General features: G+C 68.0%; 52 protein-coding genes and 1 pseudogene (1 of these 53 cut by a window edge). 28 read left to right on the top strand and 25 right to left on the bottom strand.

Annotation, left to right across the window (positions count from 1 at the left end; genetic code table 11):
- The 6 genes in view from BN973_RS21990 to BN973_RS21965 are tightly spaced (at most 11 nt apart) and all read right to left on the bottom strand, a layout consistent with a single transcriptional unit that may run on beyond the window.
- Nucleotides 1-77 carry the beginning of a MaoC family dehydratase gene (locus BN973_RS21990; RefSeq protein WP_036470864.1) on the bottom strand. The gene continues 379 nt to the left of window position 1, outside the view, so the window shows 77 of its 456 coding nt (coding positions 1-77); its start codon is at nt 75-77; its stop codon lies off the left edge, out of view.
- Between the two features lie 11 nt (nt 78-88).
- The gene (locus BN973_RS21985; protein ID WP_036472850.1) at nt 89-1,180 is read right to left on the bottom strand and encodes an acyl-CoA dehydrogenase family protein; all 1,092 of its coding nucleotides are present in this window, start codon (nt 1,178-1,180) and stop codon (nt 89-91) included.
- 9 nt (nt 1,181-1,189) lie between these two features.
- Entirely contained in the window at nt 1,190-1,588 is a 399-nt protein-coding gene (locus BN973_RS21980; protein ID WP_036470863.1) for a Zn-ribbon domain-containing OB-fold protein, read from the bottom strand.
- Nucleotides 1,585-2,136, bottom strand: a complete 552-nt coding sequence (locus BN973_RS21975; RefSeq protein WP_036470862.1) for a MaoC family dehydratase — start codon at nt 2,134-2,136, stop codon at nt 1,585-1,587. The genes BN973_RS21980 and BN973_RS21975 overlap by 4 nt, the downstream gene beginning before the upstream one ends.
- On the bottom strand, nt 2,133-3,350 hold the full coding sequence (locus BN973_RS21970) for an acyl-CoA dehydrogenase family protein (RefSeq protein WP_036470859.1): 1,218 nt from the start codon (nt 3,348-3,350) through the stop codon (nt 2,133-2,135). Before BN973_RS21970 ends, BN973_RS21975 begins: the two co-directional genes overlap by 4 nt.
- 3 nt (nt 3,351-3,353) lie before the next feature.
- Nucleotides 3,354-4,556, bottom strand: a complete 1,203-nt coding sequence (locus tag BN973_RS21965; RefSeq protein ID WP_036470858.1) for a cytochrome P450 — start codon at nt 4,554-4,556, stop codon at nt 3,354-3,356.
- A gap of 213 nt (nt 4,557-4,769) precedes the next feature.
- Here BN973_RS21965 and BN973_RS21960 point away from each other — a divergent pair, with 213 nt between their 5' ends.
- Complete coding sequence (locus BN973_RS21960) at nt 4,770-6,239, top strand: aldehyde dehydrogenase family protein (protein WP_036472849.1); 1,470 nt, start codon at nt 4,770-4,772, stop codon at nt 6,237-6,239.
- Entirely contained in the window at nt 6,236-8,530 is a 2,295-nt protein-coding gene (locus tag BN973_RS21955; protein WP_036470857.1) for a CaiB/BaiF CoA transferase family protein, read from the top strand. The genes BN973_RS21960 and BN973_RS21955 overlap by 4 nt, the downstream gene beginning before the upstream one ends.
- On the opposite strand, the gene BN973_RS21950 is transcribed toward BN973_RS21955, so the two are convergent.
- Nucleotides 8,527-9,699, bottom strand: coding sequence for a cytochrome P450 (locus BN973_RS21950; RefSeq protein WP_036470856.1), 1,173 nt, complete (start codon nt 9,697-9,699; stop codon nt 8,527-8,529). The two genes, BN973_RS21955 and BN973_RS21950, sit on opposite strands and share 4 nt — an antisense overlap.
- Before the next feature lie 101 nt (nt 9,700-9,800).
- Between BN973_RS21950 and BN973_RS21945 the strand changes: the two genes are divergently transcribed.
- The 3 genes from BN973_RS21945 (at nt 9,801) to BN973_RS21935 (ending at nt 13,686) form a co-directional block, all read left to right on the top strand.
- Nucleotides 9,801-10,709, top strand: coding sequence for an alpha/beta fold hydrolase (locus BN973_RS21945; protein WP_036470855.1), 909 nt, complete (start codon nt 9,801-9,803; stop codon nt 10,707-10,709).
- Nucleotides 10,710-10,745: 36 nt separating this feature from the next.
- Nucleotides 10,746-12,158: an acyl-CoA synthetase gene (locus tag BN973_RS21940; RefSeq protein ID WP_036470854.1), complete on the top strand. Its 1,413-nt coding sequence runs from the start codon at nt 10,746-10,748 to the stop codon at nt 12,156-12,158.
- Between the two features lie 271 nt (nt 12,159-12,429).
- Nucleotides 12,430-13,686, top strand: a complete 1,257-nt coding sequence (locus BN973_RS21935) for an MFS transporter (protein ID WP_036472848.1) — start codon at nt 12,430-12,432, stop codon at nt 13,684-13,686.
- A gap of 1 nt (nt 13,687) precedes the next feature.
- Here BN973_RS21935 and dapD read toward each other — a convergent pair whose 3' ends face one another.
- Nucleotides 13,688-14,641, bottom strand: a complete 954-nt coding sequence (gene dapD, locus BN973_RS21930; RefSeq protein ID WP_139830383.1) for a 2,3,4,5-tetrahydropyridine-2,6-dicarboxylate N-succinyltransferase — start codon at nt 14,639-14,641, stop codon at nt 13,688-13,690.
- A gap of 179 nt (nt 14,642-14,820) precedes the next feature.
- Between dapD and BN973_RS21925 the strand changes: the two genes are divergently transcribed.
- Entirely contained in the window at nt 14,821-15,558 is a 738-nt protein-coding gene (locus BN973_RS21925) for a hypothetical protein (protein ID WP_036470851.1), read from the top strand.
- Nucleotides 15,559-15,591: 33 nt separating this feature from the next.
- Entirely contained in the window at nt 15,592-16,668 is a 1,077-nt protein-coding gene (gene dapE / locus BN973_RS21920) for a succinyl-diaminopimelate desuccinylase (RefSeq protein ID WP_036470850.1), read from the top strand.
- On the opposite strand, the gene BN973_RS21915 is transcribed toward dapE, so the two are convergent.
- A complete protein-coding gene (locus tag BN973_RS21915) occupies nt 16,665-18,800 on the bottom strand; it encodes an ATPase AAA (protein ID WP_036470848.1) in 2,136 nt (711 codons plus the stop codon). The genes dapE and BN973_RS21915 overlap by 4 nt on opposite strands.
- Before the next feature lie 99 nt (nt 18,801-18,899).
- Here BN973_RS21915 and BN973_RS21910 point away from each other — a divergent pair, with 99 nt between their 5' ends.
- The 7 genes from BN973_RS21910 to BN973_RS30710 all read left to right on the top strand — a co-directional run bounded on the left by BN973_RS21910 (nt 18,900) and on the right by BN973_RS30710 (nt 24,549).
- A complete protein-coding gene (locus BN973_RS21910) occupies nt 18,900-19,463 on the top strand; it encodes an LOG family protein (protein WP_036470846.1) in 564 nt (187 codons plus the stop codon).
- A 32-nt stretch (nt 19,464-19,495) separates the two neighbouring features.
- Nucleotides 19,496-21,280 (top strand): long-chain-acyl-CoA synthetase FadD6, encoded by a 1,785-nt coding sequence (gene fadD6 / locus BN973_RS21905; RefSeq protein ID WP_036470844.1) that lies wholly within the window; start codon nt 19,496-19,498, stop codon nt 21,278-21,280.
- A gap of 76 nt (nt 21,281-21,356) precedes the next feature.
- Nucleotides 21,357-22,232 (top strand): dihydropteroate synthase, encoded by an 876-nt coding sequence (gene folP / locus BN973_RS21900; RefSeq protein ID WP_036470843.1) that lies wholly within the window; start codon nt 21,357-21,359, stop codon nt 22,230-22,232.
- Complete coding sequence (locus BN973_RS21895; RefSeq protein ID WP_036470842.1) at nt 22,229-23,197, top strand: glucosyl-3-phosphoglycerate synthase; 969 nt, start codon at nt 22,229-22,231, stop codon at nt 23,195-23,197. The genes folP and BN973_RS21895 overlap by 4 nt, the downstream gene beginning before the upstream one ends.
- Before the next feature lie 47 nt (nt 23,198-23,244).
- Entirely contained in the window at nt 23,245-23,592 is a 348-nt protein-coding gene (locus BN973_RS21890; RefSeq protein WP_036470841.1) for a DivIVA domain-containing protein, read from the top strand.
- Nucleotides 23,589-24,167, top strand: a complete 579-nt coding sequence (locus BN973_RS21885) for a DNA-3-methyladenine glycosylase I (protein WP_036470840.1) — start codon at nt 23,589-23,591, stop codon at nt 24,165-24,167. The genes BN973_RS21890 and BN973_RS21885 overlap by 4 nt, the downstream gene beginning before the upstream one ends.
- Before the next feature lie 214 nt (nt 24,168-24,381).
- Complete coding sequence (locus BN973_RS30710; RefSeq protein ID WP_003406247.1) at nt 24,382-24,549, top strand: DUF3117 domain-containing protein; 168 nt, start codon at nt 24,382-24,384, stop codon at nt 24,547-24,549.
- Nucleotides 24,550-24,571: 22 nt separating this feature from the next.
- On the opposite strand, the gene glgA is transcribed toward BN973_RS30710, so the two are convergent.
- A complete protein-coding gene (gene glgA / locus BN973_RS21875; protein WP_036470839.1) occupies nt 24,572-25,735 on the bottom strand; it encodes a glycogen synthase in 1,164 nt (387 codons plus the stop codon).
- Nucleotides 25,736-25,950: 215 nt separating this feature from the next.
- Here glgA and glgC point away from each other — a divergent pair, with 215 nt between their 5' ends.
- On the top strand, nt 25,951-27,165 hold the full coding sequence (gene glgC / locus BN973_RS21870; RefSeq protein ID WP_036470838.1) for a glucose-1-phosphate adenylyltransferase: 1,215 nt from the start codon (nt 25,951-25,953) through the stop codon (nt 27,163-27,165).
- A gap of 7 nt (nt 27,166-27,172) precedes the next feature.
- On the opposite strand, the gene BN973_RS21865 is transcribed toward glgC, so the two are convergent.
- The 6 genes from BN973_RS21865 to BN973_RS21840 all read right to left on the bottom strand — a co-directional run bounded on the left by BN973_RS21865 (nt 27,173) and on the right by BN973_RS21840 (nt 33,550).
- A complete protein-coding gene (locus BN973_RS21865; protein WP_036470837.1) occupies nt 27,173-28,852 on the bottom strand; it encodes a CocE/NonD family hydrolase in 1,680 nt (559 codons plus the stop codon).
- 30 nt (nt 28,853-28,882) lie between these two features.
- Entirely contained in the window at nt 28,883-29,557 is a 675-nt protein-coding gene (locus tag BN973_RS21860) for a methyltransferase family protein (RefSeq protein ID WP_036470836.1), read from the bottom strand.
- Nucleotides 29,554-31,185, bottom strand: a complete 1,632-nt coding sequence (locus tag BN973_RS21855) for an ABC transporter permease (protein ID WP_139830381.1) — start codon at nt 31,183-31,185, stop codon at nt 29,554-29,556. The genes BN973_RS21860 and BN973_RS21855 overlap by 4 nt, the downstream gene beginning before the upstream one ends.
- Nucleotides 31,182-32,102, bottom strand: a complete 921-nt coding sequence (locus tag BN973_RS21850; RefSeq protein WP_036470835.1) for an ABC transporter ATP-binding protein — start codon at nt 32,100-32,102, stop codon at nt 31,182-31,184. Before BN973_RS21850 ends, BN973_RS21855 begins: the two co-directional genes overlap by 4 nt.
- Nucleotides 32,092-32,727 (bottom strand): TetR/AcrR family transcriptional regulator, encoded by a 636-nt coding sequence (locus BN973_RS21845; protein WP_036470834.1) that lies wholly within the window; start codon nt 32,725-32,727, stop codon nt 32,092-32,094. The genes BN973_RS21850 and BN973_RS21845 overlap by 11 nt, the downstream gene beginning before the upstream one ends.
- Before the next feature lie 157 nt (nt 32,728-32,884).
- On the bottom strand, nt 32,885-33,550 hold the full coding sequence (locus tag BN973_RS21840; protein ID WP_036472846.1) for an O-methyltransferase: 666 nt from the start codon (nt 33,548-33,550) through the stop codon (nt 32,885-32,887).
- Between the two features lie 203 nt (nt 33,551-33,753).
- Here BN973_RS21840 and sigE point away from each other — a divergent pair, with 203 nt between their 5' ends.
- The 4 genes from sigE (at nt 33,754) to tatB (ending at nt 37,073) form a co-directional block, all read left to right on the top strand.
- Nucleotides 33,754-34,509, top strand: a complete 756-nt coding sequence (sigE, locus tag BN973_RS21835) for an RNA polymerase sigma factor SigE (RefSeq protein ID WP_036470832.1) — start codon at nt 33,754-33,756, stop codon at nt 34,507-34,509.
- 118 nt (nt 34,510-34,627) lie between these two features.
- A complete protein-coding gene (rseA, locus tag BN973_RS21830; protein ID WP_036470831.1) occupies nt 34,628-35,023 on the top strand; it encodes an anti-sigma E factor RseA in 396 nt (131 codons plus the stop codon).
- A 128-nt stretch (nt 35,024-35,151) separates the two neighbouring features.
- Nucleotides 35,152-36,678 carry a serine protease HtrA gene (gene htrA / locus BN973_RS21825; protein WP_036470830.1) on the top strand — a complete coding sequence of 509 codons (1,527 nt, stop codon included), beginning with the start codon at nt 35,152-35,154 and terminating at the stop codon, nt 36,676-36,678.
- Nucleotides 36,678-37,073, top strand: coding sequence for a Sec-independent protein translocase protein TatB (gene tatB, locus BN973_RS21820; protein ID WP_036470829.1), 396 nt, complete (start codon nt 36,678-36,680; stop codon nt 37,071-37,073). Before htrA ends, tatB begins: the two co-directional genes overlap by 1 nt.
- A 98-nt stretch (nt 37,074-37,171) precedes the next feature.
- Here tatB and BN973_RS21815 read toward each other — a convergent pair whose 3' ends face one another.
- The 5 genes and pseudogenes from BN973_RS21815 to BN973_RS21795 all read right to left on the bottom strand — a co-directional run bounded on the left by BN973_RS21815 (nt 37,172) and on the right by BN973_RS21795 (nt 42,226).
- Nucleotides 37,172-38,317, bottom strand: a complete 1,146-nt coding sequence (locus tag BN973_RS21815; protein WP_139830380.1) for an Mrp/NBP35 family ATP-binding protein — start codon at nt 38,315-38,317, stop codon at nt 37,172-37,174.
- Between the two features lie 45 nt (nt 38,318-38,362).
- The gene (locus tag BN973_RS21810) at nt 38,363-39,625 is read right to left on the bottom strand and encodes a lytic transglycosylase domain-containing protein (protein WP_036470827.1); all 1,263 of its coding nucleotides are present in this window, start codon (nt 39,623-39,625) and stop codon (nt 38,363-38,365) included.
- Nucleotides 39,626-39,786: 161 nt separating this feature from the next.
- A complete protein-coding gene (locus BN973_RS21805) occupies nt 39,787-40,296 on the bottom strand; it encodes a DUF1003 domain-containing protein (protein WP_051641397.1) in 510 nt (169 codons plus the stop codon).
- A pseudogene (locus BN973_RS21800) lies at nt 40,295-41,603 on the bottom strand (magnesium transporter MgtE N-terminal domain-containing protein); the annotation flags it as partial. The gene BN973_RS21805 and the pseudogene BN973_RS21800, both read right to left, overlap by 2 nt.
- A 59-nt stretch (nt 41,604-41,662) precedes the next feature.
- The gene (locus BN973_RS21795) at nt 41,663-42,226 is read right to left on the bottom strand and encodes a DUF4190 domain-containing protein (RefSeq protein WP_084163487.1); all 564 of its coding nucleotides are present in this window, start codon (nt 42,224-42,226) and stop codon (nt 41,663-41,665) included.
- Nucleotides 42,227-42,311: 85 nt separating this feature from the next.
- On the opposite strand from BN973_RS21795, the gene BN973_RS21790 reads away from it, so the two are divergent.
- The 6 genes from BN973_RS21790 to BN973_RS21765 are packed head-to-tail and all read left to right on the top strand — an operon-like array spanning nt 42,312 to nt 47,754.
- On the top strand, nt 42,312-42,839 hold the full coding sequence (locus tag BN973_RS21790) for a YflT domain-containing protein (RefSeq protein ID WP_036472845.1): 528 nt from the start codon (nt 42,312-42,314) through the stop codon (nt 42,837-42,839).
- Nucleotides 42,840-42,849: 10 nt separating this feature from the next.
- Nucleotides 42,850-44,256 (top strand): extracellular solute-binding protein, encoded by a 1,407-nt coding sequence (locus BN973_RS21785; protein WP_036472844.1) that lies wholly within the window; start codon nt 42,850-42,852, stop codon nt 44,254-44,256.
- Nucleotides 44,253-45,140 carry a carbohydrate ABC transporter permease gene (locus BN973_RS21780; protein ID WP_051641396.1) on the top strand — a complete coding sequence of 296 codons (888 nt, stop codon included), beginning with the start codon at nt 44,253-44,255 and terminating at the stop codon, nt 45,138-45,140. The genes BN973_RS21785 and BN973_RS21780 overlap by 4 nt, the downstream gene beginning before the upstream one ends.
- The gene (locus tag BN973_RS21775) at nt 45,130-45,966 is read left to right on the top strand and encodes a carbohydrate ABC transporter permease (RefSeq protein ID WP_036470823.1); all 837 of its coding nucleotides are present in this window, start codon (nt 45,130-45,132) and stop codon (nt 45,964-45,966) included. The genes BN973_RS21780 and BN973_RS21775 overlap by 11 nt, the downstream gene beginning before the upstream one ends.
- Nucleotides 45,967-45,970: 4 nt before the next feature.
- On the top strand, nt 45,971-47,143 hold the full coding sequence (locus BN973_RS21770; protein WP_036470821.1) for an ABC transporter ATP-binding protein: 1,173 nt from the start codon (nt 45,971-45,973) through the stop codon (nt 47,141-47,143).
- Complete coding sequence (locus tag BN973_RS21765) at nt 47,140-47,754, top strand: suppressor of fused domain protein (RefSeq protein ID WP_036470818.1); 615 nt, start codon at nt 47,140-47,142, stop codon at nt 47,752-47,754. Before BN973_RS21770 ends, BN973_RS21765 begins: the two co-directional genes overlap by 4 nt.
- Before the next feature lie 18 nt (nt 47,755-47,772).
- Here the strand turns inward: BN973_RS21765 and corA are convergent, their stop codons facing one another.
- Complete coding sequence (gene corA, locus BN973_RS21760; protein WP_036472842.1) at nt 47,773-48,867, bottom strand: magnesium/cobalt transporter CorA; 1,095 nt, start codon at nt 48,865-48,867, stop codon at nt 47,773-47,775.
- Nucleotides 48,868-49,088: 221 nt separating this feature from the next.
- Here corA and BN973_RS21755 point away from each other — a divergent pair, with 221 nt between their 5' ends.
- From BN973_RS21755 to BN973_RS21745, 3 genes are read left to right on the top strand one after another with little or no spacing between them, the layout of a single operon-like run.
- The gene (locus BN973_RS21755) at nt 49,089-50,078 is read left to right on the top strand and encodes a malate dehydrogenase (protein ID WP_036470817.1); all 990 of its coding nucleotides are present in this window, start codon (nt 49,089-49,091) and stop codon (nt 50,076-50,078) included.
- Between the two features lie 32 nt (nt 50,079-50,110).
- On the top strand, nt 50,111-51,307 hold the full coding sequence (locus tag BN973_RS21750; protein WP_051641395.1) for an NAD(P)-dependent malic enzyme: 1,197 nt from the start codon (nt 50,111-50,113) through the stop codon (nt 51,305-51,307).
- The gene (locus tag BN973_RS21745; protein ID WP_036470814.1) at nt 51,304-52,185 is read left to right on the top strand and encodes a glycine betaine ABC transporter substrate-binding protein; all 882 of its coding nucleotides are present in this window, start codon (nt 51,304-51,306) and stop codon (nt 52,183-52,185) included. Before BN973_RS21750 ends, BN973_RS21745 begins: the two co-directional genes overlap by 4 nt.
- Before the next feature lie 4 nt (nt 52,186-52,189).
- Here BN973_RS21745 and BN973_RS21740 read toward each other — a convergent pair whose 3' ends face one another.
- The 3 genes from BN973_RS21740 to BN973_RS21730 form a co-directional block, all read right to left on the bottom strand.
- Nucleotides 52,190-53,020: an SDR family NAD(P)-dependent oxidoreductase gene (locus BN973_RS21740; protein WP_036470813.1), complete on the bottom strand. Its 831-nt coding sequence runs from the start codon at nt 53,018-53,020 to the stop codon at nt 52,190-52,192.
- A 79-nt stretch (nt 53,021-53,099) separates the two neighbouring features.
- Nucleotides 53,100-53,966: an SDR family NAD(P)-dependent oxidoreductase gene (locus tag BN973_RS21735; RefSeq protein ID WP_036472840.1), complete on the bottom strand. Its 867-nt coding sequence runs from the start codon at nt 53,964-53,966 to the stop codon at nt 53,100-53,102.
- 78 nt (nt 53,967-54,044) lie between these two features.
- The coding region (locus BN973_RS21730; RefSeq protein WP_084163486.1) for a multifunctional oxoglutarate decarboxylase/oxoglutarate dehydrogenase thiamine pyrophosphate-binding subunit/dihydrolipoyllysine-residue succinyltransferase subunit at nt 54,045-57,495 on the bottom strand (3,451 nt) is incomplete at its 5' end.

Below are 57,495 nucleotides of genomic sequence, written 5' to 3'. Positions count from 1 at the left end.
TCGAGCGGGGTGACCTCGTCGCCGACGTTGATGTCGGCCCACTTCAAGGTGGTGATGCGGTTAGCGGTCGTCGTCATCGGTTTCCTTCTCAGTAGGTGCTGCCGATACCGGCCAGCTGCGCCGGGGCGGGACCAAGGGTGAGCTCGTTGTGCTTGGCCCAGAGGAAATAGCGGTGCAGGGGATAGGTGATGTCGATCCCGATGCCGCCGTGAACCTGCTGGGCGGCCGACGCGACGCGGGCACCGGCGTCGGCGGCCCAGAACTTCGCGATGCGTGCCGCCCGGTCGGCCATGCGCCCGTTCGCGATCAGCCAGGCCGCATGCCAGGTGGTCCACCTGATGGCCTCGACGTCGATGAACGCGTCAGCCAGCCGCTGCTGCACGGCCTGGAAGCTGCCGATCGGGCGTCCGAATTGCTCACGCCCGCTGGTGTATTCGGCGGCGATCCGCAACGCCCGCTCGGTGACGCCGAGCTGAATCGCGCACAGCCCGATCAGTGCCCGGGTGTGCAGCGATTCGATCGGTGCGTCGAGGCGGTCGGCCGCGGAAACGGTTGCGCCATCGAGGAATACGTCGGCATGCGGTTCGCGGTTGGTGGTGGCCACCGGCCGCACCTCGACGCCGGGGGCATCGCAGCCCAGCAGGAACAGGCTCACCTGGCCGTCGTCGGTGTCGGCGGGCACCAGCACGGTGTCGGCGAGCTGGGCTGCCGGCACCAACTCTTTGACCCCGTCCAGCCGCCAGTTGTAACCGTCGCGAACGGCTTTGGTGGCCGGGATCGTCGGGTCGGTTCGGCCGGGTTCCTGCAACCCGGCGGTCAGAATGCGAGTTCCGGAGACGACGCCGGGCAGGAACCGCTGCTGTTGCTCGCGACTACCGTGGCGGGCAATCGGATCCGCGCCCAGCAGCAAGGTGGCGTAGACCGGCACCGGGGCCACACTCCATCCCACCTCGGCCAGCAGCACGCCGAGCTCCACGAAGCCGCCGCCGTTACCGCCCACCGACTCCGGCAACCCGGTGCCCAGCAGGTCGACGGCCGCGAGTTCCTTCCAGAGTGCGGCGTCGTAGCGGGTCTGGCCGGCTTCCAGTTCGGTGAGTCGCTCCGGGGTGGCGCGGCGCTCGAACAGCTCGCGGGCCAGCTTGCCGATGGTCTCTTGTTCCTCGGTGAAGGTGAAGTCCATCAGGATCACCTAGCTGCTCGGCCGGAACTGGTGCAGCACAAGGTCATTATCGAAAGATTGATAGAAAACCTCGACCGGCATCCCGACCGTGACGTCGGCCGGGTCGATTTCGCACAGGTTCGACACCAGCCGCACCCCCTCGGCGAGTTCCACCAGCACCACGATGTAGGGATACTCGAAGAACGGAAACTTCGGCTCGTGCGGCATCACGTAGCTGTAGACGCTGCCGCGGCCCGACGATTCGATGGCCTCCCACTGAAGCGAACGGCAGTGCGGGCACATCGGCCGCGCGGGATTGCGCAGCGTTCCACAGCCCATGCAGCGCTGGATCAGCAGCTTGTGCTCGCGCAGCCCGTTCCAGAAGAACTCGGTGTCCGGACTGATGGCCGGGGCCAGCCGGGCGGTCATGAGGTCTCCGGCTTGAAGCGCAGCACCCGGAACCGCTGCCGGCCCAGCACTTCGCCGTTCTGGTCGGTGTAGGTGATCACCCAGGTCAGGAAGAAGCCGGACCCCTTTGCCGTCTTCTTCTCGTCCGAGACTTCCTCGAACACCGATGTCGCGCTGATCACGTCGCCGAGCCGAGGATAGCGTTCGATCTCGAATTCCGAGTTGGTCGCGACCGTGCTGCTGTACCCGGCGTCGTCCAGGAACGCGGTGGGATTGTTCGTGATCTCCAGCGGCGCGCCCCCGCGTTCGCCGATCCCCTCCAGCTTCGGCGCCGGCATCGTCCAGGTCTGCAACATGACCGGCGGCGACACGATGCCGCCGAACCGCGAGGTCGCCGCGAACTCCGGATCGAGATACACCGGGTTCATGTCGTCGAGCGCGTAGGCCCAATGCCGGATCATCGGCTGGTTCACCGGATCCGGTGCCACCGTGGGTTTTCCACTGCCCCCGGTGGGCTGGTTGACGAGCCCCCGCAACTTGGCGAGGAACTCGGGATCTTGGTTGGTCACGTGCTGGATCCTCCTGACTGTTCCTGGCTATTTTGGGGGCCCCGAAGGTCACGCGGTGCTCGCGGCATGCCCAATCCCGCCATGGCGATGATGTCACGTTGAATTTCGTTGGCCCCACCGCCGAACGTATTGATGACCGCAAACCGGTAGGCGGATTCCAGCGCCCCGCGCAGCGGCGCGTCGTTGCCCGTGCGTAATCCGTTGTGGTCCAGCACTTCCAACAATTGACGCGCGACCTGCTGGGTGAGTTCGGTGCCGAACACCTTGGCCGCCGACGCCTCGCCCATATTGAGCACGCCCTTGGTCATCGCGGCGTTGACCCGCATGTTGATCAGCTTGTACGCGGCGACCTGCGCCTCGACCCGGGCCAGTGTCAGCCGAACCCAGGGCTGGTCGATGACGTGCCCGCCGTCTAGCTCGGTGGTACGGGCCCAGTCCAGCGTCTTGGCGAACAGCGGCTCGAGCGCGCCGAGATTGCCCAGGGCCGCACGCTCGAAGTTCAGCTGCGTGGTGATCAGCTGCCAGCCCTGGTTCTCGCCGCCTACCAGCGCGCTGGCCGGAACTCGCACGTTGTCGTAGAACGTGTAGAAGGTGGAGACGCCCGGCATCGTGTGCAACGGCTGCCAAGAGAAGCCGGGCGCCGACGTGGGCACGATGAGGATCGAAATCCCCTTGTGTTTCTTGGCGTTCGGATCGGTGCGGGCGGCCAGCCAGATGTAGTCGGCGTACGCCGCGCCGCTGGTGAACATCTTCTGGCCGTTGATCACGTAGTCGTCACCGTCGCGCACGGCGGTCGTGCGTATCGACGCCAGGTCGCTACCGGCGCCCGGCTCGGAATAGCCGATCGCGAACTCGACGCTGCCGTCGAGAATCGACGGCAGGAACTTCTGCTTCTGCTCCTCGGTGCCGCACTGCATCAGCGTCGGCCCGACCGTGCCCAGCGTCACCAACGGGATCGGAGCGTCGACCCGGCGCGCCTCCTCGGCGAAGATGAATTGCTCTAGAGCCGAGAAGCCGCGTCCGCCATACTCTTTGGGCCACCCGACACCGAGCAGGCCGGCCGCGGCCAGGGCGCGCACGCACTCGCGCACCGCCGGGCCGCCCTCGATGCGGTCTTTGATCGCCTCGGTGCGCTCGGGCGTCATCACCCGTTCCAGCGTGTCGCGGATCTCGGCGCGCAACTCCTCCTGTTCGGCTGTGTACTCGAGTTGCATTGTTCAGCCACCCGTCCCGAGTCGCACCGGCATGCGTTTGACGCCGGGCACCATGGTGGCCCGCATCCGGTCCACGTCGCCGACCAGCTCGAGCGTCGGAAAGCGGCGCAGGAGTTCGTCGAACATGACGGTGGCCTCCAGGCGTGCGAGTTGTGCACCGATGCAGGAATGCTCACCGCAACCGAATGCGATGTGCGGGTTCGGATGCCGGGTCACTTTGAATTCCTCTGAGTCGGAACCGAATATGTCCTCGTCCCGGTTCGCCGAGCCGTACAGCATCACCACCACCTCACCGGCGCGGATCTGCTGACCGCGAATCTCGACGTCGACCGTGGCGGTGCGGGCCATGTGCACCACCGGGCTGTTCCACCGCAACATCTCTTCGACGGCGGCCGGGATCAGCGTCGGGTCCCGCACCAGCAGCCGGCGCTGGTCGGGATGCGCGATCAGCGCCAGCGTGCCGAGTGCGATCAGGTTGCGGGTGGTTTCGTTGCCGGCGACCAGCAGCAGGAACGCGAAGTTGAGCAGGTCCTCGTCGGAGAGCCGTTCGTCGTCGATCTGCGCGTCGGCCAGCACGGACAGCAAATCGTCGCGGGGGTGGCTGCGCCGGGCGGCGATCAGTTGCCGGAAGTACTCGTAGAGTTGGCCGGCCGCCACCAACGGGTCGAGCTCGATCTCCGGATCGGCCGTTCCGGTGGCGGCATCCGACCAGGCCCGGAATTGCTCCCAGTCGTCGGGCGGGGCGCCGATGAGCTCGGCGATCATCCGCGTGGGCAGCGGTGCGGCGATCTGTTCGGCGAACTCGTGCACCGACCCCGGCTCGATGCCGTCGAGAATGCCGGCCACGATCTCGCGGATCTTTCCCTCGAGCACCGAGACCCGGCGCCGGGTGAATCCCGCGTTGATCAGCTTGCGCATCTGCCGGTGCCGCGGCGGGTCGGTGAAGATCAGACTGCCCTGCTGCACCGGGTTGGGCAGCTGCGGGTCGGGGATCGTGATGCCCTGGGTGGAGGTGAACAGGCCCGGGTTGCTCGACACGAAGCGGACGTCCTCGTAGCGCAGCAGCGCCCAGAAGTTGGTGACGTCGTTCCAGCACACCGGCGACGTGGCCCGCAGCTCCCGGTAGGCCGGGTAGGGATCGCCCGCATAGAAGTCGGGGGAGTGCAGCGGAAAACTCGGCGAGCGCAGCGGTGGATGAGTCTGCATGGCCTGGCCTCCCTAGCGCTCCGGCGGGATCGCCATCCGACATATTGCCGCAATGTGTCCTGCGCCGTTGTGTCTACTCTGGGCTGCCCGACCCTGTCAATACATGCGCAACTCGGTGTAATAGCTCTGAATTCACGAGATTGGTGATTGACGTCACAAGCACGGGGGTGTACACCAGGTGTTTAGATGACCGACTGCCGGGTGAGGACGCCGATGACCGAGCTGCAAACGCCGAAAACTCTCGTCGACACGTACCAGCTCTACATCGACGGCAACTGGGTCGAGCCGGCCGACGGTCGCTACGACGACATCTCCCCGTCCAGTGAGCGGGTCATCGCCACCGCACCCGACGCGAGCGTCGCGCAGGTCGGCGACGCGATCGCGGCCGCGCGCCGTGCCTTCGACAGCGGACCGTGGGGCACGATGAGCGCCGAGCAGCGCGCCGGGTGCCTGAGTCAGCTCGGCGATGCGCTGACGAAGCACGCCGACGACTTTTTCGCACTGTCGCAGCTGGAGTGGGGCTGCATCGCCAACGAGCGCGTCATGCAAATCGACGGCGCCGGGTTCATGTCGATGCATGCCGCTGCGCTCGCCACCGAGTTGACCGAGCAGCCCGTCGCCGGGATGAGTGCCGGAAACACGTTGCTGCGGCACGCGCCGCTTGGCGTGGTGTCGGTGCTGACGCCGTGGAACTTCCCGCACTGCCTGAACGTCATGAAGCTGAATCATGCTCTGGCAGCGGGCAATACCGTCGTGCTCAAGCCGTCGCCGCTGACACCGCTGGCCGGCTTGGCGCTGGCCCGACTGATCGACGAGCACACCGACATCCCGCCCGGGGTGGTCAACGTGGTCACCCCGTCGAGCGTCGACGCGGCCAAGTTGCTGACGACCGATCCTCGCGTCGACATGGTGAGCTTCACCGGCAGCTCGGTCGTCGGCCGCGAGGTCATGTCCGCGGCCGGCGACACGATGAAGCGGATCCTGCTGGAGCTGGGCGGCAAGTCGGCGAGCATCGTCCTCGACGACGCGCAGATCACCGACGAGATGTTGCAGCAGATGCTGTTCCAGTCCTGTTCGCTGCACGCCGGACAGGCGTGCATCCTGCACAGCCGGCTGCTGCTTCCCGACTCGCTGCACGACGAGGTGGTCGATCGGCTCGCCGCATTGGCTCGCGAGGTGAAGGTGGGCGATCCCGCCGACCCCGAGGTGCAGATGGGACCGTTGATCAGCGCGGCGCAACGCGGCCGGGTCGAGGCGCACGTCGTCGGCGCGTTGAACGACGGCGCCAAGCTGGTGACCGGTGGCCGTCGTCCGCCCGGCCTGGACACCGGCTTCTACTTCGAGCCGACCATTCTGTCCGGGGTGCAACCGGATTCGGCCATCGCGCAAGAGGAAGTGTTCGGTCCGGTGCTGGCCGTGCTGCGCTACCGCGACGACGACGACGCGGTGGCGATCGCGAACAACTCGCAGTACGGACTGTCCGGCGCGGTGTGGGGCGGCGACGTGGACCGCGCCGTCGGCGTCGCGCGCCGCATCCGGACCGGGCAGGTCGCCGTCAACGGCGTCAGCCCCGCGGGCGCGCCGTTCGGCGGCTTCAAACTCAGCGGGCTGGGCCGTGAGGGCGGTGGCATCGGCGGGATTCACCAGTACATGGAGGCGATGGCCATCGGGGTCCCCGCGTGACAGGACCCCTCACCGGGCTCCATGTCGTCGAAATTGCCACCCAGATCGCGGGTCCTTACGCCGCAAAGCTTTTCGTGGACCTCGGCGCCGAGGTCACCAAGATCGAGCCGCCCGCCGGGGATCCGCTGCGCCGCTGGGGCCCGTTTCCTGCCCCGGATCCCGACCCGGCATGCGGCGGCCTGTTCGACTACCTCAACGCGGGCAAAAGGGGTGCCACACTCGACCCTGGCCAGCCGAAAGACGTTGCGGCCGCGCGTGAACTGATCGCCGGTGCGCACCTGCTGGTGGAGAATTTCGCGCCCGGAACACTCGTGGGCTGGGGGCTGGGCACCGACGCGCTGCAACAGCTCAACCCAAAACTGGTGGTGCTGCACATTTCTCACTGCGGCCAGTCGGGGCCGATGCGGGACCGGCCGATGACGCCGCTGACCATGCAGGCGGCATCCGGCTGGATCAGCGGCCGGGACCCCGACCGCCCACCGGTACAGGTCGGCGCCCGGATCTCCGAATACGTCGCGGGGGCCTACGGGGCACTGGGCGCGCTGACCGCGCTGCGCATGCAGTCTGTCGGCCGGGTGCGCGAGGTGGACGTCTCGCAGGTCGAAGCGCTGCTGTCGACGCTGCCGTACCCGATGCTGATGGCGCAGCGGATGAAACGCCTTGGCCTGCCGGCCAATATGCGGTCGGCGCCGATGCTGGGAGTCGTGCGCGCCACCGACGGCTGGGTGGGCATCAACTGCCTGACGGGTCAGCACTGGCTCGACGTGTGCGCGATGCTCGGCCTGCCCGAGTACGGCGAGCAGCAGCTCGCGGTCATGCTGGGCGGCCCGGAGCGCGACGAATTCTTCGCCAAGGCCGAGCCGATCCTGGCCGGCCAGACCGTCGCCGAGATCGTCGAACTGAGTCAGGCGCTGCGCATTCCGGCCGCCCCGGTCAACGACGGCGCCACCGTGCTGGACTGCCCGCAGTACGCAGAGCGCGGGTTCTTCGTCGAGTCCGGCTCGCACCGACGCCCCGGCCCCCCGTTCCGGTTCTCGAAAACACCTGTGCCGCAGCCACGTCCGGCGCCCCGGCTGGGAGCCACCCTCGCACCGTGGAGCAGCGGCGGCCAAGCCCTGGCGCCGGCGGTGGGCGAGCTGCCGTTCGCCGGACTGCGGGTGCTGGACCTGACCACGTTCTGGGCCGGTGCCTATCTGACCTGCTACCTGGGTGCGTTCGGCGCCGACATCGTCAAGGTCGAATCGATCCAGCGGCCCGACGGACACCGCTACTCGGGGGCCTTCGCCTACGAGGGCGACGACTACTACGAGCGCAGCCCGATCTGGCAGGGCACCAACCTCAACAAGCGCGACCTGACGCTCGACCTGACCTCGCAGCCCGGCCTCGCCATTGCGCGGCGGCTGGCCGCGCAGGCCGACGTCGTGGTGGAGAACTTCTCGCCGCGCGTCGTGGAAAACTTCGGCCTGGACTACGACGCGTTGACCGCGCTGAGCCCCGACGTGATCGTCGTGCGGATGCCCGGCTACGGATTGCAGGGCCCGTGGCGCGACTACGTCGGCTGGGCGCTGAACTTCGAGCAGACCGCGGGCATGTCGGCGGTCACCGGCTATCCGGACGGTCCGCCGTGCAACCCGCAGGGTCCGGCCGACCCGATCGTCGGCGTACATGCCGGCGTCGCTCTGCTCGCCGCGCTCGAACACCGCAGCCGTACCGGTGTGGGGCAGCTGATCGAGGTCGCCCAGATCGAGGTCGCCGCGGGGGTGACCGCCGAGCCGGTGATCGAATACTCGATGAACGGGGTCGTCTCGGCACGGCAAGGCAACCGTCAGCGCGGCTACCTGCAGGGCGTCTACCCGACCGCCGCCGACGGTGCGTGGGTGGCGGTGTCGCTACCCGACGATGGGGCCGTCGACCACGACGCGTTCGACGAGCTGGTCGCGGCCTGGACCCGGACGCAGCGGCCCGCCGACATCGTGGAAAGCCTTCGCGCGCAAGGTATCGCAGCCGAGCAGGTGATCACCGGCGAGCAGATGTATGACCCCGAATTCATCGGCGCCCAGCTCGACGCGCGTGGCTTCTACGAAGAGTTCGAACATCCGATCACCGGGCCGCATCGCTATCCCGGCTGGCCGTTTCGCATCACGCCCGGGCCGCGTCGCCACCACCGCAGCGCGCCGCCCACCCTCGGACAGCACAACGCCGAAATCTTGCGCGAACTCGGCCTGTCCGACGACGACGTGGCCGCCCTGCGCGCCCAGCGGGTGATCGGCGAGCGGGTGCTCAACGCCTAGCCGAACCGCACCGGCATCCGCGTGATCAGCGGCAGCATCGTGGCCGGCATCCGCTCCACCTCGCCGGCCAGCTCCACATCGGGAAAGCGGCCCAGCAGTTCGCCGAAAAACACCGTCGCCGTCAGGCGGGCCAATTGCGCACCGACACAAGCATGTTCGCCGCAGCCGAAAGCAATGTGCGGGTTCGGAGACCTGGTCACCTTGAATTCTTCTGCGTCGGAACCGAATACATCTTCGTCCCGATTGGCCGAGCCGTACAGCATCACCACCAAGTCGCCCCGTGCGAGCCGCTGCCCCCGGATCTCGATGTCGGTCGTCGCGGTGCGGGCCATGTGCGTCACGGGGCTCGTCCAGCGCAGCATCTCCTCGACGGCGCCCGGGATCAGCGCCGGGTCCGCCACGAGTAGCCGGCGCTGGTCGGGGTGCGCAATCAGCGCGCAGGTGCCCAGGGCGAGCAGACTGCGGGTGGTTTCGATGCCGGATGCCAGCAGCAGGAACGAAAAGTCAAGCAGGTCATCGTCGCTGAGCCGCAGCCCGTCGGCCTCCGCGCCGGCCAGCACCGACAAGACGTCGTCGCCGGGATCGGTGCGGCCGGCGGCGACCAGCCGGCGGACGCAATGGTAGAGCCGGCCGGTGGTCTCGAAGGCGTCGAGATCACGGTTGGTGCCGGCGGTGCCGATCACCGCATCGGTCCAGGCCCGGAACTGCTCGCGGTCGTCGCGCGCAACCCCGAGCAGCGCGGCCATCACGCGCGCCGGCAGGGCAGCGGCGATCGTGTCGATGAAGTCGTAGGACCGGCCGGTCCGGATGCCGGCCAGTATTTCGCCGACGATCTCCCGGATCGCCGGCTCCAGCAGCGCGCCCTGGCGCCGGGTGAATCCGCCGTTGATCAGCTTGCGCAGCTGCCGGTGCCGCGGCGGATCGGTGAAGATGAGGCTGCTCTCCTGCACCGGGTTGGGCATGCCCGGCGCGGGAATGTTGATGCCCTTGCTGGAGGTGAACAGGGTCGGGTTCGTCGACACAAAGCGGACGTCGTCGTAGCGCAGCAAGGCCCAGAACTTGGCGACGTCGTTCCAGCACACCGGCGCCGTCGCGCGCAGCTCTCGGTAGCCGGGGTACGGATCGCCCGCGTAGAAGTCGGGGGAGTGCAATGGAAACGAAGTCTGCATGGCCCGAACCTTTCTGAGCCTCCCTGACCTGGTCGAGCTGCACCCTACCGAACGCGGCCGTGCCCATTTCGTAAATGGCTTGTACATGCCAAGCTGCTGGCATGGTCTTCGACATCGCCCGTCCGAAACTAGAAGGAAACGTCGCGGTTGGCGAAGACCGCCAAATCGGGTTCGCCGAATTCGGTGACCCGCAGGGGCGGGCGGTGTTCTGGCTGCACGGCACACCGGGTGCCCGCCGGCAGATTCCGACCGAGGCCCGGGTCTACGCCGAAGAACACGGCATCCGGCTGATCGGACTGGACCGCCCCGGAATCGGCTCGTCGACGCCGCATCGCTACGGGAACATCCGGGCGTTCGCCGACGACCTGCGCACGATCGCCGACACCCTCGGTATCGACCGGATGGCCGTGATCGGGCTGTCCGGCGGCGGCCCGTACGCGCTCGCCTCCGCCGCGGTGCTGTCCGATCGGGTCGTGGCGACCGGTGTGCTCGGGGGTGTCGCGCCGTTCGTCGGTGACGAAGGGATCAGCAGCGGTCTGATGAACCTGGGCAAGCGGGTGGCGCCGCTGCTGCAGCTGGGCGGTGACCCGCTGCGGATCGGCGCGAGCCTGCTGGTCCGGGCCATCCGACCGGTCGCGAATTCCGCGCTGTTCCTGTATGCCGCGATATCGCCGGAGGCCGACCGGCGCCTGCTCACCCGGCCCGAGTTCGGCGCCATGTTCCTCGACGACCTGCTCAACGGCAGCCGTAAGCAGCTCGCGGCGCCGTTCAACGACGTCATTCTGTTCGTCCGGGATTGGGGGTTCCGGCTCGACGAGGTCAGGGTCCCGGTCCGCTGGTGGCACGGCGACAGCGACCACATCGTGCCCTTCGCCCACGGCCAGCACGTGGCGGCGTTGTTGCCCGACTGCGAACTGGTCGTGCTGCCGGGCGAAAGCCACCTCGCCGGGTTGGGCCGCGGCGAAGAGATCCTGTCCACGCTGATGAAAATATGGGATGAGCAGGGTTGACGGCCCGTACTTGACCAGTGTCGGTAACCTGCTGAGGTGCTGCTCGCCTCCCTGAACCCCGCCACCACAGACATCCCCGATGCGGTCAGGATCGACGGCGCCGTATTGAGTCGCAGCGACCTGGTCGGCGGGGCGACGTCGGTGGCCGAACGCGTGGCCGGGGCCCAGCGGGTTGCGGTGCTGGCCACCCCGAGCGTGTCGACCGTGCTGGCGGTCACCGGCTGCCTGATCGCCGGCGTCCCGTTCGTCCCGGTGCCCTCCGATGTCGGCGCGGCCGAACGCCGCCACATGCTGACCGACTCCGGCGCGCAGGCCTGGCTGGGTCCGGCCCCGGAAGAGACGGAGGGCCTGCCGCACATCCCGGTGCGACTGCACGCCCGCTCCTGGCACCGCTATCCGGAGCCGCCGCCGGATGCCACCGCATTGGTCATCTACACCTCGGGCACCACGGGACTGCCCAAGGGCGTGGTGGTGAGTCGCCGGGCGATCGCGGCCGATTTGGACGCGCTGGCGCAGGCCTGGCAGTGGACCCCCGACGACGTGCTGGTGCACGGCTTGCCGCTGTTCCACATCCACGGGCTGGTGCTGGGCCTGCTCGGGTCGTTGCGGGTCGGAAATCGCTTCGTGCACACCGGGAAACCGACACCGGCCGGCTATGCCCGGGCCGGTACGGAATCGGGCGGCACCCTGTATTTCGCGGTGCCGACGGTGTGGTCGCGGGTGGTGGCCGATCAGTCGGCCGCCCAGACACTGCGATCGGCGCGGCTGCTGGTGTCGGGTAGCGCGGCGCTGCCGGTCCCGGTGTTCGACCGGCTGGAACAGCTGACCGGGCATCGGCCCATCGAACGCTACGGTGCTTCGGAGTCGCTGATCACCGTGTCGACCCGGGCCGACGGTGAGCGTCGCCCGGGCTGGGTCGGCCTGCCGCTGGCCGGAGTGCAAACCAGGCTGCTCGACGACGCCGGCAACCCCGTCCCGCACGACGGGGAAACCGTTGGCAAGCTTCACGTTCGGGGGCCAACCCTGTTCGACGGCTACCTGAATCGGCCGGAGGCCACCGCCGAGGTTTTCGATGCCGACGGTTGGTACCACACCGGCGATGTCGCGGTCATCGACGGCGACGGCATGCATCGCATCGTGGGTCGAGAATCGGTCGACCTGATCAAATCGGGTGGATATCGCATTGGCGCAGGCGAAATCGAGACATCCTTACTCGGGCATCCGGGCGTGCAGGAAGCAGCCGTGGTCGGTATGCCCGACGACGACCTGGGCCAGCGCATCGTGGCGTTCGTCGTCGGCTCCTCCGAACTCGACACCGACGAACTGATTAACTTTGTCGCTCAAGACCTTTCGATACACAAGCGACCACGCGAGGTGCGGTTCGTGGACGCGTTGCCGCGCAACGCGATGGGTAAGGTCGTCAAGAAGCAGTTGCTGTCCGAAGGATGAGACGCAGAGCCATTTCTGGTATGCAGGTTTGAGGCCGTCGTACCGCTGAGGTAACCAACACATCACAAGATGGGTTGTCAGCTGGAACTTTAAGCGACACGCAGGATATTGCCAGGTTTTCGGGCGGGCGAGAGTTCACTGCTTCGCATAATTTCGTTGGTGGACATGCAGGCAAGCACACCAAGGGGACAGGTAAGGATGTGCCATGGGTGAGTCGATCCCACCGGCGGGCGCCGCGACGACGATCGCGGACGAGCCGCGTGCCACACCGATGGCGCGGGTCGCGGTCTCGTGTCTGGTCGGCTCGGCCATCGAGTTCTACGACTTCCTGATCTATGGCACCGCGGCGGCGCTGGTGTTTCCCGCCGTGTTCTTTCCGAACCTCACGCCCGGGGTGGCCATGATCGCCTCGATGGGAACATTCGCCACGGCGTTTCTGTCCCGGCCCGTCGGTGCGGCCGTGTTCGGGTACTTCGGCGACCGGTTGGGCCGCAAGAAGACGCTGGTGTCCACGTTGCTGATCATGGCCGTGGCCACGGTGAGCGTCGGCCTGGTGCCCAGCACCGCGTCGATCGGGATGGCGGCGCCGTTGATCCTGATGGGTCTGCGGCTGCTGCAGGGGTTTGCGGTGGGCGGCGAATGGGCCGGGTCGGCCCTGCTCAGTGCCGAATACGCACCCGGCGACCGCCGCGGTCGGTATGGGATGTTCACCCTGCTCGGCGGCGGTGTCGCCGGAGTGCTGAGCAGCCTGACCTTCCTCGGCGTCAACGTCACGATCGGCGAATACAGCCCCGAGTTCCTGCAGTGGGGATGGCGGATCCCGTTCCTGATCAGCTCGGTGCTGATCGCACTGGCCTTGTACGTGCGGCTCAACATCGAGGAGACTCCGGTGTTCGCCGAGGAGAAGTCCCGCGACCTGGTGCCCAAAGCGCCGCTGGCCGAGGTGTTTCGGCTGCAGGGCCGGGAGATCCTGCTGGCCGCCGGCAGCGTGTTGTGCACCATGGCGTTCTGCTACATGGGCAACACCTATCTGGCGATGTACGCGCACACCCACCTGGGCTATACCCGCAGCTTCATCTGGTCGGTCGGCGTGCTCAGCGGTCTGGTCAGCATCGCGACCGTGGTGGTCTCGGCCGGCCTGTGCGATCGCGTCGGCCGGCGCCGGTTGATGTTGGCGGGCTGGGCGGCGTGTGTGCCGTGGGCGTTCGTGGTGATCCCGTTGATCGACACCGGCAATCAAGCGTTGTACGCGGTCGCGATTGTCGGCACCTTCGCCGTCTCCGGGATCGGCAGCGGACCCATCGGCGCTTTCATCCCCGAACTGTTCGCCACCCGCTACCGCTACAGCGGCTCGGCACTGGCGATCAACCTGGCCGGCGTGCTGGGTGGGGCGCTGCCGCCGCTGGTGGCCGGGACGCTGCTGGCGACCTACGGCAGCTGGTCGATCGGGGTCATGCTCGCCGCCCTCGCATTGACCAGCCTGGTCTGCACCTATCTACTGCCGGAGACCCGCGGAACCACGCTGTAGCTCAGTTGGCGTGCAGGTCCTCGTTCAGCGCGATGCCCTGACCGCCGCGGGCCACCACTTCCACGGCACCGCTGACCGAATTGCGGCGAAACAGCAGGTTGTTGCCGCCGGAGAGCTCGAGCGCCTTCAGTGTTTTGCCCTCGGGCGTAAGGACTTTGGTGCCCGCGGTGACATAGAGGCCGGCTTCGACGACACAGTCGTCGCCCAGTGAGATGCCCAGACCGGCGTTGGCGCCGAGCAGGCACCGCTTGCCGATCGAAATGACCTCCGTGCCACCGCCGGACAGCGTTCCCATGATCGACGCCCCGCCGCCGATATCCGAACCGTCGCCGACCACCACGCCGGCCGAGATGCGGCCCTCGACCATCGAAGCGCCCAGCGTGCCGGCGTTGTAATTGACGAAGCCTTCGTGCATCACGGTGGTTCCGGACGCCAGGTGCGCGCCCAGGCGTACCCGGTCCGCATCGGCGATGCGGACCCCGGTGGGCATCACGTAGTCGACCATCCGCGGGAACTTGTCGACGCCGTAGACGGTCACCTGCCCCCGGCGGCGCAGCCGCGCGCGGACCGACTCGAAACCCTCGATCGCGCAGGGTCCGTGATTAGTCCAGACCACATTGGTCAATACCCCGAACAAGCCGCCGGCGTTCAGCCCATGCGGCGCGACCAGTCGGTGAGACAGCAAATGCAGCCGCAGGTAGGCGTCGTAGGCGTCGGCGGCCACATCGTCCAGCGAGCCGATGACGGTACGCACGGCGACGGTGTCGGTGTTGCGGTCGTCGTCCCGGCCGACCAGTGCGGCCAGCTCCGGCGGAATGTCGGACAACGCGAGGCGCGATGTGCCGCAGGTGTCCGACTCCGTCAGTTCCGGTGCGGGAAACCACGTGTCGAGGATCGATCCGTCGGAGGCCAGTGTCGCCAGCCCGATACCTGCAGCTCCAGTCACGGCGGTCAGGTTACTTTCCCGCCCGGACGGGCACCACGGGGCCCCGGCTCGGATAACTAATGCTTGCGTTACTCAGGCGCTGATGGCTACACTGCTGAGTAACGAGATAATTAGTCAGACAAGGTATGGTGTCCTCGCCGCGAGGCGAGCGAGATCGCTTGTTCTACAGCCTATTAGGAGTGCACAACATGAGCGATCTACTCGACGACGTCCTGGCCGCCCACGGCGGATTGAAGCGCTGGCAGCAGGTCCGTAGCGTCACCGCGGTAGTGCGGTCCTGGGGCTTGACCTGGACGGGCAAGGGCCAGCCGGGCCTGTTCGGCGGTGTGCACGTCACGGCGCAGACCGGCACGCAGGCCGTCAGTGTTCATCCCTTCACCGACGCGACCGCGCGCGGCTTCTACACCCCCGATCGGGTGTGGATCGAGTCGGCGGACGCGACGATTCTGCAGAATCGTCACCAGCCCCGGGACGCATTCGCCGGCCACAATCGCCAAACGCCATGGGATCATTTGCACGGCTTGTACTTCGGCGGCTACGCGCTGTGGAACTATTTCAACCTGCCGTTTCTGGCGGCGCTGCCCGACGTCGACGCACAGGAGATCGATCCCTGGCACGAGGGGCCCGCGCAGGACTGGCGGCGGTTGCGGCTGACGTTCCCGCCGCATATCCACACCCACTGCCCGGTGATGGATCTCCACATCGACAACGACGGGCTCATCGTCCGTCTGGACTACGCGCCCGAGGTGATCGGTGGCGGTACGGCGGCTCACTACCTGTACGACTACGCCGAATACGACGGGTTTATGTTCCCCGGTACCCGTAAAGTGGTGCCGCGCCTTGCGGACAACCGTGCTGTGGTGCCGCCCGAGCCCGAATCTCTGCTGATCGGCATCGAATTCCCCGAAGGCTACGTCCTGGCCTGACTGTCCAGCGGGATCTGCCACTACGCTGGTTGCGTGCTGGACTTGCATGGGGATCCGATCGCGTTGACTGCGGCGCTGGTCGACATCCCCAGCGAGTCGCGAGACGAAGCGCGCATCGCCGACGAGGTCGAGGCCGCGTTGCGCGCGCAGACGACCGGCTTCGAGATCGTCCGTAACGGCAACGCCGTGCTGGCCCGCACCCAGCGAAAGCTGCCGTCGCGGGTGCTGCTGGCCGGTCATCTCGACACCGTCCCGGTCGCCGACAACCTGCCCAGCCGTCGCAGCACCGGTGAAGCGGGCGACGTGCTGCACGGCTGCGGCACCTCGGACATGAAGTCCGGCGACGCCGTCTTTCTGCATCTGGCCGCCACGGTGGCCGAACCGGCACACGACCTGACGCTGGTGCTTTACGACTGCGAGGAAATCGACGCGGCCGCAAACGGTTTGGGCCGCATTGAGCGGGAGCTGCCGGAGTGGTTGGCCGCCGACGTCGCGATCCTCGGTGAACCCACCGGCGGCTACATCGAGGCCGGTTGCCAGGGCACGCTGCGAGTCGTGGTCAGTGCCACCGGAACCCGCGCGCACTCGGCGCGTTCCTGGTTGGGCGACAACGCAATTCACAAACTGGGTGCCGTGCTGGACCGGTTGGCCAGCTACCGGGCCCGCACCGTCGACATCGACGGCTGCGAGTACCGCGAAGGCTTGTCGGCCGTGCGGGTCGACGGCGGCGTCGCCGGCAACGTCATCCCCGACGCGGCCTCGGTGACCGTCAACTACCGCTTCGCGCCCGACCGGTCAATCACGGAGGCGCTACACCACGTGCACGAGGTGCTCGACGGCATCGACGTGCGGATCGAGCAGACCGACGGCGCGGCCGGAGCGCTGCCCGGCCTGTCGCAGCCGGCCGCCAAGGCGTTGGTCGACGCCGCCGGCGGACAGGTGCGGGCCAAATACGGCTGGACGGACGTGTCCCGATTCGCCGCCTTCGGCATCCCGGCGGTCAACTTCGGGCCCGGTGACCCCAACCTGGCGCACACCCGCGACGAGCGGGTGCCCGTCGCCGCGATCACCGCCGCGGTGGACATGCTGCGGGGTTACCTGGGCGGCTAACCGCACTGCTGTGCCTGCGCGGCCGCATTGGCGGCCGCCGCGTGCATCCCGACCGCCGTCAGCTCCTCGGCCACCGCGCGCAGCGCGTCCCCGTCGTCGGTCGCCAGCGCCTTGGCGTGCGCCAGCGCGAGCTGACCGGCCACGCAGTCGGCCTCGTCGCGCAGCCGGGCCAGCGGATCCACCGCGCGGATGTCGCCGAGGCGGACGGCCTCGTGCCAGACGCGAATCGCCACGGCCGACTGCCCGCGACGCTCGGCCATCCGCGCCGCGTCGCGGGCCGCGGCGATCGCCCCATGCGAGTCGCGTTCGGCGGCCCGCCGCCAGGCCCGCGCCACGCCCAGCTCGGGGCTGAACAGAGCCGACTTGGTTCCGTGCCGAGATTCGGCCCTGCTCAACGCTTTTGCCGCCCCGGCGATGTCGTCTTGCTGGGCCAGCGCGGTGGCCAGCAGCATCAGCGACAGCGGGCCCCAGGAATAGCCGGTGCGTTCCAACGCCGCGGCCGCCGGGCCCAGCAGCGCGGCGGCTTCGGCGAACCGCCCGGCGGCGATCAGGGTGTGCGCCAGCAGCACCTCGCCGATCGCCCGGCCCGGCTGCTGCAATTCCGCGAAATCGGTGAACTGCTGCGCCAGTTCGGTCGCCGTCTCGACCCGGCCCGCCATCAGCAGGGTCGTCGTCTCGCCGAGGCCGACGGTGAACCGCAGCAGTCCGGGGTGCTCGGCGCCCAGCGCACGCTGTGCCAGCGGCTCGACGTCGGCGAACCGGCCTTGGCGCGCCGAACACAGCGTGGCCGCGCTGGCCGCCCAGGCCACCGCCTGGTCGTCGGCGGCCGGTGAGTCCAGCACCCGACGCGCGATCTCGACGGCGCCCTCGACGTTGCCGGCGTTCATCGCGAACGTCGCGCTCAGCGCGTCGAGCGTGAGGCGCGGGCCGACGTCGGGGACGCGATTGCGGATGGTCAACAGGAACGCGGTGGCCCGCTCCGGCTCGCTGAGCATGAAGAACTGATTGGCCGCCCGCAGCAGGGTCCACGCCATCAGCTCTTCTTCGGACAGCGCGGCGGGGTCGACCGCGGCCAGTAGTTCCTCCGCCTCGCGGCCGCGGCCCTGGAACGCCAGTGAGTTCGCCAGCGGCAGCCGGGCCGCGAGGGTCTGGGAGTCTTCGGAGCGCTGCAGCGCGGAGCGGGCCAACCGCTCGCCGAGCGTGAGATCGCCCAGCCGCAATGCCTGCTGAGCCGCGTCGACGACCTCGGCCACCGGTTGCGGGGCGTCGCTGTCGAGCGCCAGCGAGGCCAGCCGCAGCCGGTCGGACAGGCGATCGGACGGATGCCGGGACTGCAGCTCGACCAATTCGGTGCGCCGCCGTCGGGCCCCGTCGTCGCCGAGTGCGGCCCGCGCGCGTTCGGAGAACAGCGGGTGGGCGGTGTACACCACCGGATCGTCGGCCTGCTCGTCGCGCACCCGGGTTTCGGCCGCGCCCCACTGCTGGGCTTCGGCGACGGCGCCGTCGCCGGCCAACACGGTCAGATCGGCCAGCGACAGCGGCTCCTCGACGGCCAGGTAGTCGAGCACCGCCCGCGCCGCCGCGGGCAACTCGGCGATGAAGGCGTCGACCTCGCCCGCGCTGGTGGCCGCGCCGGGCGCGTCGACGTCGATGCGCTCCAGCAGGCCGTCGGTCCACAGCGCCGCGATGGCCTCGGGTGCGGCATCGGCTCGAGCGGTGACGATCATCCGCGCGGTGCCCGCCAGCGCCAACTGGTAGACGAGGGTGGCCGACAGGATGTCCAGGTCGTGGGCGTCGTCGACGACCAGCAGCAGATCGCCCTGGGCGTCGCGGCTCAGCGACGCCCGCGCCGCCCGCAACAACGCGGCGGGCTTGCCGATGTCGGCGATGTCCACGATGTGACTGAAGGCGCCGAACGGGACCATACGCTCGGTCGGGGTGCCGGTGACCCAGCGGACGAAAGTGCTTGGCTTGGCGCTCGAGAAATTCTCCGCGGCCAGCCGCGCCAGCGTGGACTTGCCGACGCCGTCGGGGCCGAGCACCACCGCCCCGCGCCGCGCCCCGTCAGCCAAGGCCGAACCCAGCTGTTCCAACGTGGACGCGTGCTGCGGGACGTTCCATCGAATCGGCATCGCCGAATTTTATTGCGACGCGGTGTCCAGCCGGTGACTAGCTAGCGCGAAAGCCCTATACGTGCGCGGCTCGAAGGGCTTTGGTCTACCTTGGCGGTTATGCGCCCCGACGGTGATTCCTCAGGTCAATGGGCGGTCTGCGTCTACTGCGCGTCCGGCCCGACGCATCCCGAATTGCTTGATCTGGCCAGCGAACTCGGCGAGGCGATCGCCGAGCGCGGCTGGACCCTGGTGTGGGGTGGCGGCCATGTTTCGGCGATGGGAGCCGTGGCCAGTGGGGCACGGGCCCGCGGCGGAAAGACCGTCGGCGTGATCCCGCAACAGTTGGTGCGGCGCGAGCTTGCCGACACCGACGCCGGCGAGCTGATCGTCACCGACAACATGCGCGACCGGAAACGGATCATGGAGGATCGGTCGGACGCGTTCATCACGCTGCCCGGTGGTATCGGCACTCTCGACGAGCTGTTCGAGGCATGGACGACGGGCTCTTTGGGTATGCACGACAAGCCCGTGGTGTTGCTGGACACCTGGGGGCACTACGAAGGCTTGTGGGTGTGGTTGAACGGCTTGGTCGAGAGCGGCTACATCTCGCGGGTGGCGATGGACCGGCTGGTGCTGGTCGATAAGGTGGATGCCGCAATCGAGGCGTGCGCCCCAATCTGAGGTCGGCTGCGTCGAGGGGAACGAGGAAGCACGTGTCCGATCACGGCGGGGGAGCACGCGGACGGATCCGCCTGACCGATATCGCGTCGGGCCTGCCGGGCGTACTGGCCGACATGCCGGCGATCGTCCGCGGCGCGCTGACCGGGCTGTTGGCCCAGCCGGGATCGCACAAATCGATCGGCAGCGTGTTCCAGGAGCGCGCCGCCCGCTACGGCGACAAGGTCTTCCTGCGATTCGGCGACCAGCAACTCACCTACCGCCAGGCCAACGCGGCCGCCAACCGGTATGCCGCCGTCTTGGCCGCGCGCGGCGTCGGCCACGGCGACGTCGTCGCGATCATGCTGCGTAACTCGCCGAACACGGTGCTGGCCATGCTGGCCACCGTCAAGTGCGGGGCCGTCGCCGGCATGCTCAACTACCACCAGCGCGGCGACGTGCTCGCGCACAGCCTGGGCATGCTGGACGCCAAGGTGCTGATCGCGGAGACCGACCTGGTCAGCGCCGTCGCCGAGTCCGGTTCGGCGGGCACCGCCACCACTCTGCCCATCGAAGACCTGGAGCGCTTCGCCGCGGGCGCCGTGGCCACCAACCCCGATTCGGTGGCGGCGGTTCAGGCCCGCGACACCGCGTTCTACATCTTCACGTCGGGGACCACCGGGTACCCCAAGGCCAGCGTGATGACGCATCTGCGCTGGCTGAAGGCGCTGGCGGCGTTCGGCGGACTGGGGCTGCGGCTGAAGAACTCCGACACCCTGTACAGCTGCCTGCCGCTGTACCACAACAACGCGCTGACGGTGGCGCTGTCGTCGGCGATCAACTCCGGGGCGACGTTGGCGCTGGGCAAGTCGTTTTCGGCGTCGAAGTTCTGGGACGAGGTCATCGACAGCGAGGCCACCGCGTTCATCTACATCGGCGAGATCTGCCGCTATCTGCTCAACCAGCCGCCCAAGGACACCGACCGCAAGCACAAGGTGCGCCTGATCGCCGGCAACGGGTTGCGGCCGGAGATCTGGCAGGAATTCACCAAGCGGTTCGGCATCTCGCGGGTGTGTGAGTTCTACGCCTCCAGCGAGGGCAACACGGCCTTCATCAACATCTTCAATGTGCCCGGGTCGACGGGCATCGCGCCGTTGCCGCTGGTGTACGTCGAGTACGACCCCGACACCGGCGCTCCGCTTCGCGACGCCAACGGCCGGGTGCGCCGGGTGCCGGCCGGCCGGCCCGGTCTGTTGCTCAGCCCGGTCAACCGGCTGCAGCCGTTCGACGGCTACACCGACCAGGCGTCGAGCGAAAAGAAGTTGGTGCGCAACGCTTTCCGCGACGGCGACTGCTACTTCAACTCCGGCGACGTGATGAGCCCGCAGGGCATGCGGCACGCCGCGTTCGTCGACCGGCTCGGCGACACCTTCCGCTGGAAGGGCGAGAACGTCGCCACCACACAGGTCGAGGCGGCGCTGGCGTCGGACCAGACCGTCGAGGAGTGCACGGTCTTCGGCGTCGAGGTGCCCCGCACCGGGGGGCGTGCCGGGATGGCCGCGGTGCAGTTGCGCGAGGGTGCCCAGTTCGACGGCAAGGGGTTGGCCCGCGCGGTGTACGGGCAGTTGCCGGCCTACGCGCTGCCGCTGTTCGTGCGGGTGGTCAAGACGCTGGAGCACACCACGACCTTCAAGAGCCGCAAGGTGGAGTTGCGCGACCAGGCCTACGGACCCGACGTTACGGACCCGTTGTACGTGCTGGCCGGTCGCGACGAGGGCTATGTGCCGTACTACGACGAATACCCGGACGAGGTCGCGGCGGGTAAGCGACCGCAAGGCTGAGTGTCGCGCCCTGTCGTCACCCTCGACGACCGATCCCCGGGCCACGCCCGGCGCGGTCACCCGGCACTATGGACGTGTGCAGTCAACTCTGTGCGGCCGACCCGTCGCCGCGGATCGCGCGCTGGTCATGGCGATCATCAACCGCACGCCGGACTCGTTCTTCGACCAGGGCGCGACGTTCAGCGACGAAGCGGCCCGAGCCGCCGTCCACCGGGCCGTCGCCGACGGTGCCGACCTCATCGACGTGGGCGGCGTGAAGGCGGGTCCCGGCGAGAACGTCGACGCGAGCACCGAGACCGCCCGGCTGGTGCCGTTCATCGAATGGCTGCGCGGCGCCTACCCGGACCAGCTGATCAGCGTCGACACCTGGCGCTCGGAAGTGGCCAGACTGGCTTGCGCGGCGGGCGCGGACCTGATCAACGACACCTGGGCGGGCGTCGACCCGGCGTTGCCGGAGGTCGCCGCGGAGTTCGGCGTGGGCCTGGTGTGTTCGCACACCGGTGGCGCGCGCCCGCGCACGCGGCCGTTTCGGGTGAGTTTCGGCACAACGACGCGCGGCGTTGTCGACGACGTGATCCGTCAGGTCACCGGGGCCGCCGAGCGCGCGGTCGCGGCCGGAGTGGCCCCCGACCGGGTGTTGATCGACCCGACGCACGACATGGGCAAGAACACCTTCCACGGGTTGGTCCTGTTGCGCCACGTGAGCGAACTTGTTAATACCGGATGGCCCGTGCTGATGGCTTTGAGTAACAAGGACTTCGTCGGGGAGACTCTGGGGGTGGCATTGACCGAACGGCTTGAGGGGACGCTGGCAGCGACCGCCCTGGCAGCCGCCGCCGGGGTGCGCGTGTTTCGGGTGCATCAGGTCGCCGAAACTCGCCGCGTCCTGGAAATGGTCGCCTCGATCCAGGGCATCCGCCCGCCGGCGCGCACGGTGAGAGGACTGGCATGACGGCATCCGACCTGGTCGCCGGGCAGCTGACCGGCAGTGGGGCCGCCGCCGCGCGGCAGTGGCTGTCTCAGCGCAGCTGGAGCCGTCCCACCTGGACGATCAAGCAGCTGGAAGAGGCCAAGGACGCCCGGACCGTCTCGGTGGTGCTGCCGGCCCTCGACGAGGAACAAACCATCGCCTCGGTGGTCGGCAGCATCTCGCCGCTGATCGACGGTCTCGTCGACGAGCTGATCGTGCTGGACTCCGGCTCGACGGACGAGACCGAAATCCGTGCCATCGCTGCCGGCGCCCGCGTGGTCAGCCGCGAACAGGCGCTGCCCGAGGTCGCGACCCGGCCCGGCAAGGGCGAGGCGTTGTGGCGTTCGCTTGCCGCGACCAGCGGCGACATCGTGGTGTTCGTCGACTCCGACCTGATCAACCCGCACCCGATGTTCGTGCCGTGGCTGCTGGGGCCCCTGCTGCTCGGCGACGGCATTCACCTGGTCAAAAGCTTCTACCGGCGCCCGCTCAACCAGGGCGAGACGCATGCGGACGCGGCCACCGGCGGCGGGCGGGTCACGGAACTGGTGGCCCGGCCCCTGCTGGCGGCGCTGCGACCCGAGCTGGGTTGCGTGCTGCAGCCCCTCGGCGGCGAATACGCGGCCAGCCGCGAACTGCTGACCTCGCTGCCGTTCGCCCCGGGTTACGGCGTGGAGATCGGCCTGCTGGTCGACACCTTCGACCGGCTGGGTCTGGACGCGATCGCCCAGGTCAACCTGGGTGTGCGGGCGCACCGCAACCGGCCGCTGGCCGAGCTGGGCGCGATGAGCCGCCAGGTGATCGCCACCCTGCTCTCGCGCTGCGGCATCCCCGACTCCGGGGTCGGGCTGACGCAGTTCTTCGCCGACGGCGAGGGCTACACCCAGCGCACCTGGCCGGTGTCGCTGTCCGACCGGCCGCCGATGAACGGGGTTAGACCCCGATAGGGCCCACGCTCGCCGTCTTGTCGGCGGTATAGGGCACTATCGATGCCGTGGCGTTGGTCTTGCTCTACATCGTGGTGTTGGTGCTGGTGGCGATCGTGCTGTTCGGCGCGGCGAGCCTGCTGTTCGGGCGTGGTGAGCAGTTGCCGCCGCTGCCTCGGGGGACCACGGCGACCGTGCTGCCCGCCTACGGTGTCACGGGCACCGACGTCGATGCGGTCAAGTTCACCCAGGTACTGCGCGGATACAAGACCAGCGAGGTGGACTGGGTGCTGGACCGGCTGGCCCGCGAGCTCGAAGCGCTGCGGGGCCAGCTGGCGGCCGTCAACGCGGCCGGGACGGAAGCCGGTGACGAGGCGGCGAAAGCCGAGGATGCCCCGGGCGAGGATCCGGCGTGACCGACGACGGGCGGATTCGCTGCAGCTGGGCGGTGGGCCGGCCGGGGCCCGACTTCGACCTGTACCGCGACTATCACGACCAGGAATGGGGCCGCCCGCTGCGCGGCGGGGTGGCGCTGTTCGAGCGGATGAGCCTGGAGGCCTTTCAGAGCGGCCTGTCGTGGCTGACGATCCTGCGCAAACGGGAGAATTTCCGGCGCGCGTTCGCCGGGTTCGACATCGAAAAGGTCGCGCGCTTCACCGACGCCGACGTGCAACGGCTGATGGCCGACACCGGCATCGTCCGCAACCGGGCCAAGATCGACGCGACGATTGCCAACGCACGCGCGGCCGCGGAGTTGGGCACGTCGGAAGAGCTGTCCGAGCTGTTGTGGTCGTTCGCGCCCCCGTCGCGGCCACGCCCCGCCGACGGCTCCGAAATCCCTTCCGCTACTGACGAATCCAAGGCCATGGCGAAAGAACTCAAACGCCGCGGATTCCGTTTCGTGGGCCCCACCACCGCGTACGCGCTGATGCAGGCGACCGGGATGGTCGACGACCACGTGCGTGATTGCTGGGTGCCCTCGCCTCGATGACGGCCCGAGCCGCGGGCCCGGCAAACCGGGCTCCCGACCCCCCGCGGCGGGCCCTACGGACGGGTCTTGTGCATTTAGCGACCGGAATAGGGAACAATGGGGGAGTGATTTGGCAGTTCAAAGTCGGGTATGGCTGGAAATCCGCTGGCGGGACAAGCTCGCCGCCGACCAGGCTCGCGAGGACGGGCGAACTCGAATCTGGAGGGAGCACTCGATGGCGGCGATGAAGCCCCGGACCGGAGACGGTCCTCTGGAAGCGACTAAGGAGGGGCGCGGCATCGTAATGCGGGTACCACTTGAAGGTGGTGGCCGTCTCGTCGTCGAGTTGACGCCCGACGAAGCCGCTGCCCTGGGGGACGAACTAAAAGGCGTCACCAGCTAAGCCGCCAAGGTGTCGGGGGCAGCTAAGAACACACCTTCCGGTAAATCTCAAGCGTCTGTTCGGCCACGTGCGCCCAGGAGAATTCCTCGATGCAACGCTGGCGTCCGGCGCGCCCGTAGCGCTCGGCTCTCGCCGGGTCCGCGACGAGCTCATTGACCGCTTCAGCCAATCGCGCCTGGTATCCGCGCGGGTCGTCGGCGTCGTAATGCACCAGCGAGCCGGTGACTCCGTCGACGACCACCTCCGGTATTCCGCCCACGTCGGAGGCCACCACCGCGGCCGCACACGCCATCGCCTCGAGGTTCACGATGCCCAACGGCTCGTACACCGACGAGCACACGAAAACTGTCGCTGCCGAAAGTATTTCGCGTAGTTCCCCGATGGGCAGCATCTCCCGGATCCAGAACACGCCGGTGCGGGTGCGGGCCAGCTCGTCGACCGCGGTGCGTACCTCCTCGGCGATTTTCGGGGTATCGGGCGCGCCGGCGCACAACACCAGTTGCACGTCCGGGCTGAATTGGTGCGCGGCAGCGACCAAGTGGCCGACGCCCTTCTGTCGGGTGATCCGCCCGACGAACGCCACCATCGGCCGGTTCGGATCCACCCCGATCTCGGCCAGCACCGACCCGGTGTCTACCGGTCCGGACGGATACCACACGTCGCTGTCGACTCCGTTGCGGACGACGTGCACCTGGCTGGGATCCAGCGTCGGGTAGACCCGCAGCACGTCCTCGCGCATGCCGGAGCTCACCGCGATGACGGCATCGGCCGCCTGCACCGCGGTGCGCTCCACCCACGACGAGACGCGGTAGCCGCCGCCGAGTTGTTCGGCCTTCCACGGCCGCAGCGGCTCGAGCGAGTGGGCGGTCAGGATGTGCGGGATGTCGTAGAGCAGCGCGGTCAGGTGCCCGGCCATGCCGGCGTACCAAGTGTGCGAGTGCACCACCGTGGCTTCGGCTGCCGCGTTTGCCATCACCAGGTCCGTCGACAGCGTCGACAACGCGGCGTTGGCGTTGTGCAGTCGTGCATCGGGCTCATGCGCAATGGCGCCCGGCCGCGGCGCGCCCATGCAGTGCACGTCGACCGTGCACAGTCGGCGCAGTTGGGCGACGAGCTCGGTGACGTGTACGCCGGCTCCCCCGTAGACGTCCGGTGGGTACTCCCGAGTCATCATCGCCACCCGCATACACCGCACCGTAGTTCGCTTGCGTCGCCGCCCGCGAGTCGGATGGAAAAGCGGCTGGTGAATCTGTGGTGTTGCCGCCGCGCGCCGGACGCCGTAATCGATTACGGTGAGCGGCGCGTCAAGTTTGCCAAATACCTTGACGGACAGCCCGTCGCAATCGCGGCCGAAGGGATTCCCCCTGGCAGCGGTTCGCGACGGCCGATAGGTTTGGAGCCATGAGGGAAGCACCACACGTGCTGGGCATCGTCCTGGCCGGCGGTGAGGGCAAGCGGCTGTATCCGCTGACCGCGGACCGGGCCAAGCCCGCAGTTCCCTTCGGAGGCGCCTATCGGCTGATCGACTTCGTGCTGTCCAACCTCGTCAATGCCCGATACTTGCGGATCTGCGTTCTCACGCAATACAAGTCGCATTCACTCGACCGACACATCTCGCAGAACTGGCGGCTGTCCGGTCTGGCCGGCGAGTACATCACCCCGGTGCCGGCACAGCAGCGCCTCGGCCCGCGCTGGTACACCGGGTCCGCCGACGCGATCTATCAGTCCCTGAACCTGATCTACGACGAAGATCCGGACTACATAGTGGTTTTCGGCGCCGACCACGTGTACCGGATGGACCCCGAGCAGATGGTCCGCTTCCACATCGACAGCGGCGCCGGCGCGACGGTGGCCGGCATCCGGGTGCCGCGCAGTGAGGCGTCGGCGTTCGGTTGTATCGACTCCGACGAGTCCGGCCGGATCAGGGGGTTCGTCGAAAAGCCACTCGAGCCGCCGGGCACCCCCGACGATCCGGATACGACATTCGTCTCGATGGGCAACTACATCTTCACCACCAAGGTGCTCGTCGACGCGATTCGCGCCGACGCCGACGACGACCACTCCGATCACGACATGGGTGGCGACATCGTTCCGCGGTTGGTCGACGACGGGATGGCCGCGGTCTACGACTTCAGCGACAACGAGGTGCCCGGCGCCACCGATCGCGACCGCGCCTACTGGCGCGACGTCGGGACGCTGGACGCGTTTTACGACGCGCACATGGACCTGGTGTCGGTGCACCCGGTGTTCAATCTGTACAACCGGCGCTGGCCGATTCGCGGCGCCACGGAGAACCTGGCGCCGGCGAAGTTCGTCAACGGCGGCTCCGCCCAAGAGTCGGTGGTCGGCGCGGGCAGCATCGTCTCGGCGGCCTCGGTGCGCAACTCCGTGCTGTCGTCGAACGTGGTGGTCGACGACGGCGCCATCGTCGAGGGCAGTGTGATCATGCCGGGGACCCGGGTGGGCCGCGGCGCGGTGGTTCGCCACGCGATCCTGGACAAGAACGTCGTGATCGGACCCGGCGAAATGGTCGGGGTGGATCTGGAAAAGGATCGGGAACGCTTCGCGATCAGCGCCGGCGGCGTGGTCGCGGTCGGCAAGGGCGTCTGGGTCTAGTTCCCGGTCAGCCGGGGATCTCCGGAATCAACAGATGCGCGTCGTACCGCGGGCCCCAGTGCAGTGTGATGCGACCTTTCGCTGAGTTGGCGTAGGCGGCGGGCATCTGACCGATCAGCGGATTGGTCGGGCACAACCAGCGCCCCGCGACCACCAGGCGCAGCTGTTCGCCCGCGCGGAACTGCGTCGCCGACGGGCCCAGCGCGACGTCGACGGCGACCACCTCGCCGCCGGAGAGCGGTTGCGGCTCGGTGCAACGCGGGACGGGTTCCCACGGCTGCGACAGCGCGGGGTCGAGCGCGCGCAACGCCACCCGCTGCCACCCGGTGGTCACCCGGTCGCGGCCGTAGCCGTAGGACCCCTCGAATCCGACGTAGCGTCCGTGGCGCCACTTCTCGACGCCGACGAACAGGTTCGCGTCGTCGCAACCTTCCAGCTCAACCCACAACCGTGCGGCCATCGGCCCGGTCAGCTCGAGGTCCGTGGGGAGCGTCCAGCTGAATGCGGCTGCGCGAGAGCGTGTTTCGAAAGCGACGCTGCCCGGCGTCTTGGGCTGCTCGGGTGTCAACAGCCCGGGTCCACCCAGATATAAAGCCCGCCAACGTGTTCGGGCCAGTGGCCACTCGGATTCTTCGCGGACGGCGGTGACGGTCTCGCGATCCTCGCGCACCTCGAGCCGTATGCTGCGCGAACCGGCCACGCCGTTCAACACGTCGCGGAAGAAGCTCAGCTGCTCGGTCCGGCGGGCGTCGGAGTAGAAGGTCGCCCATTTGCCGCCGCGATGGGTGTAGAGGCGGGCGTGCTTGGAGCCGCATTGGGTGAACGCCCGGATCGAGCCGCGGCTGTGCAGGTTGTTGTCCGAGAAGCTGCCGCACACCAGCATCGGCACCGTGATCGCGGTCAGGTCGGGCACCACCGAGCGCCACAATTCGTCGCGCAGCGGATGATCCTGCTGTACCCGTGCGAAGTCATAGCTCTGCCGCGTGCGGCGCAAGTTGCGGGACCAGAGCCGAGTGAAGCCGGTCTCGCGGACGCCGCCCGGAAAGGCCAAGTCGCGGTAGGCGTCGGTGAAACCTTCCCAGGGGCAGATCGCGCGCAACGCCGGCGGCTGCAGGGCGGCGACGGCGTACTGGCTGATGGCCAGATAAGACACACCGAGCATGACCACGTTGCCGTCGCACCAGGGCTGGTCGGCGATCCACTGCACCAGGTCGTAGGTGTCCTCGGCCTCCTGCCGTGACAGCAGCTTGCCGGTACCGGCGGAATGCCCGCAGCCGCGCGAGTCGGCATTGACCACGATGAATCCCTGCGGCACCCACCACGCCGGGTCCGGCGCCTCCCAACCCGTCAGGGTGGAGAAAGCCAGTGGGGTGGGCTGGCGCAAGACGCGGTACTGGGTCGAGAACGTCGACTTCTTGCCGCGCCGGCTCGGTAGCTCGTCCTTGCCGTAGGGATGGATGCTCAGGATGACCGGGCGCGCTTCTTGGCCCTTTCGAAAGATGTTGATACGCAATATGGTTCCGTCACGAGTTGGTACGTCGACGTCGCGATCGATCGCGATGTCGGCCGGTGGCTCGGTGACGGTGACCGGTGGTCTAGCGATCCCGCGAATCCGGTCCAGCGCGTACCGCAGGGCGCCGGGGCGTCGCCATGGCGTGTCCAGGGCAGGGGCTGAATCTTGGACCACGCCTCCACCCTAGAACGGCTCCGGCGTGGCCTACCAGACGTAGGGCAGCAACCGATAGCGCACGTGCTGGGTGTATTGGCGGTACCCGGGCAGTTGCTCGGTCAGCAGCTTCTCTTCGTCGAGGATGCGGAAGATGATCACCGCCTGGGCAGGGATCACGAACAGCAGTCCCCAATAGGAGCCGAGCGCCAGCGGGATGCCGATCATCATGACGAAGTTGCCGACGTACATCGGGTGCCGCACCTGCTTGTAGACGCCGCTGGATACCAGCGTCTGGCCCGATTCCACCGTGACCGTCGCCGCGGCGTAGGCATTCTGGATCACCACCACCATCGCGATACCGAGCCCGATCGCGACCAGGGCATCACCCAGCAGCGACACCCAGCCGGGCACCCGCGACCAGCCCATCCGTTGGTCGTAGGCACTGAACACCAGCATTGCGGTGAAGGCCACGAACGCGCCGGTGATCACGATCTTCTGCAAGGTTCGCCCTTCGGCCCCGGGGCCGGCGTGCATCCGGCGTTCCAGCGCGGCGGGGTTGGTGCGGTAGAGGTAGATCGTCGGCAGGATCGTCACCACGATGGCGGTCGCGATGAAAGCCCATGCCTGCCAATAGTCGAGCGTCCCGGCCGGCAGGAACAGCAGCAGCCCCAGGATGGCCAGTCCGAAAACCGACGATGCCGTCGCCCGAATAGCGGTGTTCATGAGCGCAGGTCCCTTCGACGGAATGCCATGACTCCCAACATGATCAGCGCCGCGTCGAGGACCAGCAGCCACAGCAGCGGCACGGCACTGAAGCTGTCGCCGACCCGCGGAACATGGGCGAACGGCTCGAGATCGAGGATCCATTGCGGGAAGCCCGCCAGCGAACCGATCAGGTATAGGGCGATGAACGCGATCAATACCCCCCACGCCACCGGCGTGAAACGTGGTGCGACACCGAACAATGCGACCGTCACGGCCGATGCCAGCCAGACGGCCGGCAACTGTGCGGCCGCGGTGCCGATCACCATGGCCAGCTTGCCGTCGAGGTCGCCGGCCGCGACGCCGTAGAGCAGCCCGCCGGCCGCTCCGGCGACCAGCATCGCCACCGCCGACCCGAGCAGCGCGGATACTAAATGGCTTGCCAGCCAACGAGTTCGGGATACCGCGCCGGCCAGTGTGGTCTCGGCGCGCAGGCCGGATTCTTCCTGGTGCGGTCGCAGCGTCAGCGAGACGGCAAAGGCGGATGCCACCATGCCCATCATGTTGAACGCCACCGCGATGAAGGCATCCTCCAACGCGGAGGTGCCGCCCATCCGCGCGACGATGTCGCGTGCCATGCCGCCGCCGATCTCGTCGCCGATGCCATGCGCCACGCTGCCCATCACCAGCCCGTACAGGCACATGCCCACCGTCCACAGCAGCAGTGCGCCGCGGTCCAGCCGCCAGGTCAGCCCGAACACGTTGCTCAACGAGGGCGCGGCGGTGGCCGGGCCGGCTCGCTCGGCGACGAGCCCGGCTCCGACGTCGCGGCCGGCCAGCAGTCGATACGCCACGGCGGTCAGGGCGATCGCGGTGACCAGATGCAGCAGCAGCACCCACCAGCGATCGCCGGCGTAGGGCCGCACCTGCAGCGACCAGCCCAGTGGTGAAAACCAGGACAGCGTGCCGGAACTGGCGTCGCCGATGGCGCGCAGTGTGAATGCGGCCCCCAGCGCCGCGAAGGCCGCACCGCGGGCGAATCGGGCGCTCGCCGACAGCTGCGCGGCCACCGCGGCCACCGCGGTGAACACCACGCCGGAGCCGGCCAGCGCGGCACCGAACGCCAGCGATCCGCCCGGCGGGACGGTGGTGGAGAGCAATCCCGCCGCACCGATCACGCCGGTCGCGATCGAGGCGCCGAACGACAGGATCAGCGCCGCGGTGAGGCTGGCGTACCGTCCCACCCCGGTCGAGTCCACCAGCTCGGTGCGGCCGCTTTCCTCGTCGGCACGGGTGTGCCTGATCACCGTGAGGATGACGGCCACCGCGATCAGCACGTGGAACATCCCGGCTTTCCAAATGCCCACCGCGCCAAGGCTGTCGTTGTAGACCTGTCCGTAGAGGGCACGCTGCGCCGGGCTGGCCATGATGGTCGCCGCGAATCCGGCCCGGGCGGCCTGGGTGGGGTAGACCTTCTCGATGCTTCCGACGTAGACCGTCGCCAACGGCAGTGACAGCAGCAGAACCCACAACGGCAGCGAGACCCGGTCGCGGCGCAGGTAGAGGCGCAGCATGCCCAGCGTGCCGGTGAAGCTCGTACTGCGTTGCGGGGCAGCATGTTCTGGTCGATCCAGCGTTGCGGTGCTCATAATGCCGAGACCTTCTTCTCGCTGTGTCCGGTGTCGTAGTGGCGCAGGAAAAGCTCTTCCAGCGTCGGCGGCTGGCTGACCAGGCTGCGCACGCCGGCGTCGCCCAGCACCCGGATGAGTTCCCCGAGGCTCTCGCTGTCGACCTGCGCACGCAGCGTGTTGCCCTCGACGCTGACGTCCTCGACGCCCTTGATGCGAGTGAGATCGCCGGGGTTGCCGATCATTTCGGCCTTGATGGAGGTGCGGCTGAGATGCCGCATCGAATCCAGTGAACCGCTCTCGATGGTCCGGCCAGCCCGGATGATGGTCACCGTCTGGCACAGCGCTTCGGTTTCGGCCAGGATGTGGCTGGACAGCAGGACCGTCACGCCACGATCGCGCGCCTCGGCGACACACTGCTGAAAGATGTTCTCCATCAACGGGTCCAGGCCGCTGCTGGGCTCGTCGAGCAGCAACAGGGTGGCCCGCGACGAGAAGGCCGAAATCAGGGAGACCTTCTGGCGGTTGCCCTTGGAGTAGGTCCGCGACTTCTTGGTCGGGTCGAGGTCGAAGCGTTCGATCAGCTCCCGGCGGCGTAGGTCGTCGATGCCGCCGCGCATGCGGGCCAGCAGATCGATGGTTTCGCCACCGGTCAGCGATGGCCAGAGCGTGACATCACCTGGCACATACGCTATTTGGCGATGCAACTCGACGGCGTCGGTCCACGGATCACCGCCGAGCAGCCGCACGCTTCCGCCGTCGGCCTTCACCAGGCCCAACAGGATGCGGATGGTGGTGGACTTGCCGGCGCCGTTGGGGCCTAGAAAGCCGTGCACTTCACCTTGCCGCACCGCCAGGTCGAGGCCGTCCAGCGCTCGCACCGCACCGAAATTCTTGGTGAGGTTGCGGATTTCGATTGGCGCGATATCAGCCGGCATGGGTTCCTCCTTGATCTTCGGCCAGGAACGCGTCGTACATGGTGCGGTCGACCATCAGACCCTCGGTGTAGAGCTCGAGGGCCGGCAGCACCATATCGCGGGCGTAGTCGCGCAGGACCGCCCGCAAATCTGTTGGGTTGTCGTGCATTTGGATGTAGAGCAGAAACGCGCCGCCGCCGGTCATGCCCAGGTATCGGGCTCGAGCCTGCGGATCGCGGCTGGGCTTGATGACGCCCGTCCGCACCCCTTCGTCGAGGTACTGCTCGGCGTTGTCGATCATCTGTTTCCATAACTTCTTTGCCAGGTCGCCGCCGGACTGCATGCTGCGCACCAGATAGGCCATCAGCGGCGCGTAGGACTCGATCTCGGCCAGCTGCGCCAGCCAGGTGGCCGGATCGTTGGTCCGCATCGCTTCGGACTTGCCGATGCGGACCTCTTCGGCGACGTAGTCGTCGCACGCCTTGCGCAGGCCTTCCTTCGACCCGAAGTGATGAATGACGAGTGCGGCGCTCACGCCCGCGGCCTCGGCGATGGTGCGCAGCCCGACCGAGAAGCCGCGCTGGGCGAACTGCTCGATCGCCGCGTCGCGGATCCGGGCGGCGGCGGTCAGGTCGACTGAACGCATGTTCAGTACGCTAAACGCGCGTTCAGCCGTCGGTCAAGGGGACACCCCGTAAGGGATGCGTAAAGGTTTTGGGCGGCGAGTGCCCGGCTAGCCGGGCACGCAACACCGAACCCCCGGCTGGCCGGGTGCTCGTGCGGACAGGCGAGTGCCCGGCCGGCTAGTCGCGGACCGCGGCCAGCACGCCGTCGCCCAGGGGCACCAGCGCGGGCGTCAGCCGCTCGTCCTCGGCGATCAAGCGGGCCGCCTCGCGGACCGCGACCACGTCGGGGTCGCGCGCCGCGGGATCGCCGGCCCGCCCGCCCAGCGCCGCACCGTGCACGACGATGATTCCGCCGGATCGCAGCAGCCGCACGCCCTCGACGACGTAGTCGGGCTGGTCGATCGGGTCGGCGTCGACGAACACCAGGTCATAGGACTCGTCGGCGAGCCGGGTGAGGACCTCCTGGGCGCGGCCGCTGATCAGCCTGGTCCGCGACGGGCCGATTCCGGCTTCGGAGAAGGCCTGCTTGGCCAGCCGCAAATACTCCGGCTCGATGTCGATCGTGGTCAGCACACCGTCGTCGCTCATGCCGGACAGCAACCAAAGTCCGCTGACGCCCGCGCCGGTTCCCACCTCCGCGACCGCCTTGCCGCCGCTGAGCTTGGTCAGCAGACTCAACAGCGCGCCGACCGCCGGCGTCACCGCCCCGGCGCCGATGTCGACGGAGCGTTCGCGGGCGCCGGCCAGGATCGCGTCCTCGGATATGGACGCCTCCGCATGCGTGGTGAGTGCTTCGGCCCGACTGGGGACCGCCTGGCCGGGGGTTTCGTCGCTGCCGTCCATGCCCGCAGCGTATTGCATGCCGGCGCACCACCCGGCAGGCGCGCGGCGAGTCGGACCGTTTCCGACACGCCCGAATCGACCCGCGCGGCCTACGTCACTGCGTTCCGGATATGCCCTGCTTACGCCAGGTAACGAAAAGGTTTCTCAGCCAAACCTCAGATTGCTCCTATATCGCGCATACGCCGATACGCGACGGTGTCGGTATGGAACGTGGAGGACGTTGGGCGGGGAATACAGATTGGCAACTTCGTGTTGCCGCCGATGACGAACTGCCGTCACTTGGCAGGGCAAATGATTCGGAGGATTCGATCAACACTACTCTCTTGAGCCCGAGCACCATGTCGCACGCCCAGGAACTCCCCGACGACGAATGGGTCGAACCGGCTGAGGGGTTGCAGGGCACGGCGGTGTTCGACGCGACCGGGGACAAGACCGCGATGCCGTCGTGGGACGAGCTGGTCCGTCAGCACGCCGACCGGGTGTACCGGCTGGCCTACCGGCTGTCGGGCAACCAACAGGACGCCGAGGACTTGACCCAGGAAACCTTCATCCGGGTTTTCCGGTCGGTGCAGAACTATCAGCCCGGAACCTTCGAGGGCTGGCTGCACCGCATCACCACGAATCTGTTCCTCGACATGGTGCGCCGGCGCGCCCGCATCCGGATGGAAGCGCTGCCGGAGGACTACGACCGGGTCCCGGCCGACGAACCCAACCCCGAGCAGATCTACCACGACGCGCGCCTGGGACCCGACCTGCAGGCCGCGCTGGATTCGCTACCGCCGGAGTTTCGTGCCGCGGTGGTGCTGTGCGACATCGAAGGTTTGTCCTACGAGGAGATCGGCGCCACCCTGGGCGTCAAGCTAGGCACCGTCCGCAGCCGGATCCACCGCGGACGTCAGGCTTTGCGCGACTATCTGGCCGCGCACAGCGAGCCGGAAACCCGCGCCAAATCGGCTTAGGCCGGTTTCGGACGCGGCCCGCGGGCCGATAATCATGCGATTTCGCAAGTTCCATAGCGGTGCCGGGCACCTTGTCGCGCTACATTCGAGGGGTACGTGGCAGCGAAAGGAGCTGGTGATGGCCGACCGGGGACATGTGTTCCGCCGCGCGTTCTCCTGGCTCCCCGCACAGTTCGCCTCCCAAAGCGATGCGCCGGTCGGCGCGCCGCGCCAATTCGGGTCGACCGAGCATCTGTCCGTCGAAGCGATTGCCGCGTTCGTCGACGGCGAGCTGCGGATGAACGCCCACCTGCGGGCGGCCCATCACCTGTCGCTGTGCCCGCAGTGTGCGTCCGAAGTCGACGACCAAAGCCGGGCGCGCGCCGCGCTGCGCGACTCCCACCCGATCCGCATCCCCAGCACTCTGCTCGGGATGTTGTCGCAGATTCCGCATTACCCGCCCGACGACACGCCCTCGCGGGCGACCGACCGTTTCGCTGATCGCGATGCGCGCGACCAGCGTAAGCGCCGGTAACGCTCGGGTTACCCCAGCTCGGTCAGCAACCGTGGATACTAGGGTGGACACGGACAAATCTGTGCCTGGTGCTCGCCCTGGACAGGGGCCCTGTGCGAGGCCGTTTCGAGCACTCAAGTAGAGGATTCATGACCTCCGACCAAGGCTCCCATCAAGGGCAAGACGGCGGCGACAACGGAGCCAACCGCCTGGCGCCGCGCCCCATTTCCCGGCCACCGGTCGACCCCGCTGCGCGTCAGGCCTTCGGTCGCCCCGCCGGCCTGCGGGGATCGTTCGTCGCGGAGTGGGTGCGGCCGTCGAAGTACCGGGACCAAGGCGAGTTCAGTCCGCAGGATCAACGCCGCGACCCGGTGCTGGAAGAGGCCTTCAGCAAGCCCGTTGGCGGCACCGAGACCTTGCAGCGCCATCCGATCGACGCCGGCGCGCTGGCGGCCGAGCAGAACGGTTTCGACGAGGACGAAGCCCACGATCCGTGGCGCGACCCGGCCGCGGCGGCCGCACTGGGCACCCCAGCCGTCGCCCCCGCCGCGGCACACACGCCGTCGGGGTACGCCGGCAAGCTGGGCGTGCGCGACGTCCTGTTCGGCAAGAAGGTGTCCTACCTGGCCCTGGCCGTCCTGTTCGTCATCGCGCTGGCCATCGGCGCCGTCGGCGGGCTGATCGGCAACAAGACCGCCGAGGTCGTCGAGGCGTTCACCACCTCCAAGGTCACGTTGTCGACCAACAACAACACCGAAGAACCGGCGGGCCGCTTCGCCAAAGTGGCTGCGGCGACCGCCAATTCGGTGGTGACCATCGAGTCGAAGAGCGAACAGGAAGGCATGCAGGGTTCCGGCGTCGTGATCGACGGGCGCGGCTACATCGTCACCAACAACCACGTGATCTCCGAGGCCGCCAACAACCCCAGCCAGTTCAAGACGACCGTGGTGTTCAACGACGGCAAGGAAGTGCCCGCCAACCTCGTCGGTCGCGACCCCAAGACCGACCTGGCCGTGCTCAAGGTCGACAACGTCGACAACCTGAGCGTGGCGCGGCTCGGCGACTCCGACAAGGTGCGCGTCGGTGACGAGGTGCTCGCCGCGGGTGCACCGCTCGGGCTGCGCAGCACCGTGACGCACGGCATCATCAGCGCGCTGCACCGCCCGGTCCCCCTGTCCGGGGAGGGCTCCGACACCGACACCGTGATCGACGCCCTGCAGACCGACGCGTCGATCAACCACGGCAACTCCGGCGGTCCGCTGATCGACATGGACTCCCAGGTGATCGGCATCGACACCGCAGGAAAGTCGTTGTCCGACAGCGCAAGCGGGCTCGGCTTCGCGATCCCGGTCAACGAGGTCAAGTCGGTGGCGCAGACGCTGATCAAGGACGGGAAAATCGTGCACCCGACGCTCGGCGTCAGCACCCGCTCGGTCAGCAACTCGATCGCCGCCGGCGCCCAGGTCGCCAACGTCAAGGCGGGCAGCCCCGCGCAGAAGGGCGGCATCCTGGAGAACGACGTCATCGTCAAGGTCGGTAACCGCAAGGTCGCCGATGCCGACGAGTTCGTGGTCGCCGTGCGCCAGCTGACGATCGGCCAGGACGCCCCGGTCGAGGTGGTCCGCGATGGCCGCAACGTCACCTTGACCGTCAAACCCGACGCCGACGGCGGCTGATGTTCGCCAACGTCGGCTGGGGGGAGATGCTCGTCCTCGTCGTGGTCGGGCTGGTGATCCTCGGCCCGGAACGGCTGCCGGGCGCGATTCGCTGGACCTCGACCGCGATGCGCCAGGCCCGCGACTACCTCAGCGGCGTCACCAGCCAGCTGCGCGAGGACATCGGCCCCGAGTTCGACGACCTGCGCGGCCCGCTGAGCGAGCTGCAGAAACTGCGGGGCATGACGCCGCGCGCGGCGCTGACCAAACACCTGCTGGACGGCGACGATTCGCTGTTCACCGGCAATTTCGAGCGGCCCGTCAACGGGACCCCGCAGCCGTCGGCGCCGAATGGGAGCCCGACGTTCGGGGTCGGCCAGCCCGGCCCGGCGCCGTTCGACACCGACGCCACCTGAACTTCCGGCGCCTTTCGAGCCCCGCGAGCGTAAGCACACTGCTAATTTGGCGACCCAAAATCGCAGCCCGTTTACGCTCGCGGTGAGTGAGCGGCGCTTTAATGCGGGGTCGGGTCCAGGCCCAGCGACACGCCCGCCAGGCCGCGCTTTCGCGACGACAGCTTGTCGGCGACGCCGCGCAATTGCTTGCCCACCGGCGAATCGGGTGCGCTGAGCACGATCGGCACACCGGAATCACCGGCGGCGACCACCGCCGGGTCCAGCGGGATCTGACCCAGCAATGGCACGTCGGCCCCCACCGCGCGGGACAGCCGCTCGGCGACCTGCTCGCCGCCGCCCTCGCCGAACACCTGCATGGTCGAGCCGTCCGGCAGGACCAGCCCGGACATGTTCTCGACGACGCCGACGATGCGCTGCCGGGTCTGCAGCGCGATGCTGCCGGCGCGTTCGGCGACCTCGGCGGCAGCCAGCTGCGGCGTGGTCACCACCAGGATTTCGGCGTTGGGGATCAGCTGAGCCACCGAGATGGCGATGTCGCCGGTGCCGGGCGGCAGGTCGAGCAGCAGCACGTCCAGATCGCCCCAGTAGACGTCGGCCAAGAACTGCTGCAACGCGCGGTGCAGCATCGGCCCGCGCCACACCACCGGGGTGTTGCCCTCGGTGAACTGCGCGATCGAGATGACCTTCACCTCGTGGGCGATCGGCGGCAGGATCATCGATTCGACCTGGGTGGGCCGGTCGGTGGTGCCCATCATCCGCGGGATGGAATGGCCGTGGATGTCCGCGTCGAGCACGCCGACCGACAGTCCGCGGGTGGCCATCGCGGTGGCCAGGTTGACCGTGACGCTGGACTTCCCGACGCCGCCCTTCCCGGACGCGACCGCGTAGACCCGGGTCAGCGAGCTGGGCTGGGCGAACGGGATGACGGGCTCGCTGGAGTCGCCGCGCAACTGCTTGCGCAGCTCGGTGCGCTGCTCGTCGTTCATCACGTCCAGGCTGACTTTCACGGCCCCGGTGCCGGGGACGTCGGCGACGGCCTGGCTGACGCGCTCGCTGATCTCGGTCTTTTTGGGGCATGCCGCGGTGGTCAGGTAGATCTCGACGTGCACGCCGCCGTCGGGCGCAATGTCGATGCTCTTGACCATCCCGAGTTCGGTGATGGGTCGCCGCAATTCGGGGTCGATCACCTTGCCCAGCGCGGTGCGAACGGCGGCGTTCAGATCGGGGGAGTCATGACCGGACATCACCGCCGAGTGTAGGCGGCTCGGCGATCGAGCTGGTGGCAGGCGTCAGCCGGCCGCAGCGGGCGCGGGCTGCGGCGGCGCGAGCGGCGCCGGTGGCGGCGGTGCCTGAGGCGCCCAGGGTGGGGCGTTCGGGGCCGGCGGCGCAAACGGCTGCGGACCCAGCTGCGGCGCACCCGGCGGCGGGGTTTGCGAGCTGATGCAGATCACCGTGCACCCAGGCATATGCCCTATCGTCGGCGCCTGGTTCGGCGGCGGCGTCATCCAGGGGAACATCGGCGAGGACGGGTTGAGCTGCTGAGGCTGACCGGTCAGGTCGATCAACGGCATCCGCGCCATCGGGTCGTCCTGCGGCAGGCCGATCATGTTGATCGGCAGGCCCGGCCCGAGCCCCTCGGGGTGCTCGTCGTGGGCGTTGCCGAGCGGGGGCGGCGGCCCGGTGATCGGCGGCAGATCGACCGGGACCACGCCGGTGGCATAGGCCGCGGCCCAGCCCAGCACGTTCTGGGCGTAGGCCGTCGAGTTGTTGTACCGCAGGATCGCGGCCATCACCTGTGCCGGGTCGCGCAGGTTGAGCCCGCCGCTGCACAGGTAGCGGGCGGCGGTCAGCGTGGAGTCGAACAGGTTCTGTGGGTCGGCGAGGCCGTCGCCGTCACCGTCGGACGCATACTTCGCCCAGGTGCCGGGCAAGAACTGCATGGGCCCCATCGCGCGGGCGTAGGTGACGCGGTTGCCGACACTGCTGGAGATGACGACTTCGTTGCCGGGCAACGTGCCGTCCAGGGACGGGCCGTAGATGGGGGTGACCGCGGTGCCGCGGGCGTCGACGGCACCGCCGCCGGCATGCCCGGACTCGATGCGCCCGATGCCGGCCAGCAGGTTCCAGCTAACGCCGCAGGCCGGGTCGGACATGCCCATCTTTTGTTCAGCGTTGCGGTACGCGGTCAGCGCCATCATCGGAATGCCCAGCGCGCCAGGCGCATTCACCACCTTTGGTGGCGGCGGGGCCGAGGAGGCACCCGCGGCTACGTGAAAGGCGGTCGGCGCCCGGTCGATGGCGATGACCACGGGTCCGGACAGGTCGGGGACGGAGGGAGACACGGCTGCGACCGGGGTGATGACCGCGTGCACCGACGGGATGGGGCTCTTTGCGTGTCCGTGTAGTGGCTCAGGCGTGGCGCCGACGACACCCGCGAACACCAGCGGACTGATCACCGCGACGCTGAAGGCCTGTGCCCGAGTTACCGGAAGCTTCAGCTTCCGCGCCGCCGCGACGGCCGGCCGGGCACCCAAGCGACCGCCTATGCGCACTCCACCGTCCTAAGTATGTGGGCCGCCGGAGACCCTGTGAGCTGCCGGAAACCTGTTCTTAGCCTCGTGAACTAGATCACCATACATAACTCTTGTGACGGGAGTGGCGCAATGGCGGATTCGGTATTCACGGGGATCTCTTAGTGGTCGGGGCCAGGTGATCACCGCCGGGCCGGCGGTTCCTCCAGCGGGATCTGGGCGTCGGGTCCGGTCAGCAGGGCCCGCAGTTCGTCCAGCTCGTCGCGCAGGTATTCGCGGGTGACCACCTCGCCGATCGCCAGCCGCAGGGCGGCCAGCTCGCGGGACAGATACTCGGTGTCGGCTTTGGTCTGCGCGGCCCGACGACGATCCTCGTCGAGGGCGACCCGGTCCCGGTTCTCTTGACGGTTCTGGGCCAGCAAGATCAGCGGCGCGGCGTAGGCGGCCTGCGTGGAGAAGGCCAGGTTCAGCAGGATGAACGGGTAGGGGTCGAAGCGCAGGCTCGCCGCGGCCAGGTTGATCGCGATCCAGACCACCACCACGACGGTCTGGATCAGCAGGTAGCGGCCGGTACCGAAGAAGCGCGCGATGGCCTCGGTGCTCTGGCCGACCGCCTCGGGGTCCACGCGCAGTGACAGCCCGCGCGATGTCCGCGGGGTGTACAGCCGCCGCACCGGCGCCGATTTGCTCACGAGGCCCCCTCAGTTGCTTCGGTGCCTCGGACCGCGGCGGTCAGCTCTTGGGCTTGCGCGCGCCAGTCGTGCGGCAGTAGGTGATCGAGCAGGTCGTCGACGGTGACCGCCCCGAGCAGGTGGCGCTGGTCGTCGACGACGGGTCCGCACACCAGGTTGTAGGCGGCGAAGTAGCGCGTCACCGAGGCCAGTCGGGTTTCCGGTGTCAGGGTGAGCAGATCACTGTCGACGATGCCGCCGACCAACTCACTCGGCGGTTCGCGAAGGAGCTTCTGCAGCGGGACGCAGCCCAGGTACTTCCCGGTGGGCGTGGCTGTCGGTGGGCGCGTGACGAACACCATGGACGACAGCGCGGGGGTGAGGTCGGGATCGCGGACCAGGGCCAGCGCCTCGGCCACCGTGGTGTCGGCGGTCAGCACCACCGGGTCGGACGTCATCAACCCGCCCGCGGTGTCCGGCGAGTGCTTCAAAAGCCGTCGCACCGGGGCGGATTCGTCGGGATCCATCCGGGCCAGCAGCAGCTCGGCATCCGTCGGGTTCAGCTCGCCCAGCAGGTCGGCGGCGTCGTCGGGATCCATCTCCTCGAGCACGTCGGCCGCGCGTTCGGTGCCCAGGTGCGACAGCGCGTCGGCCTGCTCCGACTCGGGCAACTCCTGCAGGATGTCGGCCAACCGCTCGTCGGACAGGGCCTTGAACACCTCGGCGCGTCGCTTGGCCGGCAGCCCGCGGATGGCGTCGGCCACGTCGACCGCGCGGCGCCCCTCGAATTGGTTGAGCAGTTGCGCCACCGCCTGGCCCGGCATCGCCAGCGCCGACGGCGTCAATCCGTGCACGCTTTGCCAGTCGACCACGTGCGCCGGGCCGCGCCGTCCCAGTCGACGCTGGCTGCGCACGGCGATCCTGGTCACCAGCCAGTCGCGGGTCCGGGATTGCTCGATTCCCAGGTCGGTGATCACCACTTCGCGCCCGACCAGCTCCGGCAGTTCAGGGTCGTTGACCGTGACGGGAGTGTCGAGGATCTGGCCGATCGCCAGCACCTCGCCCGGACGCTGTTCGAAGTGGCGCAGCGACACGCTTCCGGTGTTCAGCGTCACGGCGCTGGGCTCGATCGCGGCTACCCGCAGAATCGGGATGAAGATGCTGCGGCGGGTCGCCAAATCGACGACCAGCCCCAGCACCCGCGGTTGCTGGCGGACGATGCTGATGCTGATCACGACATCGCGGATGCGGCCGAAGTTTTCCCCCATCGGCCCCAACACCAACATCCGCGCCAGCCGCGCCACGTACACCCTGTTGACCGATGCCATGGGAGAGAGCCTAAGCAGCCGGTCGCGCGATGGCAGCCAACCGGCTCTGGCGCGCCCCCCTAATGGAAATGCACCGCAAAAATCATCACGATCAAAGCCACGAGCAGGGTCGCGACGCCGATCACAATGCCGGCGATGGCCATGCCATACCCCTCTTGGCGTGTCCGCTTGATCTGGTCGAGTGCGATGGTGCCCAGCACGATGGCCGCGATCCCGCCGATGCAGCAGAACAAGCCGGTGAACGACGAGATCAGCGCCGCGATCGCCATCGGGTTCGTGCCGGTCCGGACCGCCTCGGGCGACCAGTGATCGCCCGGATAATCCGGGTAATAGCCGCCGGGATATGGCGGGGGACCGTAGCCCGGTGGCGGGCCACCGAATTGCGCTGGCCCCGGTGGGTAGGACGGGGCACCGGGCGGCTGGTAACCGAATGGCGGGGTGAACCGCGGGTAGTCGAGTGGGTAGCCGGGCGGCGGGTAGGGCGGGGGCGGATATTCCGGATATTGCGTGGGGGGCGGCGCTCCCGGGGACTCCCAGGGGGCCGCCCATCCCGGCTGCTCGGGGTTGTCCTTGCTCCCCGCGCGTGCGGCGTCTTCGCCGCTGGCGCCGCCGGGAGCTGTCATGCTGTTCAACCTAGCCTGCAGGCTGCCTCGATAGGGTGGTAGGGCCGAGGTGAAACGACTGCCACGGCGTAGCAGAATGGGCCTGATGACTAGTCCTTTCCAGCCTGGCCAAGTCCCCGGCGCGACGCCCAGCGGCGCGACCGCGGGCCGGCGCGGTGTGCCGCAGTTGCCGACGCCGCCCAAAGGCTGGCCGGTGGGCTCCTATCCCACCTACGCCGAGGCGCAGCGCGCGGTCGACTACTTGTCGGAGCAGCAGTTCCCGGTGCAGCAGGTCACCATCGTCGGCGTCGACCTGATGCAGGTGGAACGGGTGACCGGCCGGTTGACGTGGCCGAAGGTGCTCGGTGGCGGGGTGCTCAGCGGGGCCTGGCTCGGGCTGTTCATCGGGTTGGTGCTCGGCTTCTTCAGCCCGAACCCGTGGGGTGCGCTGGCCACCGGTTTGGTCGCCGGAGTGTTCTTCGGTTTGATCACCTCCGCTGTTCCATACTCGATGGCCCGCGGCACCAGGGATTTCAGCTCGACCATGCAATTGGTCGCCGGGCGTTACGACGTACTCTGCGATCCGCAGAATGCCGAGAGAGCTCGGGATTTGCTTGCGCGCCTGGCGATCTGACGGCCGCTTGCTGGTGAGTCGCCGCGGCCGGGTGCGCCGAGTAGGCGCAATCGTGCTGGCGATGCTGGCCACCGCGCTGTCCGGCTGCGGGTCCGGCCACGGCGGGCTGGTGGTCACCTTCTACACCCCGGCCGCTGACGGCGCGACGTTCGCCGAAGTCGCTCGCCGCTGCACCCAGGAGTCCGGCGGCCGCTACAGCGTGCAGCACGTCAGCCTGCCAAGAGCCCCCGGCGCGCAACGGTTGCAGTACGCCCGCCGGCTCGCGGGCCATGACCGCACGCTGGACGTGATGTCGCTGGACGTCATCTGGACCGCGGAGTTCGCCGAAGCGGGCTGGGCGCTGCCGCTGTCCGACGACCCGGCCGGTCAAGCCGAGGCCGACGCGGGCGTCGACACGCTGCCGGGCCCGCTGGCCACCGCCGGCTGGAAGCACAAGCTGTACGCCGCACCTCTCACGACGAACACTCAATTGCTTTGGTACCGGCCAGATTTGGTGCGTCAACCGCCGCCCGACTGGGACGGCATGGTCGCCGAGGCGACCCGCTTGCACGCCGCCGGTAAGCCCAGCTGGATCGCGGTACAGGCCCGCCAGGATGAGGGGCTGGTGGTGTGGTTCAACACGCTGCTGGTCAGCGCCGGTGGCCAGGTGCTCTCCGAGGACGGCAAGCACGTCACCCTGACCGACACTCCCGCGCACCGGGCCGCCACCGTCAGCGCGCTGCGCATCCTCAAGGCGGTGGCCACCGCGCCCGGAGCCGACCCGTCGATCGACCGCACCGACGCCAGCACGGCGCGGCTGGCCGTCGAACAGGGCAACGCCGCGCTGGAAGTCAACTGGCCCTACGTCCTGGCGTCAATGCTGGAGAACGCGGTCAAGGGTGGCGTGAACTTCCTTCCGCTGAACCAGAATCCGGCATTGGCCGGCAGCATCAACCGGTTCGGCAGCTTCGTGCCCAGCGACGAGCAATTCCGCATCGCGTATCGGGCCGCCCAGTCGGTGTTCGACTTCGCGCCCTATCCCGGTGTGGCGCCGGGCCGCCCGGCCAAGGTGACGATCGGCGGGCTGAATCTCGCGGTGGCCAGCACCACCCGGCACAAGGCCGAAGCGTTCGACGCGATCAGGTGCCTGCGCAACGTGGAGAACCAGAAGTACATCTCGATCGCCGGCGGCCTGCCGGCGGTGCGGACGTCGGTCTACTCCGACCCGCAATTCCAGACCAAGTATCCGATGCACACGATCATTCGCCAGCAGCTGACCGACGCCGCGGTGCGCCCGGCGACGCCGGCCTACCAATCGGTGTCGATTCGGCTGGCGGCGGCGCTGAGCCCGATCACCGAGATCGACCCGGAACGCACCGCCGACGAGCTCGCCGTGCAAGTGACAAAGGCCATCGAGGGCAAGGGGCTGTTGCCGTGACTCGCCCGCCCGAGCAGCGACTGGCCTTCGTTTTGGTGGCGCCCGCCGCGACCCTGATGCTGGCGGTGACGGCCTATCCGATCTGTTACGCGATCTGGCTGAGCCTGCAGCACAACAACCTGGCCACTCCGAACGACACCCGATTCATCGGTTTGGGCAACTACCAGACGATCCTGACCGACCGGTATTGGTGGACCGCGCTGGCGGTGACGCTCGCGATCACGGTGGTTTCGGTGTCGCTCGAGTTCGTGCTCGGCCTGGCGCTCGCGCTGGTGATGCATCACACCCTGATCGGCCGGGGCATGGTTCGTACCGCGGTGCTGGTGCCGTACGGCATCGTGACCGTGGTCGCCGCGTACAGCTGGTACTACGCCTGGACGCCGGGCACCGGCTATCTGGCCAACCTGCTGCCGCACGGCTCGGGATTTCCTCAAGCGCCGCTGACCGAACAGATTCCGTCGCTGGGCGTCGTCGTCCTCGCAGAGGTCTGGAAGACGACGCCGTTCATGTCGCTGCTGTTGCTGGCCGGGTTGGCGCTGGTGCCAGAGGATCTGCTCAAAGCCGCGCAGGTCGACGGCGCCGGTGCCTGGCGGCGACTGACCAGGGTCATGCTGCCGATCATCAAGCCGGCGGTCGTGGTCGCGCTGCTGTTCCGCACCCTGGACGCGTTTCGCATCTTCGACAACATCTACGTGCTGACCGAGGGCAGCAACAACACCGGCTCGGTGTCGATGCTGGGCTACGACAACCTGTTTGAAGGCTTCGACGTCGGCCTCGGCTCGGCGATCAGCGTGCTGATCTTCGTCTGCGTGGGCATCATCGCGCTGGTCTTCATCGCGGTGTTCGGCGCGGCGGCCCCGGGCGGTGACGTCGATGGGCGCTGAATCCGGCGCACGGCGCACCGCGATGTGGGTCGCCATCGATGCGGTGGTCGTGGTGTACGCGCTGCTACCGGTGCTGTGGATTCTCAGCCTGTCGCTGAAGCCGACGTCAACGGTGCGGGACGGCAAGCTGATTCCGTCGTCGGTGACCCTGGAAAACTATCGCGGCATCTTCCGCGGCGACGTTTTCACGTCGGCGCTGGTCAACTCCATCGGAATCGCGTTGATCGCCACCGCGATCGCGGTGGTCCTCGGCGCGATGGCGGCCTATGCGATCGCCCGGCTGAATTTTCCCGGCAAGCGGTTGCTGATCGGCTCCACGCTGCTGATCACCATGTTCCCGGCGATCTCGTTGGTCACCCCCCTGTTCGAAATCGAGCGCGCCGTAGGGCTTTTCGATACCTGGCCCGGGCTGATCCTGCCCTACATCACCTTCGCGTTGCCGCTTGCCATCTACACCTTGTCGGCCTTCTTCCGGGAGATCCCCTGGGATCTGGAGAAGGCGGCCAAGATGGACGGTGCCACGCCGGGGCAAGCCTTCCGCAAGGTCATCGTCCCGCTGGCGGCGCCCGGACTGGTGACCGCGGCGATCCTGGTGTTCATCTTCGCCTGGAACGACCTGCTGCTGGCGCTGTCGCTGACCGCCACCAAGGCCGCGATCACCGCGCCGGTGGCGATCGCGAATTTTCCGGGCAGTTCGCAATTCGAGGAGCCGACCGGATCGATCGCGGCCGGGGCCATCGTGATCACGGTGCCGATCATCGTCTTTGTTCTAATCTTCCAACGACGGATTGTCGCCGGGTTGACCTCAGGTGCCGTGAAGGGATAGCGCGATGGCCGAGATTGTGCTGGAGCACGTCAACAAGAGTTACCCCAACGGGCATACGGCCGTGCGCGACCTGAACCTCACCATCGCCGACGGCGAATTCCTGATCCTGGTCGGCCCGTCCGGCTGCGGCAAGACCACCACGCTGAATATGATTGCCGGCCTTGAGGATATCTCGTCGGGTGAGCTTCGCATCGGCGGTGAACGAGTCAACGAGAAGCCGCCGAAGGACCGCGATATCGCGATGGTGTTCCAGTCCTATGCGCTGTACCCGCATATGACGGTCCGGCAGAACATCGCCTTCCCGCTGACGCTGGCCAAGATGAAGAAGGCCGACATCGCGCAGAAAGTCGAGGAGACGGCCAAAATCCTTGACCTGAGCGAACTTCTGGACCGCAAGCCCTCCCAGTTGTCCGGTGGGCAACGGCAGCGGGTCGCGATGGGCCGGGCCATCGTGCGCCATCCCAAGGCGTTCCTGATGGACGAGCCGCTGTCCAACCTGGACGCCAAGCTGCGCGTGCAGATGCGCGGCGAGATCGCCCGGCTGCAGCGCCGGCTGGGCACCACCACCGTTTACGTCACCCACGACCAGACCGAGGCGATGACGCTGGGGGATCGTGTGGTGGTGATGCACGGCGGTGTCGCCCAGCAGATCGGCACGCCGGCGGAGCTCTACGAGCGGCCCGCCAATCTGTTCGTCGCGGGATTCATCGGCTCGCCCCCGATGAACTTCTTTCCCGCCACCCTCACCTCGTCCGGGCTGACGCTGCCCTTCGGGGAGGTGATGTTGGCTCCGGAAGTCCAGGACGTGATCGCGCAGCACCCGAAACCCGACAACGTCATCGTCGGGGTGCGGCCCGAACACCTGGCCGACGCCGCATTGATCGACGGCTACCAGCGCATCACCGCGTCGACCTTCGAGGTGAAGGTCGACCTGGTCGAATCGCTGGGGGCCGACAAGTACGTATATTTCACCACCGCGGGCGCCGCCGTGCACGCCGCGCAACTCGACGAGCTGGCAGCCGAGTCGGAGATCGCCGAAAACCAGTTCGTAGCAAGGGTTCCCGCCGAGTCGAAGGCCGCCATCGGCCAGTCCGTCGAAGTGGCCTTCGACACCGCGAAACTCGTCGTGTTCGACGCCGATTCCGGGGCGAACCTGACCGTGCCCGCCGGGCAGTGACGCAAATCCTGGACCAGGTACGGACGCACCTGCGCGGCCACTTCGCGACGGCAGGGCAGTGGGGCGAGCCCGATTCGGCGAGCGTGACGTTCCTGGGCACCGAGCCCATGGAGGTACTGCGCTTCCGCGCGAAAGACGGTTTGGTGCAATACGTGTCGCTGGGGTGCTCACGCCACCCGATGGGCGATCCGACCGAGATCGTCGTCGACCCGCAGCGTGGCCCGCGCGCCGAAATCGCGCTCTGTCTGCGAGATCCCGGGCCCGCCACCGGAATTGCCCGCAGCCTGGCGATACTGGCGGCGTCACCGGCCGTCGACGGGGTGGTGCTCGTCCCGGACGCGCTGATCGATCTCGGCTCGCCGCTGTGGGCGTGGGCCTCCACAGGACAGCGGCGGGTGCCCTTCACGGCCGTGCTGTTGGGCCGCAGCGACATTGCCGATCTGCCGCTGGAACCGCCATGCGACCCGGTGACCTTTCTGTCGGCGACGCCGATCACCGCGACCGAGGCGGCGTGGGTGCGACTCAAGGGCGCCGAGGCCATGCGGCAGGCCTGGCACAGCGACGGCGTCGATGTGCTGGACCCGAACCGTCGTGCCGCACAACCGAACTGAGATCGAGCAGTTAGCGAGCTACAGCCAGTTGTTCCTGCGGAATTGGAAGTACAGGATGAGGCAGGCCAGTGTCATCAATGCCATCACACCCGGGTAGCCCCACGTCCAGTCCAGCTCGGGCATGAAGTGGAAGTTCATGCCGTAGATGGCGGCGACCATCGTCGGGACCGCCAAAATACCGGCCCAGGCCGCCATCTTGCGCATGTCGTTGTTCTGCTGCATTCCGACGCGCGCCAGCGCCGCCTGCACCAGCGAGTTGAGCATGTCGTCGTAGCTGGCGATCTGGTCGGCGGCCTCGGAGTGGTGATCGCCGACGTCGCGCATGTAGCGCCGCACTTCCTTGGAGATCACGTCCTTGTTCTCCACCTGGATGCGGTGGAACGCGTTGGACAGCGGGTTGACGCAGCGGCGTAGCTCCACGACCTCGCGCTTGAGCATGTAGATCGGTTCGATGTCGAGCTTGCGGCCCGGGGCGAAGGCCACTTCCTCGATGGCGTCGATGTCGCCCTCCATCAGCCGGGTCACTTCGAGGTAGTGGTCCACGACGTGGTCGGCGATCGCGTGCATCACCGCGAAGGGGCCCAGCGTCAGCTGTTCGCCCTCGGCTTCCATCTGCTTGCGCACGTCGGCCAGCCCGCTGTGCTCGCCGTGGCGCACCGTGACCACGAAGTCCTTGCCGACGAAGACCATCACCTCACCGCTCTGCACGATTTCGCGCGCCAGCGCGACCGATTCGTGCGGGACGTACTGGACCGTCTTGAGCACCAGCACCAGCGTGTCGTCGTAGCGCTCCAGCTTGGGTCGCTGGTGTGCGCACACCGCGTCTTCGACGGCCAGCGCGTGCAGCCCGAAAACGTCGGCGACTTCTTTCATTTGGACCTCGTCGGGCTCGTGCAGGCCGACCCAGACGAACGCCTCATGCCCCAGCATCTCGATCTGGTGCACCTTGCTGCACGCGGCCGTGTAGCTGAACTTGCCGGGCAGTCGGTGGCCGGCGACGTACACCGCGCAGTCGATCAGCGCCTCGTGGGGCTCGGGGTGTTCGATTTCGGGACGCGGCTCGTGCGCGATCGTGCGCAGCGCCTCCGGCAGCGCGTCGAAACCCTCGAACACCTCAACCTCCAATCCCGGCGCAGGTCTGGCAGAGCGGTGCTCAATGCTACGCGTGCTGGTAAAACGCCGGATGAAAAGGCGCGCGATGGCCACGCGCGCACGACGCTTGCGCGACGCGCGACGGCGATTTCGCGGTGGCGTCGGACCGGAGGTTTCGGGCAAGCAACGGTGCGCTAGTTTCGACCCGAAGCAAAACGCCTCTCCATAAGGAGCCAATCGACGTGAGCGCAACTCCTCTGAAGGTCGCCGTCACCGGTGCCGCCGGTCAGATCGGCTACAGCCTGTTGTTCCGCCTGGCCAGCGGCTCCCTGCTGGGGCCGGACCGCCCGATCGAACTGCGGCTGCTCGAGATCGAGCCCGCGCTCAAGGCGCTCGAGGGCGTCGTGATGGAGCTCGACGACTGCGCGTTTCCGCTGCTGTCCGGCGTCGAGATCGGTGCGGACGCCAACAAGATCTTCGACGGCGTGAACCTTGCCCTGCTGGTCGGCGCGCGGCCGCGCGGCCCGGGCATGGAGCGCAGCGACCTGCTGGAGGCCAACGGCGCGATCTTCACCGCGCAGGGCAAGGCGCTGAACTCCGTTGCCGCCGACGACATCCGCATCGGCGTGACCGGTAACCCGGCCAACACCAACGCGCTGATCGCGCTGAGCAACGCCCCCGACATCCCCAAGGAGCGGTTCTCGGCGCTGACCCGCCTGGACCACAACCGGGCCATCTCGCAGCTGGCCCGCAAGACCGGTGCCGCGGTCACCGACATCAAGAAGATGACCATTTGGGGCAACCACTCGGCCACCCAGTACCCCGACATCTTCCACGCCGAGGTCGGCGGCAAGAACGCCGCCGAGGTCGTGGGCGACCAAGCCTGGATCGAGAACGACTTCATCCCGACCGTCGCCAAGCGCGGTGCGGCGATCATCGACGCGCGCGGCGCCTCGTCGGCCGCCTCGGCGGCCTCGGCCACCGTCGACGCCGCCCGCTCCTGGCTGCTGGGCAGCCCGGACGGTGACTGGGTGTCGATGGCGGTCTACTCCGACGGCTCCTACGGCGTGCCGGAGGGCATCGTGTCGTCGTTCCCGGTGACCACCTCCGGCGGCAACTGGTCCATCGTGCAGGGGCTGGAGATCGACGAGTTCTCCCGTGGCCGGATCGACAAGACCACCGCCGAGTTGGTCGACGAGCGCGCCGCGGTCACCGAGCTGAAGCTGATCTGACTGGGGTGTGACCCAGTCGATTAGGGCTACTAATGAGTAGTCAGTACCCTGAGCGCGTGTCCGAAATCGTGCCGCCACAGATCGTCATCGGGGACGACGAGATCTTCGAGGCCCATGTAGGTGGGAAGCTTTCGGTCGAGATGAAGGCCCCGCTGGACACGCAGCGCGCCTTGTCGATCGCCTACACGCCGGGCGTCGCACAGGTCAGTCGGGCGATCGCCGCCGACCACACCCTGGCCGACCGCTACACGTGGGCGCACCGGCTGGTGGCCGTCGTCAGCGACGGCAGCGCCGTACTCGGTCTCGGCGACATCGGACCGGCGGCGGCGCTGCCGGTGATGGAGGGCAAGTGCGCGCTGTTCAAGCAGTTCGCCGACCTCGACGCGATCCCGATCGTGCTGGACACCAAGGATCCCGACGAGATCGTCGAAACCCTGGTGCGGCTGCGGCCCACCTTCGGTGCGGTGAACCTCGAGGACATCTCCGCGCCCCGCTGCTTCGAGATCGAACGACGCGCCATCGAGGCGCTGGACTGCCCGGTGATGCACGACGACCAGCACGGCACCGCGATCGTCGTGCTGGCCGCGCTGATGGGCGCCGCCAAGCTGCTCGGCCGCGACATGGGCTCGCTGCGGGTGGTGGTCTCCGGCGCCGGGGCGGCAGGCGTCGCATGCTCGAAACTCCTTCTCGCAATGGGGGTTTCGGACATCACGGTGCTCGACTCGCGGGGCATCCTGCACACCGGGCGCGACGACATGAACATCGTCAAGACCGACCTGGCGCGCAACAGCAACCCCCGCGGCCTGGCCGGCGGCATGGTGGAAGCGCTCAAGGAAGCCGACGTGTTTCTCGGGGTGTCGGCCGGCGTGGTGCCCGAGGAGCTGATCGCCACGATGGCGCCCGATTGCATCGTGTTCGCGCTGTCCAACCCCGACCCGGAGATCCATCCCGACCTCGCGGCCAAGTACGCCGCCGTGGTGGCCACCGGCCGCAGCGACTTCTGCAACCAGATCAACAACGTGCTGGCCTTCCCGGGGGTCTTCCGCGGCGCGCTGGATGCCGGGGCGCGGCGGATCACCGAAACGATGATGGTGGCCGCCGCCGAGGCGATCTTCTCCGTCGTCAGCGACGACCTCGCCGCCGACCGGATCGTGCCGAGCCCGCTGGACCCGGGTGTCGGCGAGGCAGTGGCGCGAGCCGTGGCGCGGGCGGCAGACTCCTCGGAGTGAGTATCGGCAAGCTCGCGGCGCTGCTGTCTGCCGCCGTGCTCGCTGGCTGGCTTGGCACCGGCTGTTCGGCCGGTCCCGGCGACCACCGTGAAACGCCTGGCCTGGTGGTCGGTTCGAAGCACGACCCCACCTCGCAGCTGCTGGCCGGCGTCTACCTCGCGGCGCTGCGGTCCTACGGTTTCACCGCACGCGCCGAGACCGTCGACGACCCGATGGCGCAGCTGGACTCGGGCGCCGTTACCGTCACGCCCGCGTTCACCGGCCAGACGTTGCAGGCCCTGCAGCCCGGCGCGGCCGCGGTGACCTCCGACGCGCAGGTCTACCGCGCGATGGTGTCGGCGCTGCCCGAGGGCGTCGCCGCGGGCGACTACACCACCGCCGCCGAGGACAAACCCGTGCTGCTGGTGACGCAACCCACCGCCAAGGCCTGGGGCGGCCAGGACCGCAGCGCCGATCTTTCCGCGCTTCCAAAGCACTGCGACGGCCTGGTCGTCGGGATCGTGGCCGGGCACCGGGCGCCGTCGGCAATCGGCGGGTGCAAGCTGCCCACGCCACGTGAATTCCCGGATGGCACAACGATGTTCGCGGCAATACGGGCCGGACAGCTGACCGCGGGGTGGACCACCACCGCCGACCCGGCCATCCCGGGGGACCTGGTGGCGCTGGCCGACGGCAAACCCGCGCTGATCCGCGCGGAGAACGTGGTGCCGCTGTATCGGCGCAATGCGCTGACGGATCGGCAGGTATTGGCGATCAACGAAGTGGCCGGCGTGCTGGACACCTCGGCGCTGGCCGACATGCGCCGCCAAGTCGCCGGCGGCGCCGATGCGGTGGCGGTCGCCGGCGGGTGGCTCGCCGAACACCCGCTCGGGCGCTGAGGGTCTACTTCTTGCGCGGAACGACCCGATGCGTGACGGGTGCGAACAGCCGCTGATAGCCCGAGCCGGTCAGCCGGACCAGGGCATCCAGAATCTTGGCGTCGGTGCCGACCAGCACCCGGGCCTTGTTCTTGCGAACGCCCTCCAAGATCACTCGCGCGGCCTTCTCCGGGGTGGTGCTGGCCATCTTCTTGTCGAACGCCTTGGCCAATTCGGCCGCGTCGAGTCCTTCGGCGGCGGTGGCGTTGCGCGCGATCCCGGTCTTGATGCCGCCCGGGTGCACGGTGGTGACCTTTACCGGATGCCCGGCCACCCACATCTCCTGGCGCAGCGCCTCGGTGAAGCCCCGCACCGCGAATTTGGCCGCGTTGTACGCGGCCTGGCTCGGCACGGAGAACAACCCGAACACGCTGGAGATGTTGACGACGTGGCCGTCCCCGGAGGCGATCAGGTGGGGCAGAAAAGCCTTGGTGCCGTTGACAACTCCCCAGAAGTCGACATCCATCACCCGCTCGATGTCCTTGAACTGGCTGACCTCGATGTCGCCGATGAAAGCGATGCCGGCGTTGTTGTAGATCTGGTTGACCTTGCCGAAGTGGTCGTTGACCTCGTCGGCGTAGGCCAGGAAGGCCTCGCGCTCGCTGACGTCGAGTCGGTCGGCCTTGACCGGCGCGCCGATGGCCTTCAGCTGTTCTTCGGTCTGCGCCAGGCCCTCGGTGTTGACGTCACTGATCGCCAGGCTGGCACCCGAGCGGCCGAGCTCGACGGCCAGCGCTTGACCGATACCCGACCCCGCGCCCGTGACCACCGCGACCTTGCCGGCGAAACCCTGCATGCGCACCCTCCGTCATGTCGACAATTGCCTCGAGATTACCGGTACCGGCGGTCTCGGGCAGCAGCCGGGTCGCCGAGCGTCAGCGCATGCGGGCCAGCATGCGGCGCCCGAAGGTCGTCACCCGGCCCAGCACGCCCGGCCCGCCGAACAGGACTTCGTGATAGCTATTGCTGGCCGCCCGCACCAGCAGGTCCGCGGATTTCGCGTCGGCGCCGACCAGCACGCGGGCCTTGTTCTTGCCCACCGCCGCCAAGATGGTCTGGGCGGCCTGCTGCGGTGTCGTCTTGGCGACCTGCTGGTCGAAATTCTCCAGCATCTCGTCGTGGTCGATGCCCATGCCCTCGGCGACGCCGGCGTTGGTACCGAATGAGGTCTTGACGCCACCCGGGTGCACCACGGTCACCCCCACCCGGTGGCCGGCCGCCGCCATCTCCTGGCGCAGCGCCTCGGTGAACCCGCGGACGGCGAACTTGGCCGAGACGTAGGCGACCTGGCCCGGCAGCGCCATCACCCCGAGCACGCTGGAGATGTTGACGACGTGGCCGTCCCCGGAGGCGATCAGGTGGGGCAGAAAAGCCTTGGTGCCGTTGACAACTCCCCAGAAGTCAACATCTATCACCCGCTCGATGTCCTTGAAGTCGCTGAGCTCGAGCGTGCCGATGTGGGTGAGCCCCGCGTTGTTGTAGATCTGGTTGACCTTGCCGAAGTGGTCGTTGACCTCGTCGGCGTACGCCTGGAAGGCCTCCCGCTCGGTGACGTCGAGTCGGTCGGTTTTGACCGGCGCGCCGATGGCCTTCAGCTGTTCTTCGGTCTGCGCCAGACCGTCGGTGTTGACGTCACTGATCGCAAGGCTGGCACCCGCGCGGCCGAGCTCGATGGCCAGCGCCTGACCGATACCCGAACCCGCGCCGGTCACGACGGCGACCTTGCCGGCGAACTTGTGCATGTACACCCTTTCCAAAGTCCGCCCCATGCGTCGAGGTTAACCGGTTCCTATAGACGCCCAACCGGTGAATAGTGAATCTCAGCCGAACGCGGTGTCGAGTATCTCCTGTTGCTCGACCGCGTGCACCTTGGACGAACCCGACGAGGGCGCCGACATCGCCCGGCGTGAGATGCGCTTGATCCCGGTCAGTTTGTCCGGCAGCAACTCGGGCAGCTCCAGGCCGAAACGGGGCCAGGCACCCTGATTCGCCGGCTCTTCCTGCACCCAGAAATACTCGCTGACGTCCGGGTAGCGGTCCAGCGTTTCGGCCAGGCGCCGCTTCGGCAGCGGCGCGAGCTGCTCGATCCGCACGATCGCGATGTCGTCGCGGTTGTCCTTGGCCTTGCGTGCCACCAGCTCGTAGTAGAGCTTGCCGCTGGTCAGCAGGATTCTGCGGACCTTGCTGCGATCGCCGATGCCTTCCTCGTAGGTCGGTTCCTCCAGCACCGAGCGGAACTTGATCTCGGTGAAGTCCCGGATGTCGCTGACGGCCGCCTTGTTGCGCAGCATCGACTTCGGGGTGAACACGATCAGCGGGCGCTGAATGCCGTCGAGGGCGTGGCGGCGCAGCAAGTGGAAGTAGTTCGATGGCGTCGACGGCATCGCGATCGTCATCGACCCCTCGGCCCACAGCTGCAGGAAGCGCTCGATCCGCCCGGAGGTGTGGTCGGGACCCTGGCCTTCGTGGCCGTGCGGCAGCAGCAGCACCACGTTGGACAACTGCCCCCACTTGGCCTCGCCGGAGCTGATGAACTCGTCGATGATCGACTGGGCACCGTTGACGAAGTCGCCGAACTGCCCTTCCCACAACACGAGCGCGTCCGGGTTGCCCACGGTGTAGCCGTACTCGAAGCCGACGGCGGCGTACTCGGACAGCGGTGAGTCGTAGACCAGGAACTTGCCCCCGGTCGGGGTGCCGTCGGGGTTGGTCGCCAGCAGTTGCAGCGGCGTGAACTCCGCGCAGTTGTGGCGGTCGATGATCACCGCATGCCGTTGCGAGAACGTGCCGCGGCGGGTGTCCTGTCCGGACAGGCGGATCAGCTTGCCCTCGGCGACCAGCGAGCCCAGCGCCAGCAGCTCCCCGAAGGCCCAGTCGATCTTGCCCTCGTAGGCCATCTCCCGGCGCTTTTCCAGGACCGGCCGCACGCGCGGGTGCACGGTGAATCCCTCCGGGACGGCCAGGAACGCGTCGCCGATGCGCGCCAGCAGCGATTTGTCCACCGCGGTCGCCAGCCCCGCGGGCACCAGCTGGTCGGCCTCCACCGATTCGCTGGGCTGGACGCCGTGCTTTTCGACCTCACGGACCTCGTTGAACACCTGCTCCAGTTGGCCCTGGTAGTCGCGCAGCGCGTCCTCGGCTTCCTTCATCGAGATGTCACCGCGGCCGATCAGGGCCTCGGTGTAGCTCTTGCGGGCGCCGCGCTTGGTGTCGACGACGTCGTACATGTAAGGGTTGGTCATCGACGGGTCGTCGCCCTCGTTGTGGCCGCGCCGGCGGTAGCACAGCATGTCGATGACCACGTCCTTGCGGAACTTCTGGCGGAAGTCCACGGCCAGCCGGGCCACCCACACGCACGCTTCCGGGTCGTCGCCGTTGACGTGGAAGATCGGCGCGCCGATCATTTTCGCCACGTCGGTGCAGTACTCGCTGGACCGGGAGAACTCCGGGGCGGTGGTGAAGCCGATCTGGTTGTTGACGATGACGTGGATGGTGCCGCCGACGCGATAGCCGGGCAGCAGCGCCAGGTTCAGCGTCTCGGCGACCACCCCCTGGCCGGCGAACGCGGCGTCGCCGTGCAACATCAGCGGCATGACCGAGAAGACCCGTTCTTCCTCGCCGTCGACGTGCCCCAGTTCCAGCAGGTCCTGCTTGGCCCGAACCAATCCCTCCAGCACCGGGTCGACGGCCTCTAGGTGCGACGGGTTGGCCGTCAGCGACACCTGGATTTCGTTGTCTCCGAACATCTGCAGATACACGCCGGTGGCGCCGAGGTGGTACTTGACGTCGCCGGACCCGTGCGCCTGCGACGGGTTGAGGTTGCCCTCGAACTCGGAAAAGATCTGCGAGTAGGGCTTGCCGACGATGTTGGCCAGCACGTTGAGCCGGCCGCGGTGCGGCATCGCGATGACCACTTCGTCCAGGCCGTGTTCGGCGCACTGGTCGATCACCGCGTCCATCAGTGGGATCTGGCTTTCGGCGCCTTCCAGTGAGAACCGTTTCTGCCCAACGTATTTGGTTTGCAGGAAGGTTTCGAAGGCCTCGGCGGCGTTGAGCTTGCTCAGAATGTATTTCTGTTCGCCCACCGTCGGTTTGACGTGCTTGGTCTCGACCCGCTCTTCCAGCCATCGCTGCTGCTCGGGCTCGAGGATGTGGGTGTACTCGACGCCGATATGGCGGCAGTACGCGTCGCGCAGCAGGCCCAGCACGTCGCGCAGCTTCTTGTACTCGCAGCCGGCGAAGCCGTTGACCTTGAACACCCGGTCGAGATCCCACAGGGTCAGGCCGTGATTGAGGATTTCCAGGTCCGGGTGACTGCGGAATCGGCTGGTGTCCAACCGCAGTGGGTCGATGTCGGCCATCAGATGCCCGCGATTGCGGTAGGCCGCAATCAATTCCATCACCCGGGCGTTCTTGTCGACGATCGAGTCCGGGTTGTCGGTGCTCCACCGCACCGGCAGGTACGGGTTGCCCAACTCGCGGAAGATCTCGTCCCAGAACGCATCCGAGAGCAACATCTCGTGGATGGTGCGCAGGAAATCACCGGACTCCGCACCCTGGATGATGCGATGGTCGTAGGTCGAGGTGAGGGTGATCAGCTTCCCGATCCCGAGTTCGGCGATGCGCTCCTCGCTGGCGCCCTGGAATTCGGCGGGGTATTCCATCGCGCCCACACCGATGATGGCGCCCTGGCCGGCCATCAGCCGCGGCACCGAGTGCACGGTGCCGATGGTGCCCGGGTTGGTCAGCGAAATCGTCACTCCGGCAAAGTCTTCGGCGGTCAGCTTGCCGTCGCGGGCGCGGCGCACGATGTCTTCGTAGGCGGAGACGAATTCCGCGAACCGCATGGTCTCGCAACCCTTGATGCCGGCTACCACCAGGGAGCGTTTTCCGTCCTTGCCCTGCAGGTCGATGGCCAGACCGAGGTTGGTGTGCGCGGGCGTGACCGCGGTGGGCTTGCCGTCGACCTCGGCGTAGTGCCGGTTCATGTTGGGGAACTTCTTGACCGCCTGCACCAGCGCGTAGCCCAGCAGGTGGGTGAAGGAGATCTTGCCGCCGCGGGTGCGCTTGAGTTGGTTGTTGATGACGATGCGGTTGTCGATCATCAGTTTCGCGGGCACGGCGCGGACGCTGGTCGCCGTCGGTACGTCCAGCGATGCGGACATGTTCTTGACGACGGCCGCGGCGGCACCGCGCAAAACCTGCACTTCGTCGCCTTCGGCCGGCGGGGCCGCGGCGGGCTTCGGGGCGGGCGCGGGTGCGGGGGCGGCG

This window comes from Mycobacterium triplex (genome assembly GCF_000689255.1).
Lineage (GTDB): Bacteria > Actinomycetota > Actinomycetes > Mycobacteriales > Mycobacteriaceae > Mycobacterium > Mycobacterium triplex.
Note: the sequence above shows the minus strand (reverse complement) of the source record. Positions and strands in the feature narration are given on the sequence as shown.

Coding starts and splice junctions, on each gene's coding strand:
- BN973_RS21985 (WP_036472850.1), bottom strand. CDS start 1,180: ATGGACTTCACCTTCACCGAGGAACAAGAGACCATCGGCAAGCTGGCC.
- BN973_RS21980 (WP_036470863.1), bottom strand. CDS start 1,588: ATGACCGCCCGGCTGGCCCCGGCCATCAGTCCGGACACCGAGTTCTTC.
- BN973_RS21970 (WP_036470859.1), bottom strand. CDS start 3,350: ATGCAACTCGAGTACACAGCCGAACAGGAGGAGTTGCGCGCCGAGATC.
- BN973_RS21965 (WP_036470858.1), bottom strand. CDS start 4,556: ATGCAGACTCATCCACCGCTGCGCTCGCCGAGTTTTCCGCTGCACTCC.
- BN973_RS21960 (WP_036472849.1), top strand. CDS start 4,770: ATGACCGAGCTGCAAACGCCGAAAACTCTCGTCGACACGTACCAGCTC.
- BN973_RS21950 (WP_036470856.1), bottom strand. CDS start 9,699: ATGCAGACTTCGTTTCCATTGCACTCCCCCGACTTCTACGCGGGCGAT.
- BN973_RS21945 (WP_036470855.1), top strand. CDS start 9,801: ATGGTCTTCGACATCGCCCGTCCGAAACTAGAAGGAAACGTCGCGGTT.
- BN973_RS21935 (WP_036472848.1), top strand. CDS start 12,430: ATGGCGCGGGTCGCGGTCTCGTGTCTGGTCGGCTCGGCCATCGAGTTC.
- BN973_RS21925 (WP_036470851.1), top strand. CDS start 14,821: ATGAGCGATCTACTCGACGACGTCCTGGCCGCCCACGGCGGATTGAAG.
- BN973_RS21915 (WP_036470848.1), bottom strand. CDS start 18,800: ATGCCGATTCGATGGAACGTCCCGCAGCACGCGTCCACGTTGGAACAG.
- BN973_RS21910 (WP_036470846.1), top strand. CDS start 18,900: ATGCGCCCCGACGGTGATTCCTCAGGTCAATGGGCGGTCTGCGTCTAC.
- BN973_RS21895 (WP_036470842.1), top strand. CDS start 22,229: ATGACGGCATCCGACCTGGTCGCCGGGCAGCTGACCGGCAGTGGGGCC.
- BN973_RS30710 (WP_003406247.1), top strand. CDS start 24,382: ATGGCGGCGATGAAGCCCCGGACCGGAGACGGTCCTCTGGAAGCGACT.
- glgA (WP_036470839.1), bottom strand. CDS start 25,735: ATGCGGGTGGCGATGATGACTCGGGAGTACCCACCGGACGTCTACGGG.
- glgC (WP_036470838.1), top strand. CDS start 25,951: ATGAGGGAAGCACCACACGTGCTGGGCATCGTCCTGGCCGGCGGTGAG.
- BN973_RS21860 (WP_036470836.1), bottom strand. CDS start 29,557: ATGAACACCGCTATTCGGGCGACGGCATCGTCGGTTTTCGGACTGGCC.
- BN973_RS21855 (WP_139830381.1), bottom strand. CDS start 31,185: ATGAGCACCGCAACGCTGGATCGACCAGAACATGCTGCCCCGCAACGC.
- BN973_RS21850 (WP_036470835.1), bottom strand. CDS start 32,102: ATGCCGGCTGATATCGCGCCAATCGAAATCCGCAACCTCACCAAGAAT.
- BN973_RS21845 (WP_036470834.1), bottom strand. CDS start 32,727: ATGCGTTCAGTCGACCTGACCGCCGCCGCCCGGATCCGCGACGCGGCG.
- BN973_RS21840 (WP_036472846.1), bottom strand. CDS start 33,550: ATGGACGGCAGCGACGAAACCCCCGGCCAGGCGGTCCCCAGTCGGGCC.
- sigE (WP_036470832.1), top strand. CDS start 33,754: ATGGAACGTGGAGGACGTTGGGCGGGGAATACAGATTGGCAACTTCGT.
- rseA (WP_036470831.1), top strand. CDS start 34,628: ATGGCCGACCGGGGACATGTGTTCCGCCGCGCGTTCTCCTGGCTCCCC.
- htrA (WP_036470830.1), top strand. CDS start 35,152: ATGACCTCCGACCAAGGCTCCCATCAAGGGCAAGACGGCGGCGACAAC.
- tatB (WP_036470829.1), top strand. CDS start 36,678: ATGTTCGCCAACGTCGGCTGGGGGGAGATGCTCGTCCTCGTCGTGGTC.
- BN973_RS21815 (WP_139830380.1), bottom strand. CDS start 38,317: ATGTCCGGTCATGACTCCCCCGATCTGAACGCCGCCGTTCGCACCGCG.
- BN973_RS21795 (WP_084163487.1), bottom strand. CDS start 42,226: ATGACAGCTCCCGGCGGCGCCAGCGGCGAAGACGCCGCACGCGCGGGG.
- BN973_RS21790 (WP_036472845.1), top strand. CDS start 42,312: ATGACTAGTCCTTTCCAGCCTGGCCAAGTCCCCGGCGCGACGCCCAGC.
- BN973_RS21775 (WP_036470823.1), top strand. CDS start 45,130: ATGGGCGCTGAATCCGGCGCACGGCGCACCGCGATGTGGGTCGCCATC.
- BN973_RS21770 (WP_036470821.1), top strand. CDS start 45,971: ATGGCCGAGATTGTGCTGGAGCACGTCAACAAGAGTTACCCCAACGGG.
- BN973_RS21750 (WP_051641395.1), top strand. CDS start 50,111: ATGAGTAGTCAGTACCCTGAGCGCGTGTCCGAAATCGTGCCGCCACAG.
- BN973_RS21740 (WP_036470813.1), bottom strand. CDS start 53,020: ATGCAGGGTTTCGCCGGCAAGGTCGCGGTGGTCACGGGCGCGGGGTCG.
- BN973_RS21735 (WP_036472840.1), bottom strand. CDS start 53,966: ATGCACAAGTTCGCCGGCAAGGTCGCCGTCGTGACCGGCGCGGGTTCG.